We start from the raw sequence: 56780 nt of genomic DNA, 5'->3' as shown, positions 1-56780 counted from the left end.
TGTCGCGCCACCGAAAGCGCGCCGCGGGCCTTGAAGGTGCCGGTATGCTGAAAACACTCCAGCTTGAGCGCAACCTGTGCGCCGCCCAGCACATCATCGACCATGGGAGAAGAGAGGGTCACCACCGGTGTTTGCACGATATCGCCCCGCAACGCGGCGGCCCGCGTCTGCATCGCCTCCAGCGTCATCCCGGTAATGTCCACGTCGTTCATTCAGCCGTTCCCTTCGGGTGTCCTTAGGGGAACAATAGCCTCGGTTTTGTCTTCTGCCAGTTCTTCGAAGTCGAAATTATGCAAGCGGCCCGCCCGTTTGGCGGCTTTTTCGCTGCTGACTTTGATCTCTTCGACATCGCGCCGCGCTTGGCTGAAATGCCGATCAAGGTTGCCGACACGCATCGCCAGCCGTTCGACATCCTTGTTCAGATTGCCCAACTCCTTGCGAATCGCGCCTGCCTGTTCGCGCATCCGCGCATCTTTCAGGATCGCGCGCATGGTGTTGAGCGTGGCCATGCAGGTCGTCGGGCTGACGATCCAAACGCGCTTTTCAAACCCCTCGCGGACGAGTTCGGGAAAGTTGGCGTGCAATTCGGCATAGACGGCTTCGGAGGGCAGGAACATCAACGCGCCTTCGGCGGTCTCACCCTCCAGAATATACTTGTCGGCAATCGCATTCAGATGCACCCGCACGGCGACCTTCATCTGCTGGGCGGCGGCGCGGGTCTCGGCTTCGGTCTTGGCGCGGCGCAGGGCCTCATAGGCCTCCAGCGGGAATTTGCTGTCGATCACGATCGGGCCGGGCGGGTTGGGCAGATGGATCAGGCAATCGGGCCGTTTGCCGTTGCTGAGTGTGGCTTGCAAAGAATAGCTGTCGCTCGGCAGGGCTTTCGACACGATATCGCGCAGTTGGATTTCACCAAAGGATCCCCGCGTTTGTTTGTTGCTGAGGATGTCTTGGAGCGATAGCACGTCGCCCGACAGTTTCGTGATATTATCCTGCGCCTTATCGATTGAGGCCAGACGCTCCTGCAACTGCGCAAGACTGGTGGTGGTGCGTTTCGACGAGCCGTGCAGCGTCTCGGTCATGCGCTGCTGCATCTCGGCCAAGGACCGGGCCGAGCGGGCGGCGTTGTCGGCCAGCCGGTCCTGCATCTGCTGCTGCACATAGGCGAGCCGCGCCTCCATGCTCTGCATCATCTGCGCTTGGGTGTTGCTTTGTGTGTCCGAGACCATCTGCAACCCGCCGCGCAGCTGCTCCTGCCCCTGCCCCAACTGCTGCACATGCCCCCCAAGCACGCGCATCTGCTGCGCCAAGGGGGCGGCCACACGGGCCGAGCGGCCAGCGGCGCGCACCGCCATGATCAGCAAGATAACGATGAGCAACAGCAACCCGGCCCCGGCAAGGGCGGCCAGCGTCACAGGGTCAGACAGGTTCAACGTCGTGCCGCCAAGCTCCATCAAGTGCGCCCGAAAAGCCGTTCGATGTCGGCGAGTTTGAGTTCGACATAGGTGGGCCGCCCGTGGTTGCACTGGCCGGAATGCGGGGTCGCCTCCATCTCGCGCAAGAGCGCGTTCATCTCTTCGGCGCGCATCCAGCGGCCCGAACGGATCGACCCATGACAGGCGACACGGCTCAGGATCGCTTCGATCTTGGCCTGCACGATGTTGCTGCTGTCGCCTTCGTCCAATTCGTCAAGCACATCGAGGATCAGCGCGCGGGCGTTCACGGTGCCAAGGATCGCGGGCGTTTCGCGCACGGCGATGGAACTGCCGCCGAAGGCTTCGATGCCAAGGCCGAGTTTCGCAAGCTCGTCCGCCAGTTCCAGCAGCCGCGCGCAGTCATTGGCGGAAAGCTCGACAATTTCGGGGATCAGCAGCGCTTGGGCGGCGACGCCGTTGGTTTCCATCTGGCGCTTCAGCTTCTCGTAAACCAACCGCTCATGCGCGGCGTGTTGGTCTACGATGACCATGCCACTGGCGGTTTGCGCGATGATGTAATTCTCATGCACCTGCCCCCGCGCGGTGCCGAGCGGGTAGTCCGGGGCGGGGGCCGCCTCTTCGCCCTCGGGCGCGGCAGTGAACGGCGCGGGCGCTTCGGGCATCGGCGTGCCCTCCACCCGGCCCCAGACGCCTGCGGTTTCGGCAAAGCCCGGCGCCTGCGCGTTATAGGCCGCTTGCCGCGCGGCGGGGCTGGGGCGGTCCATGCCCGCGCGGTCCATCTGGTAGACCCGTGCGCCCTGCGGTTCGGGCTGCATCGCGCCCAAAGTCGCCTGAGCCACGGTGGTCGAAGCGCGGTGCCCCGCCTCGGCCAGCGCATGGCGCAGGGCCGAGACGATCAGCCCCCGCGCCAGACCGGGATCGCGGAAACGCACCTCGGATTTCGCCGGGTGCACGTTCACATCGACCAGCGTTGGCGGGCATTCCACGAACAGCGCCGCCGCCGGGTGGCGGTCCCGGCTGAGGAAATCGAAGTACGCGCCGCGCAATGCGCCTGTCAGCAGTTTGTCCCGCACCGGGCGGCCATTCACGAAAAGATACTGCGCCACCGCAGAGCCACGCGAGTAGGTCGGCAGTGCTGCGAACCCCGTCAGATGCAGCCCTTCGCGCATGGCGTCGATGGGCAGGGAGTTTTCCGCGAACTCTCGGCCCAGCACCTGCGCCAAACGGCCATGCAGCGCCTCAAACAGATCGCCCTGCTCAGCCTCGGCGCGGAATACATCGCGGCCCTTACCGTCACCCGAGACATCGCGCAGCACAAAGCGCACGAAGGGTTCGGCCATGGCCAACCGCTTGATGACATCGCCGATGGCCTGCGCCTCTGCCCGGTCGGTGCGCAGGAACTTGAGCCGCGCAGGTGTGGCGAAAAACAGATCGCGCAGGGTGACGATGGTGCCGCTGTTCAGCGCCGCCGGGCGTACCTCGCCCATGCGGCCACCGTCGACGGTGATCTCGGCCCCGTCAAACCCCGACGCTCGGCTGGTGATGGTCAGCCGCCCGACAGCACCGAGGGACGGCAGGGCCTCCCCCCGAAACCCGAAAGTGTGGATATCAAGCAGGTCAGAGCCATCGATTTTGGAGGTCGCGTGGCGCGACAAGGCCAGCGCCAAATCCTCGGGCGCGATGCCGCAGCCATCGTCGGTCACGCGGATCATCGTCTTGCCGCCGTCGGCATATTCCACGGTGATGCGCCGCGCGCCCGCGTCGATGGCGTTTTCGACCAGTTCCTTCACGGCGGAGGCGGGGCGCTCGACCACCTCGCCCGCAGCGATGCGGTTGATCGCGGAATCGTCCAACTGGCGGATGACGGGGCGGTTTTCGCTTATATTGGGGGTCGGGCTTGGCATACCGCAAGACCTAGCATGGGCCATTCCGATTCTGCCAGATCGGATTGCGTCTATCAGAGGGGGAAGACAGAGTCAGCGGACCGCCGCCAAGACTGGGGCGATCCGCTTCTGGGTCGGCTACTCGGCGCACTGGTGCTTTTGTTATTCCGGTCTTATCAGAGCGGCGGGCGACCCGGGTACAAGTCGTCTCCGGCGGAGCTTGCACCCTGTATAGACGCAGGACGAATCACAGGTCAAAGCAAAATCGAATCGGTTGCCCAGAAAACGAATCGTTGCGATTCGATTAAGCGGCGGGGGCAGCGGCGCCTCTTTGCCGATGCGGCCCCATAAGTGCCGCAAACCCAAGGATAACACCCGAAACCGTGGCAATCATCCCCGCCGCTGACACCGAATCCCGCATGCCGATCCACAGCGGCCCGTATCCGGCCAGCACATAGCCCAGCACAGCGGCCAAAGTGGCAAAGAGCACCGACCACGCAATCTGGTACTCCAATCGGTTGGTCATCATCCGCGCGGCGGCGGGGGGGCAGATGAACATGGCGATGACGATGATACTGCCCACCGCGTCAAAGGCAGCCACAGCGGCAATCGCCGCAACGATGACCAGACCAAGACCCAGTGGCCCGGTCTTCATGCCGATGGTACGGGCGAAGCCCTCGTCGAAGGTGCTGATCTTGAGCGGCCGCCAGAAGATCGCGGTAAAAAGCGCGACGAAGAGCAGCGTCACCGCCATGCGCGGCAGCTCCACCGGGAGGGTCGCCAGCGCCTCGGGGTCGAACAGCGACCCCCAGCCGGTCGCATCCAGCCAGATCAGGCTTTCAAGGTTGCCATAAAGCGCATGTTCCACGTCGAGATGCACATTGCTGGTGTCCGATTGCTCAAGCAACAACACCCCGCCCGCGAACATCGCGGTAAAGACCACGCCCATCGCCGCACCGGATTCGATCTTGCCCAAGCGGCGCACGCCTTCGATGACCAGCACGGCGACCAACGCCGCCCCCGCAGCGCCCAGTAGCATCGGCCAGGTGCTGACCACGCCGGTCAGCAGAAACGCCACCACGATCCCCGGCAACACCACATGGCTGATCGCATCTCCGATCAGCGCTTGGCGGCGCAGGACGAGGAAATTCCCCGGCAGGGCACAGGCCACGGCGACGAAGATGCCGGTCAGCATCGGCACCAACGACAGGGGCACAAATTCAGAACCGTTCATGCCATCACCCCGCCGCGCATGTCGATGCGGCTGTCAATTTCGCGGATTTGGTCGGCGGTCAGCACCGTCTCGATGGGGGTCAGACCGTCATATTGCTGGGCCGCCGCCTCGTAAGCTGGATCGCGGCGGATCAACTGCCAGCGGGTTTCGTCCCGCAGCGCCTTGGCGGCGCGGCCCCGGCCCGCTTTGGTGGCGACCCCATCGGGCAGCGCATAGCCTTCGGCACGCAGCAGGCGCAGGGTCAGTTGTTCGTAGATCGGTTGTCCATGGGCAAGCGCCAGCAGCCCCTGTCGCAGATGCACCCGGCGCTGATACCGGCGGTGGCGCAGCAGAGCCGAAAGCGCGCCGCGCCCCGGTGCCAACAGCAGCGACAGCGCAAAGAGCGCAAAGCCCACCAGCACAATGATCGGGCCCGTCGGCAGGTTCGGCTGGGCCGCAGACAGCGCTGCGCCGACATAGGCCGCGATACCGCCAAGCGCACCGGAGATCAGCACCACGTGATCGGTGCGCTCGCTCCAAAACCGGGCGGTGACGGGCGGGATGATCAAGAGCGCGACAATCAGGATCAGCCCAACGATTTTAAGGCCCACCACGGTCACCGCCAGCACCAGCCCCATCATCGCCAGATCCGTGCGCGGTACGTTCTGGCCAATGGCGGTGCCATATTCAGGATCGAACGAGGCGAGCGTCAGCGGACGCCGAAGCAGCAGCACCAGCGCCAGCGTCAGCGCCGCGGCCACCGCAATGATCAGAGCGTCGTTGCGCAGCATCCCGGCGGTGGAGCCCAAAAGGAAATCCTCAAGCCCCGCCTGCCGTCCGGCACTCATGGTCTGGATCACTGTCAGCAAGACGATGCCAAGCCCAAAGAAAACCGACAGGACCGAGCCAATCGCCGCATCTTCGGCCAGACGTGTGCGGTTGCTGAGCCATGAGACCAAAAGCAGCCCCGCCGCCGCAGACAAGGCCGCGCCTAGCAGCAGGCCGATCAGGTTGCGGCCGTCCCCGCCAAACGCGACCATCACCATGAAAGCCAGCGCCACACCGGGCAGCGTCGCATGGGAAATCGCGTCGCTGACCAGCGCCCGTTTGCGCAGGAATAGAAAGGTGCCGCCAACGCCCGCAGCCATGCCCAGCAGCGTCGCCCCAAGTGTTACCAGCGTGGCGTTATAGCCCAGTTGCAGCGTCAGCGCGTCCCAGATCATGACAGTTGCAACGCATCCATCTGCGCACCCGCCAAGCGGCCGCCATAGGCATCTTGCAGGTGGTTGGCTTGGAATACCTCTTCGACGCTGCCTTCGGCGACGCGGTGGGTGTTGATCAGGAAGACGTTGTCGAAATACTCGGCCACGGTGGATAGGTCATGGTGAACCGCCACAACCGTTTTGCCTGCGTCGCGCAGGGATTTCAGCACGGCGATGATCGCCTTTTCAGTTGCCGCATCGACCCCGGCAAAGGGTTCGTCCAGCAGATAGAGGTCTGCATCCTGCGCCAATGCGCGGGCGAGAAAGACCCGCTGTTGCTGGCCCCCAGACAATTGGCCGATCTGACGGGTGGCGAAATCTTCCATGCCGACGCGGGCCAGACAATCGGTGGCGCGGGCGCGGTGCACAGGGCGGATGCGGCCCAGCAGGCCCAGTTGCGGATAGAGCCCCATCAGCACCACGTCGATCACGCGGGTCGGGAAATCCCAATCCACGCTGGCGCGCTGCGGCACATAGGCGATGCGGTGGCGTTGTTCGGCCACCGGCTTGCCATAGACGGTGGCGGTGCCCGCCAGCGGGGTCAGAATGCCCAAAGCAGCCTTGAGCAAAGTCGACTTGCCCGCGCCATTCGGGCCGATGATCGCCGTCATCTTGCCCGGCTCAACGGTCATATCGACCGAAAAGACCGCAGGCTTCTGCCCATAAGAGACGGTCATGCCGCGCACGGCAAGCGGGCTATTGGCGCGGGACGTGGGCGCGGTTTCGCGGCTACTGGCGAGTTCAAGTGTCATAGATCAGCTTCCCTGTACCAGCTTGCCGTTCATCCCGCCCGCAGCCACCGGCGCGCCGAGCGCGCGGGCGATGGTGGTGACATTGTGATCGATCATACCGATATAAGTGCCCTCATAGCTGCCCGGTTCCCCCATGGCGTCGCTATAGAGCGATCCGCCGATCACGACCTCATGACCGCGCGCCGCAGCGCCTTCGACCAGCGCGCGCATGTTGCGGTCGGAAACCGACGTTTCGACAAAGACGGCGCCGATTTCGCGGTCGACCAGTTCATCGACCAACCCAGAGATACGGTTCAGCCCGGCCTCGCTGTTGGTCGAGATGCCCTGAATACCAATCACCTCAAAATCAAAGGCGCGTCCGAAATAGCTGAAGGCGTCATGCGCCGTGACGAGAACGCGCTGGCTTTCGGGCACCTGCGCCACGGTTTCGGCGGCATAGGCGGCAAGTTGGTCTAGCTCCGCGCGGTAGGTCTTGGCGTTTTCTGCAAAGGTCTCGGCCCCTGCGGGATGGGCCTCGGTCAGGGCGCGGGTCACCTCATCAACCACGGCGATCCAAGTTTTCGGGTCCATCCAGACGTGGGGGTCATAGCGCCCCTCGTAATCCGGGTGGCTGAGCAGATCATCCTTGGGTAGCGCGTCGGCCACAGCGACCACGGCGCGCTTGCGGCCCAGATCCTCAAAAAACCGCTCCATCTGCGCCTCAAGGTAGAGACCATGCCAGAGCACCAGATCGGCCCGTGTCAGCGCCACGATGTCACTGCGCGTCTGGCGGTAGCTGTGCGGATCGACCCCTGAGCCCATGAGCGAGCGGACCTCGACCAAGTCGCCCCCCACGCGGCGGGCGGCGTCGGCAATCATACCTGTCGTGGCGACAACGTTAAGCTTTTGCGCAGCAAAGGCGGCGGGCGCAGCCCCCAGAAGGGCAAAGGCGCTCATACCACCGATCAGAGCGGAGCGGCGGGACGGGCGAAAAGGGTCAGATGCATGTTTCATGGGTTATTAATGAGAACGATTCTCATGTAAGTCAACAGTTGCGAATGGTTCTCATTAACAATTGCGGTATCTTGCCTGTTTTTCGGGCAATCGCCCCGTGACGCGGGGTTAGCGTCGCTTGCTTTGGCCCCTGCCCCATGCCATTTTGCCCGCCTGACCAAACCGGAGAGACCCGATGGCCACCCAAACGACCCCGCGCGAAAGCACGACTGAAACCGGCGCCACCGGCCATCTGCCGCAGGTGACCGAACGACGTGTCGAGCCTATGCCGCTTGATATGGACTGGCTGCGCTCGGTGCAGGCGAACACCTCAGCGATCGAGCGCCGCGCCGCCGCCCTGCCCGCCCGCCGTTCGCTGAAAAAAGCACATCAGGCCGCGTGGCTGCTGCGCGCCGTGACCTGTATCGACCTGACGACCCTTTCGGGCGACGACACTGCGCGCCGGGTCGAGCGGCTCTGCGCCAAGGCCCGCCAACCGATTGCGCCCGATCTGCTTGATGCGCTTGGCATGGCCTCGATCACCACCGGTGCGGTCTGTGTGTACCACGAGATGATCCCCGCCGCGCGGCGCGCGTTGGAAGGCACCAATATCCCGATTGCTGCCGTCTCCACCGGTTTCCCGGCGGGCCTGTCGCCGCTGGAACTGCGCATTCGTGAGATCGAGATGAGCGTTGAAGCAGGGGCGACAGAGATCGACATCGTGATCTCGCGCCGCCACGTGCTCTCGGGCGACTGGCAGGCGCTTTATGATGAGATGCGCGCCTTCCGTGAGGCCTGTGGCGAGGCCCATGTGAAAGCGATCCTTGCGACGGGCGAATTGGGCTCGCTGCGCAATGTGGCGCGCGCGTCGCTGGTCTGCATGATGGCCGGGGCCGATTTCATCAAGACCTCGACAGGTAAGGAGAGCGTTAATGCCACCCTGCCCGTCAGCCTCGTGATGATCCGGGCAATCCGTGAGTATTATGAGCGCACCGGGGTGCGGGTGGGCTACAAACCTGCGGGTGGCATTTCCAAAGCCAAGGATGCGATCACCTATTTGGCGCTGATGAAAGAAGAGCTGGGCGACCGTTGGTTGCAGCCTGACCTGTTCCGCTTTGGCGCGTCTTCGCTTTTGGGCGATATCGAGCGGCAGTTGGAACATCATGTGACCGGCAATTATTCGGCGGCTTACCGTCACGCGACCTCCTGAGCCTGTTGCAGGCTGCGGGACGGTATTTGGAAAAGGATGAAGGCATGAGCGTGTCTGAGATTTTTGAGAGCATGGAATACGGGCCAGCCCCGGAATCGGCGGCAGATGCGCTGGCTTGGATCGTGGATCAGGGCGGGCGTTTTGGCCATTTCATTAATGGGGCGTTCACCGCGCCGGGCGCGGGTTTCGACAGCACCAACCCGGCAACGGGAGAGGTTTTGGCCAGCCTGACGCAGGCGACGCAAGGCGATGTCGATAGCGCCGTGAAGGCCGCGCGAAAAGCGCAGCCGAAGTGGGAGAAGCTGGGCGGCCATGGCCGGGCGCGTCATATCTATGCGCTGGCGCGGTTGCTGCAGAAACACGCGCGGCTCTTTGCCGTGCTGGAGGTATTGGACAACGGCAAGCCGATCCGTGAGGCGCGTGATATCGATGTGCCTTTGGCGCAGCGGCATTTCTATTACCACGCCGGCATGGCGCAACTGATGGAGAGTGAGCTGCCCGATGCGCAGGCGCTTGGGGTGTGTGGACAGATCATTCCGTGGAACTTCCCGCTGCTGATGCTGGCGTGGAAAATCGCGCCTGCGCTGGCGATGGGCAACACGGTGGTGTTGAAGCCTGCGGAGTATACTTCGCTGACGGCGCTGCTTTTTGCTGACATTTGCCGTCAGGCTGGATTGCCGAAGGGTGTGGTTAACATTGTCACCGGTGATGGCGCTGTGGGCGAGATGATTGTTACCCATGAGGATATCGACAAGATCGCCTTTACCGGCTCCACCGCCGTGGGGCGCCGCATTCGTGAGGCGACTGCAGGCTCGGGCAAGGCGCTGACTTTGGAGTTGGGCGGCAAGTCGCCTTACATCGTGTTTGATGACGCCGATCTGGATAGTGCCGTAGAGGGGCTGGTTGACGCGATTTGGTTCAATCAGGGGCAGGTCTGCTGTGCGGGCTCGCGGTTGTTGGTGCATGAGCCTGTTGCGGATCGCTTCTATGCCAAGCTGCGCACCCGGATGGAGAAGCTGCGCATTGGTGATCCGCTGGACAAGAGCATTGACGTGGGCGCGCTGGTGGACCCGGTGCAATACAAGCGCGTGAGCGAGATGGTTGAGGCGAACACTGCCGGCGAGCGGTTTGTCACGCCGGGGCAGATGCCTGAGAATGGTTGTTTCTATTCGCCGACGCTGATTACCGGGCTGAACCCTGCCGATACTTTGATGCAGGAAGAGATTTTCGGGCCGGTGTTGGTCTCGACCACTTTCCGTACGCCTGGCGAGGCGGTGCAGCTTGCTAATAACACGCGCTATGGGCTGGCGGCGACGGTCTGGACCGAAAATGTGAACCTCGCACTCGACATTGCGCCGCAGTTGGAGACCGGAATCGTTTGGGTCAACGGCACCAATATGATGGATGCCGCTGCCGGTTTTGGCGGCAAGCGCGAGAGTGGCTTTGGCCGTGAGGGCGGCTGGGAAGGTCTGGCGGGCTATACGAAGCCGAAGACCGCTCAGAAGCCGTTGAAAGAGATCGAAGCATTCAGCGGTGAAGGTGGCCCGGAAGACGGGATCGACCGCACCGCAAAGCTTTATATCGGGGGCAAGCAGGCGCGGCCCGATGGGGGCTATTCCGCACCGGTCTGGGGCAAGTCTGGTGGGCTGTTGGGGCATGTGAGCCTTGCCAGTCGCAAGGATGTCCGCAACGCGGTTGAAGCAGCGCATGCGGCGAAGGGGTGGTCGAAAACCACTGGCCATCTGCGGGCGCAGATCCTCTACTACATCGCCGAAAACCTCTCGGCGCGGGGCGATGAATTCGCCGCGCGGCTGGATGCGATGCAAGGGACAAAGAATGGTCGCAAAGAGGTCGATGCCGCTATTGACCGGCTGTTCACCTATGCCGCCTGGGCCGACAAATACGATGGTCAGGTTCACGGCGTGCCGATCCGGGGCGTGGCCTTGGCGATGAAGGAACCTGTGGGCGTGATCGGGGCACTTTGCCCGGCAGAGGCACCGCTTTTGGGCCTGATCTCTTGCATGGCGCCCGCCATTGCCATGGGCAACCGCGTGATCCTGTCGGCGAGCGAACCCTTCCCGCTGGCGGCGACCGATTTCGTGCAGGTTTTGGAGACTTCCGACGTGCCTGCGGGTGTGGTGAATATCCTGACCGGGTCGCAGGCCGATCTGGCCGACCCGATGGCGCGGCATATGGACATTGATGCCGTATGGAGCTTTGGCGCGGCGGAACTCTCGGCCGTGGTCGAAAAAGGGGCGGCGAGCAATATCAAGCGTACCTGGGTAAACCACGGTATGGCGCGCGATTGGTTCGGGACCGATGGCACGGGGCGCGAATTCCTGCAAGCCGCGACAGAGGTTAAGAATATCTGGGTGCCTTACGGCGAATAAGCCCTGTCACCAGAGACAAGTTGAAAGCGCCGCCCCCGTGGGAGCGGCGCTTTTTTCATTCTTGTGGTGGGGTAGAAGCCTCAAGCCCTTCGGGCTGGCCGACGACGACGAAATGCAGGTTTTCGGGGTCCAGCAAATCCGCCGCGACGCGCTTGACGTCGTCCAGCGTGACCGCTTCGACCTTGTCGTTGCGGGTCGCGATATAGTCGGTCGGCAGGCCGAGCATCTGCATCCCGACGAGGATATTGGCAATCGGGCTGTTGCCGTCAAACCGCAGCGGATAGGCGCCGGTGATATAGGTCTTGGCGGCCTCCAGTTCCTCTTGGGTGATGCCTTCGGTCGCGGCTTTGGCCCATTCGGCGCGGATCACCTCAATAGCCTCACCGATACGGTCGTTGGCTGAACTGACGGAGCCGAGGTAGGTCTCAGCCAGATCGCGCGGGGCGAGGTAGGAATAGACGCCATAGGTCAGACCGCGCTTCTCACGTACCTCGGTCATCAGGCGGGATTCGAAACCGCCACCGCCGAGGACATGGTTCAGCACCGTTGCCGTGAACCAATCGGGATCATCCTGCGCGAGGCCGGGCTGGCCGAAGATCGCAACGGATTGCGGTGTGGCGAAATCGACCACTGTCGTGCCCGCGGGGATATCCACATCTGCAGTCGGGGGCATCGGCGCGCCCTTGGCGGGCAGATCGCCCAACAGCGTATCGAGCAACTCGCCCAGTTCTTCGGGGGTGATGTCGCCTACCGCGCCGACATAGATGCGATCACGGGCCAGCACGGCCTTATGCGCCCCAATCAGGTCCTCGCGGGTCAACCCGGCCACCGTCTCAAGCGTGCCGTTGAGCGAACTGCCGTAGGGGTGGTCGCCGAACGCGATCTTGTCGAAGGTCTGGCGGGCGATGTCGTTCGGGTCTTTCTGGTTCGACTGGATGTTCGAGATCACCTGACCGCGCACCCGCTCTACCGCGTCTTCGTCAAAACGCGGCTCTAACAATGCGGCGCGCAGAAGCTCGATGGAGGCTTCGCGATTTTCGGTCAGGAAACGGGCCGAGACGGAAAGCGAATCGTCCGACACGTCAAAGCTGAGGTTGGTTGCCAGCGCTTCGGTCTCGCGGCTAAAGGCGCGCGCGTCCATGTCGCCTGCGCCCTCTTCCAAGAGGCCGGTCATCAGGTTGATCGCGCCGCGTTTGCCGGGGGCGTCCAGTGACGCGCCGCCCCGGAAACGGATTTCCAACGCTACAAAGGGGATAGAATGCTCTTCGACCAGCCAAGCGTCGATGCCGCCGGGGCTGGTGACGGGCTGGATGTCGACTTCGGCACGGGCGGGAAGTGCGGCGAAAACCGTCAGGATCAGGGCGTAGAACAGTTTCATTGCGCGTCCTCCTTCATCAGCCAACCGGTGACCGATGCGCGTTTGTCGAACAGGGTGCGGGCCGCCTGCATGATGTCTTCGGCGGTGACGGCTTGCAGCACATCGGGCCAGTCCTGCACGTCTTCGACGGTCAGGCCGATGGCAAGGGCCGAGCCGTAGCGATTTGCAACGCGGTCGGCATCGTCGCGGGCGTAAATCTGATCGGCGCGCAACTGTGATTTGAGGCGCTCAAGATGCTCGGGGTCCACCCCGGCTTCCATGAACTGCACGAGCACCTCGTCCAGCGCCTCTTCGGCCTGCTGGAGGCTGACACCGGGCACGGGCAGCACCACGACATCAAAGGTCGTGTCGTCGAGCGTATCGGCCTTGTAGAAGGCACCGGTGTAGTTGGCGATCTGTTCGTCGAATTGCAGCTTTTCAGCGAGGTAGGAGGTGGTGCCGCCGCCCAGCAATTCGCTGAGAAGAAAGAGCGCCGCCGCCTCTTCCTGCGCACCGCTGTCACGCTCTTGAGCGAGGTAAGAGCGGCGCACATAGGGCTGGGCCACGCGGGCGTCTTTGTAGATCAACCGGCGTTCGGCAATCTGCGGTGGCTCCTCGGTGCGCAGGCGCTCGGGCAGGTCAGGGTTGGCGGGGATCTGGCCATAGGTGGCTTCGGCCAATTCGCGCACGTCCTCTGGCGTCACATCGCCGGAGACAACGAGGATGGCGTTGTTGGGCGAATAGTAGAGCTCATAGAACGACAGCGCATCTTCAAGGTCCAACTCCTCCATCTCATGTTTCCACCCGATGATCGGCACGCCGTAGCGGTGGTTGAGAAATTGCGCGGCGTTGAGCTGTTCGCTGAAAAGCGCGGCGGGGTTGTTCTCGGTCCGTTGGTTGCGCTCTTCCAAGATCACATCGCGTTCGGTTTCGATGTTTTCGGGGGTCAGGCGGATGTTCTTCATCCGGTCGGCCTCCATCTCCATCATCAGGCCGAGGCGGTCGGCAGCGACGCGCTGGAAATAGGCGGTGTAATCGTAGCTGGTGAAGGCATTGTCGCGCCCGCCGTTGGCCGCGACGGTGGCCGAAAACTCGCCCGACTCCAGCTTATCGGTGGCTTTGAACAGCAGGTGTTCAAGAAAATGCGCCACGCCGGACGACCCTTTGGGTTCATCGGCTGAGCCTGCGCGGTACCAGACCATTTGCTGCACGACCGGGGCGCGGTGGTCTTCGACGACAACAACCTCCATGCCGTTATCGAGGGTGAAATGGGTTACCGCCTCATTCTCGTTATCGCGCGCCTGCGCGGAGGGGGCTGTGAAGAGCGTCGCCACCAGGGCCGCCATCATCGGCAGTCGGATCATTGCTTACCTCGAAATATATCGCCTCCCGCATTACCTACGCGGTCTGGCGCTACTTTCAAGAAGCCTAGCGAAAACGTGTGTCTTGCGGAGGGTAAGACGGCGTGCGCCCGCCCGCATTGCGCCAGCGTTCCGCCTCAGTATGGGCGTCAAGGGTTTGGCGCTTATAGGCTTGGCTGTAGCGGTCCACCGGCACGATGCGGAACTGGGTGAAGCGCCCTTTGCCCTTGCGGAACTCCGCATCAGACTGGGCCAAGTCGGCCCGAATACCGGGCTGTACACCCATCCGGCCTGCGTGCTGCACCAGTGCGGCGTCCCCTGCGGGGATGGCGGTAGAAGTGTCCAAACGCCCGCCAAATGCCGCCACTCCTTCGGCCACCGCCGACCGGTCGGTCAGGTTCGCCTGTCCCGGCACGGGGGTCGGCAGGGCGTTCAGATTGTCGGGGCGTTCCAGCGGCTTGACCGGCTGGATCAGGAATTCATCCGGCCCATCAGAAGTCGGCTGCAAATCGCGAAGGCCCTGATTGCTGCAGGCGGCGAGGGCCAGCGGGATCAAGCTGATGAGGGCAATGCGACGCATGGTGTCTCCTTTCGGGGTCTGCTTGTTCAATATCGCAGGCAAGCGGGCAATGTCACTGACCTTTTTTGCCCCGGCGCTTGGGCGCGCTTTTTGGCTCTCCGGTAAAGAGGATCAGCCCCAAGGCCCCGGCAAAGATAAAGACATCCGCCAAGTTGTAGACGAAAGGGTTGTTAATGCCACAGCAAGAGTTGTTCAGGAAATCCAGCACATAGCCATAGATCAGCCGGTCCGCCACATTCGCCAGCGCCCCGCCGACCAACAGGCCGCCGCTCAGCTGTGCCCACCGCCCATGCGGGCTGCGCCAGAACCAGAGAGTGACGCCCGCGCAGATCGCTAGCGCCACCGCTATCAGCACCCATTGGCTCATATCCCCACCGAGGCCAAAGTTGATGCCCCGGTTTTCGCCATAGCGGAAATTCAGCACCGGAGGCAGCACTTCGATGGAGCGGATACGTGCCAGTTCCATCATGTGAATGACCACATATTTGCTGATCTGGTCGATGAGAAAGGCCACGAAGGCCGCGATGCCGAATGTCCGCATAGTGCTGCCCTTCGCTTAGTGCCGGAAGTGGCGCATGTTGGTGAAGACCATGGCAAGGCCCGCTTCATCCGCTGCGGCGATCACCTCGTCGTCGCGCATGGAGCCGCCGGGCTGGATCAGTGCCGTGGCACCAGCTTCTGCCGCTGTGATCAGACCGTCCGCGAAGGGGAAGAACGCATCGGATGCCACGACCGAGCCCTGGGTCAGGGGTGCGTCGATGTCCATCACCTCGGCCATGTCTTGGGCCTTGCGCGCGGCGATGCGGGTGCTGTCCACCCGGCTCATCTGGCCTGCGCCAACGCCGACTGTGGCACCGTCTTTGACATAGATGATGGCGTTGGATTTGACGTGTTTTGCCACGGTCCAAGCAAACAGCATGTCGTCGAGTTCTTGATCCGACGGCTTGCGCTTGGTCACGACCTTGAGGTCATCGCGGCTCACGCGGCCCACGTCTTTGTCCTGCACAAGGAACCCGCCCGAGACCTGACGCACGGCCAAAGCGGCGGCGGCAGGGTCGGCCAGACCTTCGGTGGTCAGCAGACGCAGGTTCTTCTTGGCGGCAAAGATGCGTTTGGCATCCTCATCCGCGCCGGGGGCGATGACGACCTCGGTAAAGATCGCAGCAATCGCTTCGGCGGTGGGGCCGTCGAGTGGCTGGTTCAGCGCGATGATGCCGCCAAAAGCCGAGGTGCGGTCGCAGTCAAAAGCACGTTTGTAGGCCTCCAGCATCGTCTCGCCACGTGCCACGCCGCAGGGGTTGGCGTGTTTGATGATCGCGCAGGCGGGGCCGACTTTAGGGTCAAATTCGCTGACCAGCGCAAAGGCGGCGTCGGTGTCGTTGATGTTGTTGTAGGACAGTTCCTTGCCCTGATGCTGCACGGCGTTCGCCAGACCGGGGGCGGTGGAGCCATCGGTGTAGAAAGCCGCCTGCTGGTGCGGGTTCTCACCATAGCGCAGGGTTTGCGCCAGCGTGCCGCCAAAGGTCCGGCGGCGCGGGGTGCCTGCGACCTGCTCGGCCATCCAAGTGCTGACGGCAGTGTCATAGGCCGCGGTGCGGGCATAGGCGGTTTGGGCCAAGCGCTGGCGCAGGGCATAGGTGGTCTGGCCGTCGTTGGCCTCCATCTCAGCGATCACCTCGGCGTAATCCTCGACATCGACCACGACGTTGACGAAGCCGTGGTTCTTGGCCGCCGAACGGATCATCGCCGGGCCGCCGATGTCGATGTTCTCGATCACCTCGCCGTATTCCGCGCCCTTGGCGACGGTTTCCTCAAACGGATAAAGGTTCACCACCACCAGATCGATCGCGCCGATGTTATGTTCGGTCATCGCGCCGACGTGCTCATCGTTGTCGCGCAGGGCCAGCAGACCGCCGTGGACCACCGGGTGCAGCGTTTTCACGCGCCCGTCCATCATCTCGGGAAAGCCCGTCACATCGGCCACATCCAGCACCTCAAGCCCCGCCTCGCGCAGCGCTTTAGCGGTGCCGCCGGTGCTGAGCAACTCAACGCCCCGCGCCGCCAAAGCTTTGCCAAGGTCCAAAAGACCGGTCTTGTCGGATACGGAAAGAAGCGCGCGTTTGATGGGATAGAGGTCGGGCATGGGGCTGGTTCCTTGGTCAGTCTTCATCAGCATAGGGATCGTCGATCGACAAATCTCGCACGCCAATCGCAGTTTCCTGCGCTTTTGACAACGACCAGCGCACCCGCGTGGCATAGTTCATGGCATATCCGGTCAGCACGATCTGCTGCGCAGCACGTGGCTTCAGCCGCGTCGTCTCAAGGTAAACCCCCGGTTCCAAAGACAGATTATGCGTACCGTCATGGCGAAACACCCAAATTTCACCGCTTTTCAGCGCCATGGATATTGCAGCCCCGCCAAGGTCGACCGTGGCATCGACATCCGGATGCAGGTGAAAACGGATGTCGAAAGGCACGCCCTTCAGTTGTGTGGCGCTCAACACCTTATCAAAGCGCCGCTTCTCTGCCCCCTCTATCGCCAGCAGCATATCCTCCCCCGTCAGCCCGCGCCCGTCCGAGGTGAGTTCGAGCCGCCGCGCATGGGTCAGCCCGTGGCTGCGCAGATAGGCGTCATGGCCGCCCTCAAAACGCAGCCCATCCGCCGCCTCTCCGATCTCCACTGGCACTTGGCGCGGACCCGCGATGAGCGCCTCTGTCCCGCTGTGGGGGTCGGGCTCCGCCAGGCGGGCGCTGGAATGGCCGACAAGCGACAGGGCCGAATGCGACGGCGTGGCCCGCCCCGCCCGCCGCCATTCCAGCCCGAAAGACGCGCCTGAGCCGCAGTTCACCACCAAGGGCCGCCGCCCCGAGGTCAGCTCGAACGCCAGTGTCGAGGCATGGGCATTGCCCGACGCCGCGCCGCCCGGCGGAGCCGCCGCATCGACGATCACGCTGGTGCGCCCTGCCGACAGCCTTGCATAGCCCATGGCCAGCCCATCAGGCTGCCGCGTCTTGACCTTGGCCGCCGCCAGCGCGTGGTCCAGCCAGCCCTCCATACCGCGCCCGCCGCCATGAAACCGCGCCAAGGCGCCATCGGCATGACGCAGGCTGCGCAGGGTCGGCGCGATACGCTCAATCGCGGTAAGGTGCTCTTTGGGCGTGCTGCGGCCTGCATCGCTGAGCGCCGCTGCGGCCCATGTAAGCAGGGTAAAAACGGCGAGCAGTTCTTCGGGGTTTCGGGTCGGCAGACCGCCCTCGGCGTCGATCTGGCTGGCACATTCGCGTGCTAATGCCTTGATGGCGGGATCGGCCAGTTCCTCTAGCCCCTCCAGCGACAGGCCCGCGTAAATCAACCCGGTCAGCGCTTCGAAACGCGGCAGGCCCGGCGCAGAGGCGCGCCAGCGTTTTGACAGGAAACGGGTCTGCTGTTCGAGGGACCGGTAGAAGGCATCGCTCTGCGCGGTGTCCGTCCCGCGCAGCATGAAAAGTGCGTGGTTGATCCAGCGGATCAGCCGCCGACCGGTCAGCGCCGGGGTCCAGCCCGGCCCCTGCCCGCGCCCGAAACGGTCGATCCAGCCCCAAAGCCAATCCTGCGCTGACGCCCGCGCCCGTGCATCCCCCACGGCGGCAAGATCATCCAGCCATGCAAAACCGTGCAGTTCCGCCGCAAAGGCAGGGCCAGGCGGGGTCAGATCCCACATCGCGGTCTGCGGCGCGGTCAGCAGGCTGCCGGCAAAAAGGTAATTGCCCGCCATCAACTGCCGCCCCCGCGCGAAAGAGCCGATGGTGCGCGGCTCGGGCGACGCGGTGAAACCCGCCACCCGCCCCCGGCCCCGGGTCGCACGCCAAGCGTGCCAGCGGTTCAAAAACCGCACCCTTCGGGCCATGACGCTGGAAAGATTAATCATATCAAGCTGCCCCTGACGCTCTGATGGCGTTTGGCGGCAGCATAACCGCGGCCCTGCAATGAGTCACCGGATTTTCCCCGCGCGCCGGGGGATCGGCGGGGAACGGACGGTTGCCAGCCCGCAGGGGTGCCGCCTAAACAAGGGCACCGCAACCGGAGCGCACCGATGATCGCCAGCCTGATGATGTACCTACGGCCAGAAACCGCCGCGGCCACGGCCCGCTACTGGGCGTTGATCCGCGACGGGCTGCGCGCGCGAGGCGTTGTGGCCCCGGAAGAGTTGGACAATGCGCGAGAGGAATTCGCGGTCTGGAAAGCCCGCGACCTGACCCTTTCGCAAACCTGCGGGATGCCCTACCGCCTGTGGCTGCACGACCAAGTTGCGCTGATCGGGACACCAGACTTTGCCGTCGAGGGCTGCCCGCCGGGCTATTACAACAGCGTCTTCGTGGTCCGCGCCAATGATCCCCGTGAAACAATTTCCGACTTTCGCGCAGCGCGGTTCACCTACAACCAGACGTTTTCGCAGTCAGGCTACGCCGCCGCCTACGCGCATTGCAGCGCAGAGGGTTTCTGGTTTGCAGATCGCAGTCAAAGCCACGGGCACCGGAACTCCGCCAAAACCGTGGCCGAGGGGCGGGCGGATATTGCGGCGCTGGACGGGGTGTCGTGGCGGCTGATCCAGCGGTATGACGCTTTCGCGGGTGGCTTGCGGGTGCTGGAAACCACGACGCCGACGCCCGGCCTGCCCTATATCGCGGCGGCAGATACCGATCGCGAAGCCACATTTGCAGCGGTCCGCGATGCCATCGCCGGGCTTACGCCCGAGGATGCCGCGACGCTGGGCCTGCGCGGCCTGGTCGAGATACCGAAATCCGCATACCTCGCTGTGCCCTCCCCACCCGACGGGGCGTGAGGGTCAGCCCTTCCGCAGACACGCGATATAGAAACCGTCCATCCCGCCTTTGTCAGCCCAAAAGTCAGGACGCAGACGCAACCCGCCCTCTTCGGTGACCCACTCAGCCGCGACCCCCGGCAACTCCAGCGCAGCGCGGTCGACCGTCATGTCGCCGTGCCGTTCCAACGCCTCATCGACCTGCACTTCGCCCTCGTCGGGCAGCAGGCTACAGGTACAGAACACCAGCCGCCCGCCGGGTTTCAGCAGGGTCCATGCGTGGTCGATCAACTCGGATTGCAGTTCAATCAGGTCCCCGAATTCCGAGCCATCCTTGGCATGGGGCAGATCGGGGTGGCGACGGATGGTGCCGGTGGCGGAACAGGGCGCGTCAAGCAGGATCGCGTCGAACGCGCCCTCTACGGCACGGGCGTCCTTGGTGAGCGTCTTGGCCTTAAGCCCCACGCGGGCAAGGTTTTCCTTCACCCGCTGCATCCGTGGATGCGATTGGTCGACGGCAGTGACAACGGCCCCCGCAGCGGCAAGCTGCATGGTCTTGCCCCCCGGCGCGGCGCAGAGGTCGAGCACGGCTTCACCTTCCGTCGGGGCCAGCACCCGCACCGGGATCGCGGCGGCGGCATCCTGCACCCACCAGTCACCTTCGGCAAATCCCGGCATGGTGGAGACCTGCCCTGCGTTCATTACGCGCACCGATCCTGTCGGCAAGAGCGTGCCGCCCACGGCCTCGGCCAAGGCGGCCGGATCACCCTTGGCGGTCAGATCCAGCGGTGCGCCCGCGAAATGCGCCTCTTCCATCTTGGCGATGGCGTCGGTGCCCCAAGCCTCGGCCAGTGGACCGCGCAGCCATTTGGGCAAGCGCGGTGCGCGCAGGGCGCCCCAAGCCTCAGGCCCCTGTGCGGCGATCTTGCGCAGCACGGCGTTGGTCAGCCCCTTGAGATGGCTCAGCGTGCGATGCTGCGACACGAGATTGACCATCGTGTTCACGACCCCATGCGCCGCGCCGCCCTGACACAGCTCAATCGTGCCGACGCGCAGCACGTTGCGCACGGTCAACGGCGGGGCCTTTTGCAGATGTTTTTGCAACAGCCGGTCGGCACGCTCCAACCCGCGTAGCGTGTCCTGTGCCAGACGTTGTGCCCGCGCCCGGTCATCGGGGGGCAGCTTGTCCAGCGCACCCGAGGCCAGAAGCTCGGACATCAGTCGCGGCTCTTCGCCCAAAATCTGATCCAGCAGATATACCGCGCTTCTGCGGGCCTGAACGCCTGTGTCTGCCATGGTCATGTCCTATCTGGGTCTCGCTTGAGGGGTTGCCGGGTTGTCTGGGCCAGCGCGCGACGTATATCAAGGGAGAACTTGGCTCAAGAGGACCATGATGCCCGATCAACGCCCCATTCCCGACAGCAAACCCGGCCCTGACCCAACCCCTAGCCCCGCGCCGGACCTGCCACCGCAGCCCAAACCGGGGCCAAAGCCCATCCCCGACACGCCGCATGACCCGACGCCGCAGCCCGGCCCCGATCTGCCTGCCGCCGCACAGCGCGCGCTGGCCGAGGCCGCCGCGCGCCGCAAGGCCGCAGCCGCGCTGGACCTGCCCGCTGAACTGGGCGGGCGCGATGGGCCAGAGCCGGTGCGCTATGGCGATTGGGAGAAAAAAGGCATCGCCGTCGATTTCTAAGCGGCCTTAGCGCAGGGTCAGCACCGCCGACTCGCCCGCACCCTTGTCAGAGGTGAAGCGGAGTTTCGCGCCATCGCGCATCACGACTTGGCAATTATAGCCCAAATCCTTGCCGCCCCAAACCAGCGTGCGGCAGAAATAGCCGTCTTTCCACGACCAACTGCCGGTGATCTGCCAAGCGGCCCCCTTGCCAGCGATGGCCCCGCCGGGGGTCACCTGCAGATTGACGAGCGGACGGGTCAGCCTTTTGCCATTCACTGCCGCGACAAAATCTGACTTGCTCTGAATACGGGCATACTCCGCCGCCGCGGGCAGGCCACTTAGCGCCAGCACCGCAGTCGCGGCGAGTGCAAAGGTAATCCTCATCGAAACCTCCCTTGGTGAATTGCCTTTGGCATTCACGTAAGCAAAAGAGGTAAAGTTTCAGATAATCTGCATCTGGTTCAGCGTTTCAGGCCCAGCACATCAAGCATGTCATATTCGCCCGGCGTCTGCCCCTGCCCCCAAAGCGCGGCCTTCAGCGCGCCGCGCGCGAAAAGGGCGCGGTCAGACGCGATGTGGCGCAGGATGATCCGCTCCCCGGCGGCGGCGAACATCACGTCATGCTCCCCCACGATGTCACCGCCCCGGATCGCGGTGAAACCGATATCGCCCTGCTGCCGCGCGCCGGTGATCCCATCGCGGCCCCGGTCTGACACATCAGCCAGCTTTACGCCGCGCCCTTCGGCGGCGGCTTCGCCCAGCATCAGAGCCGTGCCAGAGGGGGCATCGACTTTCTGGTTGTGGTGCGATTCGATGATCTCAATGTCGTAATCCACGTCCAGTGCAGCGGCGACCTGACGGGTGAGCTGTGTCAGCAGGTTCACGCCAAGGCTCATATTGCCTGCACGGATGATGATGGCCCCCTGTTCGGCGGCTGGGGCAAGCTGCGCGATTTCCTCATCGGTCATCCCGGTGGTGCCGATGACATGCACGATCCCGGCCTTCGCAGCCGCAGCGGCAAAGGCGATCGTGGCTTGGGGCGCGGTGAAGTCGATCACGGCCTGCACCTTGGCAAACGCCTCAGCGGCATCATCGGTCACGGTGACGCCCAGCGCCGCACCACCCATCGCCTCGCCCACATCGCGCCCCACCCAATCATGACCCGTCCGCTCTACCGCTGCGGCCAGATGCATCTTCTCGCTGGCGGTGATCTCACGGATCAACATTTGGCCCATGCGGCCAGAGGCGCCTGTAACGGCGATGCCGGGGGTCTGTGTCATGAGGTAACTCCTGCGGTTCGGGGGCATGAATGGCTCGGCTGGTTTAGCCCGTCGGCGAGCGCTTGGCAAAGTGCAACCGAAGCCTTAGATGGGGTTCATGGCAAAGAACAAGTTTCATGAGGGCGCAGGCCCGTCGCAACGACAACTCCGCGTGGGCGAAACCGTCCGCCGCGCCTTGTCTGATGTTCTCGCACGTGGGGACGTGCATGACACCGATCTCAACCGGCTGTCGATCACCGTGGGCGAGGTGCGCATCTCTCCTGATCTCAAGATCGCAACGGCCTATGTGCTGCCGCTGGGCGGTGAAGGTCAGGATGAGGTGCTCAAACTGCTGGCGCGCAATAAGAACGAATTGCGCCGGCAAGTGGCTAAGAAACTCACGCTCAAGTTCTCTCCTGATCTGCGGTTCCAATTGGATCGGACATTCGACCGGATGGACGACACGCGCCGGATGCTGAACCAAGATGTGGTGCGCCGCGATGCGGACGCGCCAGACGATGACGCTGCAGACAGCGCGCCGGATCAGTGATCCGCGCCGGTCTGATCGCAATGGCGCTGATCGCGCTGAAAGGCACGCCTTCGGACGCTGCTGAATGCCGCAACATCACGTTCGACGGCAGCTCCTACACCGTTTGCGAGGTCGATCTGGAGCGTGACGATCTGCGGCTCTTTCTCAACGATGACGCAGGCGCGCCCTATGGGTTCTTCGGCTCGCTTGATGAGGCCTTGAAGGCGCAGGGCTTGCGGCTCGGCTTTGCGATGAACGCGGGCATGTACCACGAGGATCGCTCTCCGGTCGGACATTACATCGAAGAGGGTGTCGAGGCGCGCGGCGTGATCGACAGCGCAGGGCCCGGCAACTTTGGCCTGCTGCCCAATGGCGTCTTCTGCCTGCGCGATGGCCGCGCCGATGTGATCGAGACCAAGCGCTATCTTAGGAACAGGCCCGCCTGCCGCTTTGCCACGCAATCCGGCCCGATGTTGGTAATCGATGGCGCTTTGCATCCGCGGTTTTTGCCCGACAGCACCTCGCGCTATATCCGCAATGGGGTTGGTACCAGCACCGATGGCAAACGCGCGGTCTTTGCGATTTCCAATGACGTGGTCACCTTTCATGAGTTTGCCCGGCTCTACCGGGATGAGCTGGACCTGCCTAACGCGCTGTATTTCGACGGCAATATCTCGCGTCTGCGGGCGCCGGGATTGCGCCGCACCGGGGCGGGGTTCACCACGCTGGGGCCGATCGTCGGCATCGTCACGCCTGCAAAGTGACCTTTTCCCTGCTTGGGGGCTGGGCAGCGCGGCATGGCTCCGTTAGAGGGCAGCACCACAAAGGCGAAGGGGCAAGACATGGCACGCAAACGCAAGGGTCGCGATATTTCAGGCTGGCTGGTGGTGGACAAACCCGCCGGGCCGACATCGACCGCCGTGGTCAACAAGGTCCGCTGGGCGCTGGAGGCCAAAAAGGCGGGCCACGCGGGCACGCTGGACCCCGAAGCGACCGGCGTTCTGGCCATCGCCTTGGGCGAAGCGACCAAAACCGTGCCCTATATCACCGACGCGCTGAAAGCCTATGAGTTCACCGTGCGTCTGGGCATTGCCACCAACACCGACGATGCCGAAGGCGAAGTGATCGGCACCTCTGATCTGCGCCCCGACGATGCAGCCATCAAGGACGCGCTGAGCGACTTCATCGGGGACATCCAGCAGGTGCCGCCGCAGTTCTCAGCGGTGAAGATCGACGGCCAGCGCGCCTATAAACGCGCTCGCGATGGCGAAGAAATGGAGATCGCCGCCCGCCCGCTTTGGGTGGAAAGCCTGCTGCTGCTCGACCGGCCCGACGCCGATCACGTCACGCTTGAGATGGTCTGCGGCAAGGGCGGCTATGTCCGCTCCATCGCCCGCGATCTGGGGCAGAAGCTTGGCTGCCTTGGCCACGTCCGCGAGCTGCGTCGCACGTGGTCTGGCCCGTTTGAGGCGGCAAATGCCCTAACACTGGCACAGATCGACGAGATCGCCCGCACGCCAGAACTCGACACGCATCTGCTGCCGCTCGCCGAAGGATTGGTTGAGTTGCCCGAGGTCAAAGCCACCCCCGAAGGCGCGACGCGCCTGCGCAACGGCAACCCCGGCATGGTAATCGCCCATGACGTGGAATACGGCGATGAATGCTGGGCCTCGCTCGATGGTCAGCCCGTCGCCGTGGGCCGCTTCAAAGCAGGCGAATTGCACCCCAGCCGGGTGTTCAACCTATCTTCGGACAAGAACGAGGGCTGAATGGCCCTGATCACCCGCAGCCATACCAAGGGCGATGCGCCCTCGACGGCGGTCTATTCCCCTTGTGAGCAGTATCGCTACAGCCTCACACGGATCTGGGACAACGCTGCGCCGCGGGTGATGTTTGTCATGCTGAACCCCTCCACCGCGACCGAGGTGCAGAACGATCCCACCGTCGAGCGTTGCGAGCGCCGGGCGCGGGTGCTGGGCTTTGGCGGTTTCCGGGTGACCAATATCTTTGCCTTCCGCGCCACCGATCCGCGCGACATGCGCGCGGCGGTTGATCCCATCGGCCCCGAGAATGACGCCACGCTTATCGAGGGGGCCGGTTGGGCTGACCGGATCATCGCCGCTTGGGGCGTGCATGGCGCACATCTGGACCGGGGTTTGGCCGTCGCCGCTCGGTTGGCGCGGGGGGATAAACCGCTTTACCACCTTGGTCTCTCCAAAGCTGGCCACCCGCGCCATCCGCTTTACCTGCCCTATACCCAGGAGCCGGTTTTGTGGCAGCCCTAGCGCACTGCGCTAGCAACCACGCGTTAACCATTCTCCGTCTATTCCTTTGATTTTAAAGCCGCGCCATGGCCTTTTAAGGGTGGGATGATGTGTAGGGCATTAGGCAATGAACGGTGGAACTGCGGATGCTGTGGCTGGCTGGAATGATGGGATTAATGGCGGTTGGCGCTGTCACATTTGTGGAAATCGAAACACCGTCAGAGGATGATACGCCTGAAGCCGACACCCCGCGCGGCGGCAGCGCTACTTTGGGGGACATCCTTACCGGCAGCGATGCCGGTGAGGCGGTGCAGGGCGGTAGCGGCGAGGACCAACTTGGCGGCTACGGCGGGAATGATCTGCTGAATGGTGCTGCTGGCAATGATGATCTGCACGGCCATGACGGCAATGACACGCTGCACGGCGACGAAGGTAACGACAGCCTGCACGGCAATGACGGTGATGATGACCTTTTCGGCGGCGCGGGCAACGACAGCCTTTTTGGCCACAATGGCGATGACTTTCTCTATGGCGGCGCGGGTGATGACGCGCTGCAAGGCTCTGCGGGTGATGACCTGCTGAATGGCGACGCAGGAAACGACGCACTCCAAGGCGGGCTTGGCGATGATGCGCTGCGCGGCGGCGCGGGCGAGGATACGCTCTTTGGCGGCTGGGGCGACGATACGCTGACCGGAGCGGATGACCTGCAAAGCCGCGACTACCTTAATGGCGGCGGCGGGGATGACCTGATTGTCGCAGGCGCGCAGGACGTTGTGACGTCAGGCGAAGGTACGGATCAAATTGTTTTGGGGGATTGGATTACCGAGCAGGGCGCGGCACAGATCATGGACTATCACGCACAGAATGATTCGCTTTTGTTTGTCTGGGATGACAGCACCGCCACCGGGTCAGAGCCGCCCCTTTCCATCCTTCCCGATCCCGACCAACCGAACCAGACGCTCGTCCTGCTGGATGACATCATCGTCGCGCGGGTCGCCGGAGATAGTGTCGCGCTGGAAGATATTGCTCTGATCCCGCTCAGCGCGGCCCTTGCACTTGTTCCTGCCGCGTGACGCATGCAACCGCCGCCGCACAAATCACCCTTTGCCAAAGGCGCAAATTCGCCCTATACGCCCCCATCGCCTGCTGATTCCGTCAGCGGGTGATATCTCCATGGGCCTGAGCTGGACGACATCCCGGCCTGCGCCATCCATTTAAACTCTTTTCGAAAGGAGACCCCGATGTCGATTACTGCTGAAGAAAAAGCAAAAGTCATGAAAGATTTCGGCACCAAAGAAGGCGACACAGGTTCGCCCGAAGTACAGGTTGCCATTCTGACCTCGCGCATCGTCACGCTGACCGAGCACTTCAAGACCCACAAAAAAGACAACCACGGCCGCCGTGGTCTTTTGAAAATGGTCGCGACGCGCCGCAAGCTGCTGGATTACGTTAAGGCCAAAGATGACGCCCGTTATCAGGACCTCATCAAGCGTCTGGGCCTGCGCCGCTAAGCGCACGCCACCGGGTTACCCGGTGACAGGACTACTAAAACCTCCCGGCCCGCGCCGGGAGGTTTTTTTGTGCGCGCAGCCTGCACGATAGCGCAGCGGAAAGAACCCGCCGCTTATAGCTCTGCCACGATAGAACGCTTCCCATTTGCCTTGAAAACCTGTATGTCCGCGCAATCTGAAATCCGGCGCGCGGACTCCTGCGCCTGAAAAAGAAGATACCGGAGTCAGGGGCAATACGGCCCCTATGCAATGGCCAATGGGCCAAAAAGGAAACGTAGATGTTTAATGTAACGAAAAAATCGATCCAGTGGGGCGAAGAGACGCTGACACTGGAAACCGGTAAGGTTGCCCGTCAGGCGGACGGGTCGGTGATTGCCACGCTGGGGGAAACCAGCGTTATGGCCAACGTGACGTACGCACGTCAGCAAAAGCCGGGCCAGGACTTCTTCCCCCTGACCGTGCACTACCAAGAGAAATATTATGCCGCCGGTAAAGTACCGGGTGGCTTCTTCAAGCGTGAGGCCCGCCCCACCGAGAAAGAGACCCTGACCGCGCGTCTGATCGACCGTCCGATCCGCCCGCTCTTTGTCCCCGGCTTCAAAAACGAAGTTCTGGTGATGTGCACCGTGCTGAGCCACGATCTGGTCAACGACCCCGATATGGTCGCCATGATCGCCGCTTCCGCCGCGCTGACGATTTCCGGCGCGCCGTTCCGTGGCCCGATCGCTGGCTGCCGCGTGGGCTATGAGGATGGCGATTACATCCTGAACCCAACAATCGACGACATGCAGGACCTGCGCCTGAACCCCGAGCAGCGCCTCGATCTGGTTGTCGCCGGCACCAAAGACGCCGTTATGATGGTCGAATCCGAAGCCTATGAGCTGTCGGAAGAGGAAATGCTGGGTGCGGTGAAATTCGCCCACGAGCAAATCCAGCCGGTTATCGACCTGATCATTGATCTGGCCGAAGACGCCGCGAAAGAGCCGTTCGACTTCCAGCCCGATGATTACTCTGAGCTGTCCGCCGCTGTAAAAGCCGCCGGTGAAGACGAAATGCGCGCTGCATTCGCCATTGCCGACAAGCAAGAGCGCACCGCCGCTGTTGCCGCCGCTCGCGAGACAATCAAAGGCAAGCTCACCGAAGAGCAGCTTGAGGACAAAAACCTCGGCTCCGCGATGAAGGGCCTTGAGGCCAGCATCCTGCGTGGCGACGTGGTGAAAACCGGCAAGCGTATCGACGGTCGTCGCACCGACGAAATCCGCGACATCGTGGCCGAAACCGGCATCCTGCCGCGGACCCACGGTTCGGCGCTCTTCACCCGTGGTGAAACGCAAGGCCTCGTCGTGACCACGCTCGGCACCGGCGACGATGAGCAGTTCATCGACGCGCTGCACGGCAACTTCAAATCGAACTTCCTGCTGCACTATAACTTCCCTCCCTATTCGGTTGGTGAAGTTGGTCGCGTGGGCCCTCCCGGCCGTCGCGAAGTCGGCCACGGTAAGCTTGCTTGGCGTGCCTTGCAGGCGGTTCTGCCCGCAGCGACAGACTTCCCCTACACCATCCGTCTCGTGTCCGAGATCACCGAATCCAACGGCTCCTCGTCGATGGCATCGGTCTGTGGTGGTTCGCTGTCCATGATGGACGCGGGCGTGCCGCTGAAATCGGCTGTGGCCGGTGTGGCGATGGGCCTGATCCTCGAAGATGACGGCTCCTACGCGATCCTGTCGGACATCCTGGGTGACGAAGACCACCTCGGCGACATGGACTTCAAAGTGGCCGGTACCGAAGCGGGCATCACCTCGTTGCAGATGGACATCAAGGTCGCAGGCATCACGCCCGAGATCATGGAAAAAGCCTTGGCTCAGGCCAAAGAAGGCCGTATCCACATCCTTGGCGAGATGAACAAAGCGATCTCCGGCGCAGCGGACTTCTCCGTGCACGCACCGCGCATCGAGACCATGCAGATCCCCACCGACAAGATCCGTGAAGTGATCGGGTCCGGCGGCAAGGTGATCCGCGAGATCGTCGAAGTCTCTGGCGCCAAGGTCGACATCAACGACGAAGGCATCATCAAGATCGCCAGCGCCAATGGCGACGCCATCAAAAAGGCCTACGACATGATCTATTCGATCGTGGCAGAGCCCGAAGAGGGCGCCGTCTACACCGGCACCGTGGTCAAGATCGTCGATTTCGGCGCTTTCGTGAACTTCTTTGGCAAGCGCGACGGTCTGGTCCACGTGTCCCAGATTGAAAACCGCCGCCTGAACCACCCTTCGGACGTTCTGAAGGAAGGTCAGGAAGTAAAAGTGAAGCTTTTGGGCTTTGACGATCGCGGCAAGGTGCGCCTGTCGATGAAAGTTGTCGATCAGGAGACTGGTGAAGAAGTCGCTGCCGAGAAGAAAGAACCGGCAGAAGGTTGATTAAAACCTGCTGCGGACCCTCACCGGGGTCCGCAGTTTTTCCCGCAGGGCAGTACAAGACATGAGCGCAGAGAATCTGGTCACGATTTGCATCACCATGGGGCTGCGCCCTGATGTCCTGCAACAAACGCTCGAAAGCCTCGGCCCGGAACTGCGTAAGCTCCCCATCATTGGCATCAACGACTTTGGCGATGCCGAAACAAGCGCGGTCTTCGACCGTCTCTGCCCCCACGGCCAACGCATTGATCTGGGCAAACAGGTCGGACACCACCCCGCCGTTGACGCCATGTATGCCAAGGTGCGCACGCCTTATGTCTTTCACATGGAAGACGACTGGGAATTCACCCGCCACGATTTTTTAGATGACGCCCTGCGCCTGCTAGAGGCACATCCCGATGTTTCCTCGGTCTGTTTCCGCGACACCGATAACTTCTTCATCGAAGACGCGGCCCGCGCCCAGATCGTCAAGGAGGACTGTGCAGGCGTCTCCTACGCGCGCATGGATGCTCTCAGCCCTAAATGGTATGGCTATACGTTCAACCCGCATCTTGCCCCCCTCTCCCTCTGGAAAGAGGTTGGCGGCTTCAGCGGTTTCAAACGTGAAAGCCATATTTCGCGTCACCTGCGCAAACAGGGTAAATTCACGGCCTTTCTGAAACCCGGCGCTTGCCAGCACATCGGGTTTGTCAGCGTCGCCCACAAACCGCCTTCCGCCTTCAAACGATTCAAAAACTGGCTGCGCGGTCGACCCACCCCCAAAGTTTAACCCGTAAGAACCTGTTGCCGTCCCCCGGGCCGACAGGGATGAGGTCAAATCCATGCCGCAGCGCCCCAAGGGATTCGTCATCAATCTCGCCGCCTCCCCCCAACGGCTGGACAGCGCGAAGGCCGAACTGGACGGGGCGCAAGTCGACCCGATCCGCGTAGACGCATTTGACGGGCGTGAAATCGACCTCGCGCAGTTCGCGCCCTATGATGATAGCAAAGCCCGACGGTTCATGGGCCGCTCGATGACCCAAGGTGAGGTCGGATGCTACGTCTCCCACCAGCGCGCCGCCACGGCCTTTCTAGAAAGCGGCGATGAGATCGGCTTCGTTTTCGAAGATGATATCGCCCTGCAGCCTGATTTCAAAACTGCCGTACCGCAACTGATAAAATGGCTCCGCGCCCGCGACGATTGGCACTGCGTCAACTTAGGCGCAACGCGCTTGAAGATCACCAGTCCCATGGCCAAGGTCGCAGGCATTGAGGTGCTCCGCGCCCACTATTTCCCCATGCTCGCCCATGCGCTGATCTGGAACCGCGCCGGAGCCAATGCTTTCCTTGCCGCCTCCGAGCCTATTTTCTGCCCCGCAGACAATATGTTAAGACAAGTCCTCACACGTTCCGACATGGGGCTGGCAACCGCCCAAAGCCTCGTGACCGCTGGCCGGTTCGACAGTGACATTTCCGCCCGTTCAGGCGGAAATCGGGGACAATTCCGCCGGTCGCCGCTCTATGGCCTGCGCAAACAGCGCCGCTTGCTGCATGAAAAAGCGATGGCCTTCGCGCATAAGCTCGGCCATCGCTAACAGCGCATCAACCCGGCAGCTTGGCCTTACGCAGATAGGGCAACACAGTCTCAAACGCCCCGAACTTCGCCTTGGCGTCCTCGTCTGACACGGTCGCGGGAATGATCACATCCTCGCCCACCTGCCAATCCGCCGGCGTTGCGACGCCATTCTTGCCGGCAGTCTGCAACCCATCCAGCGCCCGCAGGACCTCGGCAAAGTTGCGGCCCACGTTCATCGGGTAGGTCATGCTCAGCTTCAACTGCTTATCCGGCGAAATGATAAAGACCGAGCGTACAGTGGCACTGTCATTGGGCGTGCGGCCATCAGGCATATAGGCTTCGGCGGGCAGCATATCAAAAGCCTTCGATACCTCGAGCCCTGCGTCAGCGATAATCGGGAAACCGGCCTTCGTCCCCGCAACCTTCTCAATATCGCCCTTCCACTTTTTATGCTCTTCCACCCCGTCAACACTCACGCCGATCACCTTGGTGCCGCGCTTTTCCCACTCATCGGAGAGCCGCGCCACGGCGCCGAATTCGGTCGTGCAAACGGGGGTGAAATCCTTCGGATGCGAGAACAGGATCGCCCAGCTGTCACCGACGAACTCATGCAGCGAAAAACTGCCCTGATCGGTTTCGACGGTAAGGTCGGGAATAGTGTCGTTGATACGCAAGCCCATGATATCCTCCGGGTCAATCTGTGAACAGATAGGCTAGAGGTAATCGCAAACCCCGCCATTTTCACCCCCCGATTGCCACAAAGCAAAACTTCACCGCAGCGCCACGGCCCCCTTCTCCTTCATCCTTTCTTAAATACCGATCCCGCCCCCGCCTCACATCGAAAGGCTGGGCACGGAGCGCCCTTCAGAACGGCGCCTTCGCCCGGACCTTGGTCGATGCCCCGCCCTGCGGATGGTTAAACCGCAACTCTTCACTGTGCAGCATCAACCGAGGAAAATCCCGCGCAGGCCCGGTGGCATAGAACGGATCGCCCAGAATAGGATGCCCAAGCGCCAGCATATGCACGCGCAGCTGGTGGCTGCGTCCTGTTTTGGGGAACAGGCGCATGCGCGCGGTCTCGCCATCGGACTTGATCTTTTTCCAGTCGGTCTGCGCGGGCTTGCCGGTCTCATGACACACCATCTGCAGCGGACGATTGGGCCAATCAACGATCAGCGGCAGATCGACCGTGCCGGACTTCTCTTCCGGCACACCCCAGACCCGAGCAACATAGGTTTTTCGCGTCATGCGTTTTTCAAACTGCAGCCCAAGATGGCGCTGTGCATGGGGTGTCATCGCAAAGATCATCACGCCCGAGGTGTCCCGATCCAACCGATGCACCAGCAACGCCTCGGGAAAGACCGCCTGCACCCGCGCGATCAGGCAATCGGCCAGATGCTCGCCTTTGCCGGGCACGCTCAGCAAACCGGAGGGCTTATCGACCAGCAAAACTTCGGCGTCTTCATGCAGAATGACCAGCGGGTCCTGCGGCGGGTTATATTCGCTATCCATGGTTCCCCCTCGCAGATGCCGCCCCGCGGATCAAGCGGCGCGTGGCGGTCAGGCGACCGCAGCGAAACTGTCTTTGAGGATCGCGGCCAATGCATCGGCATCCGCTTGGGTGAATGCATTGGGCTGGTCGCTGTCGATATCAAAGACCCCCAGCAAGTCCCCCGCGCAGTTCCAGACCGGCAGCACCAATTCCGACCGCGTCGACGAGGCGCAGGCGATATGGCCCGGGAAGGCATCGACATCTTCCACCAATTGCACCTCGCCCGTGCGGGCCGCAGCCCCGCAGACCCCGCGCGAATACGGGATCACCAAACAGCCGTGTCCGCCTTGATAGGGCCCGATCTTAAGCAGCTCAGGCGCGGTGACACGGTAGAACCCGGTCCAGTCGAACCGGTCATCTGCGTGATGTACCTCGCAGGCGATGGTGGCCATCAGCGCCACGGCATCGTCTTCGCCCTCCGTCAGAGCGGCAATGGTTTTCGATAGGGTTTGGTAGTCGACTGTCATGGAAAAACTCATATTGCAGATAGAGAAAGGGAGGCAGCCCGCCCCCCTTTGGATACGTCAAAAAGCCGTGGGATCAGGGGCGTTCAATCGCGATGGCCGTGCCTTCGCCGCCGCCGATGCAGATCGCCGCGATACCGCGCTTCAACCCGCGCTTCTCCAGTGCGTTCAACAGGGTCACCATGATCCGCGCGCCTGAGGCACCGATGGGATGGCCAAGCGCACAGGCGCCGCCGTTGACGTTCACGATGTCATGCGACAGGTCCATCTCATGCATGAAGGCCAGCGGCACCACGGCGAAGGCTTCATTGACCTCCCACAGGTCCACGTCTTCTTTTTTCCAGCCGATCCGCTCCAGCAGTTTCTGCGCTGCGGGCACGGGTGCGGTGGTGAAAAGCCCCGGCGCTTGGGCGTGGCTGGCATGGCCGACGATCCGAGCGCGGATGGTCTGGCTGCGGGTCTTGGCGGTCTCCTCATCCGCCAGCACCAACGCCGCCGCCCCATCCGAGATCGACGAGGAATTCGCCGCCGTCACCGTACCCCCCTCACGGAAGGCTGGTTTTAACTGAGGGATCTTCTCAGGCCGGGCGCTGGCAGGCTGCTCATCCGCGCCGACCGTGGTGCTGCCCTTGCGCGATGTCACCTCAACCGGGGCGATTTCATCGGCAAAGGCACCGCCCTCTTGGGCCTCAATCGCCCGCGACAGCGACGCGAGTGCATAGTTGTCTTGGGTCTCACGGGTAAACTGAAACCGCTCGGCGCAATCTTCGGCAAAGGTGCCCATCAGACGGCCTTTGTCATAGGCGTCTTCCAAGCCATCAAGGAACATATGGTCGATCACCTGCCCATGGCCCAACCGCGCCCCGCCGCGCATTTTCGGCAGCACATAGGGCGCGTTGGTCATGCTCTCCATGCCGCCCGCGACCATCACATCGGTATGGCCAAGCGCGATTTGGTCAAAGGCCATCATCGCCGCTTTCATGCCAGAGCCGCACATTTTATTGAGCGTGGTGGCGGGCACACCTTCCCCCAGCCCCGCCTTGAACCCGGCCTGACGCGCGGGCGCTTGGCCCTGCCCTGCGGGCAAAACACAGCCCATCAGCAGCTCCTGCACTTCGGCGGGGTCCGTCGTCCCCAACGCCGCCTTGATCGCACTGCCGCCCAATTCCGCGGCTGTCAGCCCTTGGAAAGCCCCTTGAAAACCGCCCATCGGGGTTCTGGCTGCACCGGTTATCACGACATTGCGCATCACGTTCTCCTAGAGTTGCACCGCACACCAGTTGGTAAGGTTTTACGGTTAATCACGTCTCGAACTTCAAAGTCTCGAGGCATGTTTATGGAAGTTTCCGCCAAAACAGAAGACCGCTTTTGCGTGGTCAGCGTGCTGCACGAACGGATCGACGCCGCCGCCGCGCTGGAGTTCAAGGACGCGGTGCGCCGCGCCACCACCCAAGCGCCATCGGTGGTGATCCTTGACCTGCACCGGGTCAACTTCATCGATTCCAGCGGGCTGGGCGCGATTGTGGCGGCGATGAAACATTTGGCACCGCAGCGGGCCTTGGTGCTGGCCGGGCTAACTCCGGCGGTGGAAAAGGTCTTTACCCTTACCCGGATGGACACGGTCTTTGGCATTTTTCACACGCTGGACGCCGCCCTCATCGCGCACCGGGGATAGCGCCATGCGGCAACCCGCCGCGCGCTCTGCGCTTTGCCCGTTTGAGATCACCGTTCACAGCGGCCCCCACGCCGCGCGGGAGGCTCTGACGCTTCTGCTGGACGGTCTCACTTGCCTCGCGCTTGAGGCCGAAGAGGTCTGCGTGGTGCGATTGGTCGTCGCCGAAATGCTCAACAATATCGTCGAACATGCCTATTCGGATGCCGACCTCCCCGGCCCCATCCATATTGCCTGTCATCATGCGCCCGATGGCCTGCACCTTGCCGTGTCGGACGAGGGGCTGCCGATGCCCGACCTGCAAGCGCCCTTGGGCCTGCCGCAAGAGATCGACCGCCCGGTCTGCGATCTTCCCGAAGGGGGCTTTGGCTGGTTTCTGATCCGCGATCTGGCAAAGGACTTAAGTTATCGCCGCCTGGCCCAAAAAAACCGGATCGACCTGCGGCTCCCGGTCGGGTTGCCGCCGCGTTAACCCCTGCGGCAGTGCAGCAGGCAGATTTCGCAAAACGGCCCCGCTGGGATCACAATTGCGCCTTGGTTGTAGGGCAAAAGAGTGCCTGTAGCTGCAAATAGCTTCCCTCGGCACCGTGTTTAATAGCCCCCACCCAGTACGCGGTGCCGAGGATCTTTCCCCGCATTGGCAGAACCGAAATGACCGTCTAGGGTCACGCTGATATATCAGCGAGGGACAGCACATGCGCGATTTTCACTTTCCCGGCCGGTCACCGGTCTTGGCCACCAATGGCATCTGCGCCACGTCGCACCCGCTCGCCGCGCGGGCGGCGGTCGATATCCTTGCGCGCGGGGGCAACGCCATGGACGCGGCCATTGCCGGGGCGGTCCTGCTGGGCATTTGCGAGCCACAGATGACCGGGATTGGCGGCGATTGCTTCGTGCTCTACTCTCCAGCGGGGAGCGAAGAAGTCCATGCGCTCAACGGCTCAGGCCGCGCACCCGCGGCGCTGGACGCCGCCAAGCTGCGCGACAAGGGCGAGAAGACGGTGCCGCTGCGCTCAGCCGATGCGGTGACCATTCCCACCGCCATAGATGCCTTTTGCCACCTGTCCGACAGCCTCGGCAAGCTGGGGCTGGACGCGTTGCTGGCCCCTGCGATCCACTATGCCGACGCCGGGGTACCCATCGCCCCGCGCGTGGCTTTTGATTGGACCACGGACGGCGGCACCCTTCAGGGGCGCGCGCGGGACCACTTCCTCATCAACGGTAAAACGCCCCGCGTCGGTGATATTTTCCGCGCGCCGGGACAGGCCGAAGTGCTGCGTCGCGTGGCCGCGAAAGGGCGCGATGCCTTCTACACCGGAGAGATCGCCGAAGACATGATCGCCACCCTGCAAGCCGCAGGTGGCAGCCATAGCGCCGAGGATTTCGCGACGGCGCGGGCTGAAGCCTCGACGCCCGTGTCGGGCCACTACAAAGACCTCGAAGTGGTCGAACATCCGCCCAACGGCCAAGGGGCGACCGCCCTGCTGCTGATGAATATCCTAGATCACTTCGACATCGCCGGTATGGACCCGCTAGGGGCCGAGCGGCTGCATATTGAGGCCGAGGCCACCAAACTGGCCTATGACGCGCGCAACCGGTTTCTGGCGGACCCGGATCACACCACGCGGCTTGAGCACATGCTGGCGCCTGAGACCGCCCGCGCCCTTGCAGCGCTGATCGATCCCAAACGCGCCATGGCCGCCGCCGCGCCGATCAGCGAGGCGGTGCACAAAGACACGATCTATATCACCGTGGTGGATGGGGACGGGATGTCGGTCTCGCTGATCTATTCGATCTTCCATGGCTTCGGCTCTGGCATCGCGTCGGATAAGTTCGGCATCCTGCTGCAAAACCGTGGCGCGGGCTTCACGCTGGAACAAGGCCACCCGAATGAGCTGAAAGGCGGCAAACGCCCGATGCATACGATCATTCCCGGCATGATCCGCGAAAACGGTCGCGTGACCATGCCCTTTGGCGTGATGGGCGGGGCCTATCAGCCCTGTGGCCACGGGCGCTTTGCCTCGAACCTCACCGATTTCGGCATGGACGTGCAAAGCGCCATCGACGCGCCGCGCGCCTTTGCCGATGGGCAAGTGATGAAGGTCGAACGCGGCTTTGGCGACGACGTCCGCCAAACCTTGAGCGATCTGGGCCATAAGGTTGAGGTGCCTGAAACGGCAATCGGCGGCGCACAGGCGATCCGCATCCGCGAAGATGGCGTGCTGGAAGGCGCGAGCGACCCGCGCAAGGACGGCTGTGCCTTGGGGTATTGATGAAATGTCCGGCGGGCAAGCGACGGCCCGCCGGGCTCAGTTCATCTGGAAATGCAGCGGATAGGCACCGTCGGTGAAGGGGCCGAAAAGATCGGGGATATCGGGGTGGTCCACAGGCTCCCCCGAATAATCAGCCACGAGGTTCTGCTCGGACACATAGGCCACATAGTAGCTCTGATCATTCTCGGCCAAGAGATGATAGAACGGCTGGTCTTTCACCGGACGGTTCTCTTCGGGAATCGCCTCATACCATTCTTCGGTATTTGCGAATTCCGGGTCGACGTCAAAAATCACACCCCGAAAGGGATGCTTCTTGTGACGGACGATTTGCCCGAGGTGATATTTTGCGCGCGTACGTATCATAACATGCTGCCCCTACCCCTCGACGGTAGCCCTTTCAAGGGGCTTTTGTCCAATCAAGGCGGCTCCGCGCGGGGAAACAGACTGTGAACGCAGCACCGACAGTGGGTTTCCGGCAGCACTCCGGGCGGGCGATCAACAGGTTTGTCGGGATTTCGCGGAATACCGCCTGCGCAGGGCTGCGCGGTCAGCGCAATATCGCGCAACGCGGCGCGCATTTTCCCAATTTAGTGATGTGATGAAGGGGGTGAATCGGTTAAAGTCCTTTGAAAAAACGTCCCCTAACAAAAAACGAGAGGCGAGAGGCAGATGAGCAAGCATTTTTGCGCAATGATGATCGTACTGCTGGTGGCATCCTGCGGCGGCGGGCCTCAAACGGCCCCGCGTGATCTGGATAACGCCTGCACGATCTTGAAAGAGCACCCCGACTATCTGAGGGCATTCCGCGCGACCGAGCGCAAATGGGGTGTACCGATCCACGTGCAGATGGCCACCATCCATCAAGAAAGCAAATTCGTGGCTGACGCGCGGACGCCGTTCAAATACGTGCTGGGCGTGATCCCGATGGGCCGCCAGTCCAGCGCCTTTGGCTATTCACAGGCCTTGGACGCGACATGGGATGAATATCTGGAATCCGAAGGCCGCTGGCGTGCGAAACGCGATGAGATCCGCGACGCGAGCGATTTCATGGGCTGGTACATGAACTTGACGCGCGACCGGAACGGCGTGTCTCTGCATGACGCCCGCAACCAATACCTCGCCTATCACGAGGGGCACACGGGTTTTTCCCGGCAGAGCTACAACAGCAAGGCTTGGCTGGTCGGGGTCGCGGGCAAGGTCGATTCCCGCGCCAAACTGTATGAAAGACAGATCGCCGGCTGCCGTTTGGGCCGCTGGTAAAAACGATCTAATCCAATGCAAAACGCCCCGGCTGGATCAGCCGGGGCTTTTTTTGTTCAGCAGGGCCGCTTAGCGTTTGCTGCCTGCCCGTGCGCCTGCGGTGTCAAACAGGCTGTTGGAGATATTGCCCCCCACCTGCATGTCACCCAGCACAACGGTCGTGGCACTGCCATTGCCGTCGTTGATGATCCACTGACGCAGCTGCACCGGGTTGCCGGTGAACTTCATCTGGATGTTGCCATATTGCGGGTTGGCGGGGTCTTGGGCCGTGACCGTGGTGGCGGTGCCGTCATAGCTGTGACCGGTCACCATTTTGGCGCGGCCCAGATTGACGTTTTCCGCCAAGATGATCGACAGCGGGGTGCGCGCCAACGGGTAAGTCTCTGCCGGTTGGTTGGATTTCTTGTCATAGATCACAACCGTATTGGCACCCGCGACGACCAGACCGGAATCAGGGGCGTTATATTCGAAACGTACCTTACCGGGGCGTTTGATATAGATCGTGCCCGTGCTGATCGACCCATCATCGTTGATCTGGGTGAAGTCGCCCTTGGCGGTGCGAAGCTGGTTCAGATAGCCCGAGATCTCGTTCAGCGACAGTTGCTGTGCCGCCGCCGCGAGGGGGGCCGATACGGCCAGACCAACCGCCAGAATAGCAGAAGTAAGTTTACGCATGTTGTTCGTCCTGTGTTGCCTCACGTTCTGACATAGGGCGGGTGGGCGTGATATTCGATATCAGGGGGCGGTTTTTCGCTATCGCGGCCTCTGCCCCATAAAAAAACACCGCCGGGAGGGAGGCCCGGCGGTGTTTTCTTTATGACCGCCCCCGAGAGGGGAGGGGGCGCGTAGCCTATGCCTGTTCCGGCACCAGAATCTCGCGCTTGCCAACATGGTTGGCCGGAGACACGAGCCCCTCTTCCTCCATCTGCTCCACCAAACGCGCGGCCTTGTTATAGCCGATCGCCAGTTTGCGCTGGATGTAAGAAGTCGAGCATTTGCGGTCTTTGATGACCACCTGAACGGCGGTGTCATAAAGCGCGTCTTCACCATCGGTATTGCCGCCAAGGCCCAGCACCGCGTCGATGTTGCTTTCTTTATCCTCGGACGGCCCTTCAACCACGCCACCGACATAGTCGGGCTCACCGAATTGCTTGAGGTGGTTGACGATCTCTTCGACCTCTTCGTCGCTGACGAAGGGGCCGTGGCAACGGGTGATCTTGGCCCCGCCGGCCATATAGAGCATGTCGCCCATGCCCAGCAGCTGCTCGGCACCCATTTCACCCAAGATCGTGCGACTGTCGATTTTCGAGGTCACTTGGAAGGAAATCCGCGTGGGGAAGTTTGCCTTGATCGTGCCGGTGATAACATCGACCGAGGGGCGCTGCGTCGCCATGATCAGGTGGATACCCGATGCCCGCGCCATCTGCGCCAGACGCTGAATGCAGGCTTCGATTTCCTTGCCCGCGACCATCATCAGGTCGGCCATCTCGTCTACGATAACGACGATATAGGGCAGCGCCTCGGGGGTATTTTCCTCGGTCTCAAAGATCGGCTCGCCGGTATCTTCGTCAAAGCCGGTTTGCACAGTGCGAGAGAACATCTCGCCCTTGGCCAGCGCTTCGCGGACGCGACCGTTGTAGCCTTCGATGTTCCGCACGCCCATTTTGGACATCTTGCGATAGCGCTCTTCCATCTCTCCGACGGTCCATTTCAGCGCGACAACGGCCTTTTTCGGGTCGGTCACAACGGGGGACAGCAGGTGAGGGATGCCGTCATAGACCGACAGTTCCAGCATCTTGGGGTCGATCATGATCATCCGGCATTCCTGCGGCGTCAGCTTGTACAGCAGCGACAGGATCATCGTGTTGATCGCCACCGATTTACCCGAACCGGTGGTCCCCGCGATCAACAGGTGCGGCATTTTCGCAAGGTTGGCGACAACCGGATCACCGCCAATGTCCTTACCAAGCGCCAGCGGCAGGCGCTGGTTGCCGTCGCCGAAATCACGACTCGACAGGATTTCGCGCAGGATCACCTTCTCGCGGTGTTCATTCGGCAGTTCGATCCCGATCACGCTGCGGCCCGGTACGGTCGAGACACGCGCCGACAGCGCGGCCATGGAGCGCGCGATGTCATCCGCAAGACCGATGACGCGGCTGGCCTTGAGACCCGGCGCAGGCTCAAGCTCATACATGGTGACGACGGGGCCGGGGCGCACGGCGACGATCTCGCCCTTGACGCCATAATCATCCAGAACGGTTTCCAGCATGCGCGCGTTTTCTTCCAGCGCCTCATCGCTCAGGTGCAAACGCTGCACGCCTTCGGGGCTTTCCAAAAGGCTGAGCGGCGGCAATTCGAAACCGGGGTGCGTGTCGTCAAAGGTCAGGGTGGGCTGCGCCTCGACCTGCGCCTGTTTCGAGGGTTGGACGGCCTTGCGGGTCGGCTGCTGCACCACTTTGCGCGGCTCGGCCACGGGGATTTTCATCGTTTCGGGTGCAGGCGCTTGCTGCAAAGGTAGGGTTTCAGAGGCCACTGTATCCTCGTAGCCCTGAACCATCGACTCTTGCATCACCCGCTCTTCGTGCATCGGTGCCGGTGTGGGCTCAGGCTGAACCTGCGGCCTACGCAGCAGCGGCTCGGGGCGCAAGGTCGCGGCGCCGGCGGTCAAAGGCGGCTCGGCGCGCAGGGTGGCGGGCTGGCTGGTGTTCAGCAACAGCGGGTCCGGTCCACGGCCCCGGCCTTTGGTCAGCGGGGCGGTTGTGGGCGTGTGGATCGCATTGGCATTGCGGACGCGGTTCTTGATGACATCGGCGATCTTGCTCTTGATGCGCTCCTCGCCCGGTGTCTCATCCACGATGGCGTCGCTGTAGGTCTCGATCAGTTCCGGCTCGGGCATATCGTCCGCTTCGGGGCGTTTGATAAGACCGGGCATGCGGCCAAACAGGCTGCGCGGCTCTGCTTCCGGCTCGGCCATGGGGGCTTGCTGCGCGTAGTAATCCTGACTTGCGTCCTGTGCGGCCCAAGTCTCGGCTTCCTCAGCCTCCTGACGGCGACGCTCGCGGCGTTCGGCCTGACGGGCCGACAGGTTCTGCGCGGCCACAACGGCACCGCTGGCGCCACGGCCCAGAAGGGTCATCAACCCGGCATAGGCCATGATCAGACCGACCAGCAGGAACCGCGCGATGCGCAACAACTCAGCCTTGGTGAAACCCAGTACAAAGGCACCAAGAGCCACGATTGCCACGCCCATCAAAAGCGACATCAGCTTGACCGTCAGGGTCGAGCCGATGGGCAGGATCGTCAGCAGCGCGCCCATGACGGTATCGCCAAAAAGCCCGCCCAGACCGAAGCTATGGGTCAGCAGCCATTCCTGACCGGGGGCCAGCGTCGCGGCATAGATGGCCCCAAGCGCCACGGCGATAGGGGCAAAGATCAGACGCCCGAGGGCGCGGTCATCGCCCTGATGCAGCGCGAAACGCCCGCCCCAGAACAGCAGGACAATGGCAATGCCCCAAGCGCCCCAGCCAACGATCATGAACAACGGTGCAGCGATGGAGGCACCGATCCGGCCCATCCAGTTCTGCACCGGCGCATCCGTCGAGACCATCCAGTTGGGATCGTCGGGCGTATAGCTGCCGATCATCATGGCGGCCATAATGCCCAGCATGATCAGCGCCAGCCCCAGCAGTTCACGACCGCGCTTTTCGATTGCCTCGGCCATGTTGCTGTCTAGCAATGGATCGCGTCCCCGTGTCTGATATGCCATGTCGTCCCTCGCTTATGTCGAATACAGACAGTCGCGGATCGCTTCCAACCCGCGCGTCGTTTCGTCTTTTGGGGCCACCAAGGCGACCCGAATGTAATTCTGACCGGGATTAACCCCGTCTACGTTCTGCGCCAGATAGCTGCCGGGCAGCACCCGCACGCCTGTCTCGCGCCACAGTTTCAGCGCTGCGGCCTCGTCATCCTCGACCGGGAGCCACAAGAAGAACCCCGCCTCGGGGCTCGCATAGCCCGGCACATTGCCAAAGATCCGGTCGGCGATGGCGTATTTCTCTTGGTAGAGCGCGCGGTTCTCTTCCACATGCGCCTCATCCGCCCAAACAGCGGCAGCGGCCTGTTGCAAGGGCAGCGGCAATGGCGCGCCCGCGTAGTTGCGCAGCTGCTTGATCTCGCGCATCGTCTCTGCCCCGCTGGCGGCAAAGCCCGAACGCAGCCCCGGCAGGTTGGAGCGTTTCGACAGCGAGTGAAAGATCACCACCCGGTTGCGGTCGGTGCCGAGTTCCTTAACCACCTCCAGCGCGCCGGTGGGGGGCGTGTCGCGGTAGATCTCGGAATAGCATTCATCGGCGAAGATCAGGAAATCATATTTCTCGGCCAGCGCGATCAGTTCGGCCCAATAATCGCGCGAGGCGACAACGCCCTGCGGGTTGGCGGGCGAGCAAAGATAGGCCGCCGTGGTGCGGCGCAGCACCTCTTCGGGCAGGCTGGCGAAATCGGGCAGATGGCCCGTCTCCGCCGTGGCGGGCACCATGATGGGCTCTGCTTCTCCGGAAATCGCGCCGATCATATAAACTTGGTAGAACGGGTTCGGCATCAGGATGGCCGATTTCTCCCCATTCTTCGTCGCGGGGCAAAGCGCTATGACGGCATTGTATAGCCCCTCGCGCGTGCCGTTCAGCGCCATCACTTCATTGTCGGGGTCCATCTCAACACCATAGCGCCGCGCGATCCATGCGGCGATGGCCGCGCGCAATTCGGGCGAGCCGTCGTTTGGCGGGTATCTGTTGAAACCTTCGGCGTGTTTCGTGATCTCATCCGTGACCCAAGCCGGGAAAGCATGTTTCGGCTCGCCAATGGTCATATGGATAGGCGTACCGCCGCCCTCATGCCCATCAAGCAAGGCACGCAGGCGCGGCCACACGTGGGCCGGAAGGTTCGAAAACCGCTCGGAATACATCATCAAAACTGCCTCGGATCGGGATCATTTGCGCCCCGTTTGCCCCAAGGTACCCAAGGCCGCCTCTCCCGTCCAGAAAAACCGGGAGATTTGCGGCCCTTGTGGCTTTTCGGTCGTGCGCTGTTATGCCTCGCGCAGGGCCGCTTCAGCCGCTGCACCAAGGCGCAAAAGCTGCTCTTCTGCGTTGGGGGCGGACATCAAAGAGATGCCGCAGGACGGCGCTCCGGTTGGCAACGTAAGCGCGCAGAGCCCCATGAGATTCGCGACTCGCGTGTTGCGCAGCGAAAGGAGATTCTGCGCGAGGTAATAGTCGTGATCGCTGTTCAGCCGCTCGATGTTCGGCGGCAGCATCGGCGCGGTCGGCACCAGCACCGCGTCATAGCCCGCCACGGCCCGGTCATAGCCCGCCCGCGCCAGATCAAGCTTAGCCCAAGCGGCGACGTAATCAGGGCCAGAGAACCCCTTACCCAACCGAAAACGCTCAAGAATTTCAGTGAACATGGCCTCGGGATCGGCCTCGATCACATCGCGCCACAACCCGTAGGCTTCGGTGGTGTAGAGACAAGAACTCAGCGGCATCGCCTCTTCAACCTCGGGCACGGCGATTTCATCGACAGTAGCACCTGCGTCTCGCAACCGCTCCACTGCCGCGTTGAAAGCCGCCTTTGGCTCTTCGGAAAGCTCTTCCATCACAACGTTGGTCAACACCGCAAAACGACAACCTTCGAGATCGCTTTCGTGCAAATCGGGAGATTTGGCACCTTCTAAAACGCTCAGCAGCAGCGCTGCATCTTCGACAGATCGGCAAAGCGGGCCGACCGTATCGAACTTCGCCGCCAGCGGCACCGTCCCGGCGAGGGAGACCCGTCCAGCCGTGGTTTTAAGCCCGACCAGATCATTCCACGCCGCCGGAATACGTACCGACCCGCCAGTATCAGACCCAATCGCCGCCGCAGCCAAACCAAAGGCGACCGAGGCCGCAGCCCCCGAGGACGACCCACCAGAGACACTGTCAGGCTCGTTCACGCCGGGCGGTGTCGCGGTGCTGGGATTATGGCCAAGGCCCGAGAAGGCCAATTCGCTCATGTGGGTTTTGCCCAGACAGACCAGCCCCATGGCCGTGGCATTGGCGAGGACTTCGGCGTCGCTTTCCGGCACGCGGCCTTCGAGCAGCTTGGTCCCCGCCTCCGTCGCCGTGCCCGCGGTGTCAAAAAGGTCTTTCCAAGAGATCGGCACACCATCGAGGGGCGACAGGCGCTGGCCGTCGCGGCCGCGCTCTGCCGCCGCCGCCGCTTCGGCGCGGGCGCGCTCGGGGGTGACGCGGGCATAGATACGGTCGCGCATCGGATGTGCGTCGATGGCATCAAGAAAGGTATCGCAAAGCGCCACGGGGTCGATATCGCCCGCCGCGATTCCGCGCCCCAGATCCGCTGCCGTCATTTCCAACCATTCCCGCATGTCGTACCCCTTGCCGATGTTCGTGGCGAACCTAGCGACCGTTCGGCGCATGGACAATCCCTGCGCGCAGGTCATATCTAGGGCCATGGATTTTGACCACGATATCGCGATCATCGGCGGCGGGCTGAACGGCCCTGCCCTTGCTCTGGCCCTCAGCCGCGCGGGTTTGCGCGTGGCGGTGATTGACGCCCTGCCCGCGCAGACATTTGAGAATGCCGACTTCGATGGCCGCGCCTATGCGCTGGCGCTGACCTCGGTCAGGTTGATGGAAGGCATCGGCATCTGGCCCGAGATCGCCGGCGACGCCCAGCCGATGCTTGAGATCAAGGTCACCGATGGGCGCGCCGGAACCGGCCCCTCGCCCATGTTCATGCATTTCGACCATGCCGAGATCGAAGACGGCCCGATGGGCCATATGGTCGAAGACCGCCACCTGCGCCGCGCCTTGCTAAAGGCCGTTGCGGCCGATCCGGCGATCACCATGTTGAACGACACCCGCGTCACCGATCAAACGGTAGAGCCGACAGGCATCACCCTGACGCTGGAGGGTGGCAAGACCCTGCGCGCGCGACTGGCAGTCGGGGCCGATGGGCGCGGCAGCGGCACCGCCGAACGCGCCGGGATCAAGCGCATCGCATGGTCCTATGCACAAACCGCATTGGTCTGTGTGGTCAACCACGAGAAACCCCACCACGGCATCGCGCATCAGTTCTTCATGCCGCCCGGCCCGCTGGCAATCCTGCCGTTGACGGGTAACCGCTCGCTCATCGTCTGGAGCGAAGCCAAAGCCAATGCCGCCGCGATCAACGCCCTGCCAAACGCGCAATATCTCGACGTCCTTCGCCCGCGTTTTGGCAGCTTTCTGGGTGAGATTTCTCTGACCGGCCCGCGCTACAGCTATCCACTTGGCCTATCACTTGCGCATTCCATGACCGCCCCGCGTGTGGCGCTTTTGGGGGATGCTGCGCATGGGGTCCACCCCATTGCAGGTCAGGGATTGAACGCAGGTCTGCGCGATGTGGCGGCCTTGGCCGAGGTGATTGCCGATGCGGTGCGACGGGGCGAAGACCCCGGAAACGACGCGGTACTGGCGCGCTATCAGGAATGGCGACGGTTCGACAATGCCAGCCTTGCGCTGGCGACCGACAGCTTCAACCGGCTGTTTTCGAACGACAATGCACTTTTGCGCTTGGCCCGCGACATGGGCATGGCCGCGATCAACGCCCTGCCCGGCCTGCGCCGGACCTTCATCCGCGAAGCGGCGGGGCTGACGGGCGACTTGCCCCGATTGATGCGTGGAAAGCCCCTTTAGCGGGGTCCAGTTACAGCGTCCGCGCTTCGTCCGGCAGCATCACCGGAATGCCATTGCGGATCGGATAGGACAGCCCGGCAGCTTTCGACACCAGCTCTTGCTTTTCCGCGTCATAGGTCAGCGTGGTTTGGGTGCGCGGGCAGATCAATGCCTCCAGCATCCGGCGGTCGAATTGAACGGTGGCATCCGTCATTGCATCAAGCCCTCTTCCTGACCGCCGCGCATCGCGAATTCGATCAATGTCACCAATGTCTCGCGCCGGGTTTCCAGCGAAGGCGCCTCTAGCAACGCCTGTTTGTCCTCGGCTTCAAACTCCAACATCATCGACAGGGAGTTTATCAGCAGCTCATCCTCGGCATCTTTCAACGTGTCCCAATCAGCCGAGAGGCCGCGGGTGTCGAAATACCGCCCCAAGAGATCAAGAAACCGCACCCGGTCGAAACTGTCGTCGACCTCATCCTCGCCCAAGTCACGGTCAAAGCCCGCCCAGTTCACATCGCAGCGGCGATAGGGGGAAAAGCCTTCAATCTCTTCCACCACGCGAAAGCGCGAGACGCCGCCAAGAGTCACCATATAACGGCCATCCTCGGTCTCGGAAAACTGGGTGATGCGGCCCGCGCAGCCGATCTGGTGCAGCCCGTTGCCGTCGCGGCCGGGCATCTCGTTGGGCTGGACCATGCCAATCAACCGCGTGTCAGTCTTGAGCGCGTCTTCGATCATCTGAAGGTAACGCGGCTCGAAGATATGCAGCGGCAGGCGCGAGCGGGGCAGCAGCAGCGCCCCTGCCAACGGAAAGATCGCAATAGTCTTGGGCAGTTCTGCGGGCTTGATCATGACAAGGGACTTAGCGCGCCCGTCTCCTCAGGCAAATATCATTGACGACAGTTTACGACGCCCGCTCAGCACCACCGGATCATTGGGTTTCAGCGCTTCGAAGATAGTGAAAAGCTGCGTCTTGGCGGCGCCCTCGTTCCACTCTCTGTCGCGGCGGAAAAGCTCCAGCAGATGATCGACAGCGGCCTCGGCATCGTCATGCGCGTAAAGCGCTTGGGCCAGATCGAACCGCGCCTGATGATCGTCGGGGTTCGCCTCTACCTTCTCGGTCAACTCGGCCACGGGGCCGGCATCGGCGGCCTGATGCGCCAGTTGCAATTGGGCATGGGCGGCTTCAAGCTCGGGGGCCTTGGAGATCTCAATCGGCGCGCCGTTCAACAGGGCTTCGGCCTGCTCCAACTCGCCCATCGCGATATGGGACCGGACCATCCCGCCATAGGCAGGCGCGTTCACCGGGTCTTCTTCCAGAATTGCGGCAAAGGTCTGCGCCGCATCGGCAGCAGCCCCCTCGGCCAGCATCTCTTCGGCGGCGGCGACGGCATCGGCCAGCGTATCACCGGGGGCTTCGCCGCCCCCCGCCTTTACCACGCGGTCGACGAAAGCCTTGATCTCGGACTGCGGCAGCGCGCCTTGGAAACCGTCGACCGGCTGGCCTTTGAAAAAGGCATAGACCGTGGGGATCGATTGGATCTGCAATTGGCCCGCAATGTTCTGGGCCTCATCGACATTGACCTTCACCATCTTCACCGCGCCCTTGGCCGCGCGCACGGCGTCCTCCAACATCGGGCCAAGCGTCTTGCAGGGGCCGCACCACGGCGCCCAGAAATCAACGATGACCGGCACCGTTTGCGAGGCATCGACCACGTCAGCCATGAAGGTCGCCTCGGTCGTGTCCTTGATCAGGTCGGCATCCGCAGGGGCGGCGGTGGAAAGGTTCAGGTCGGTCATGCTGTTATCCTCGCTAATCGCGTTTGGCCTTATATGGACGTGCGGGGACGCGATTCAAAGGTCAAAACTGGCAAAAACCGGCGCGTGGTCGCTGGGTTTCTCCCAACCGCGCGCATCGCGGACGATATGGCTGGAGTGCCCGGCCTGCGCGATATCCGATGTGGCCCAGATATGATCGAGCCTGCGACCCTTGTCGGCGGCATCCCAATCGGCAGCGCGGTAGGACCACCAGCTATAGAGATTGCCCGCGGGCACATCTTGGCGGGTGATATCGACCCAATTGCCCGCATCCTGCACCGCGCCAAGCGCTTCGACCTCGACGGGCGTGTGGCTGACGATCTTCAACAGCTTTTTGTGGTCCCAGACATCATCCTCACGCGGGGCGATGTTCAAGTCGCCCACAAGGATCGACTTCTCGGGTTTGTCGCCGTGGAACCAGTCGCGCATTTCCGAGAGGTAATCGAGTTTCTGGCCAAACTTCTCATTGATCTCGCGGTTGGGTTTGTCGCCGCCTGCGGGGACGTAGAAATTGTGAATCGTGGTGCCGTTTTCCAGCTTGGCCGCCACATGGCGGGCGTGGCCCAACATGGCGAAATCCTGATCGCCCGCATCCACCAAGGGCAGCTTCGACAGGATCGCCACACCGTTGTAGCCCTTCTGCCCACGCGCAACCATATGGGTGTATCCCGCCGCCTTGAACGCCTCGACCGGGATCTTGTCGACCGGGCTTTTGCATTCTTGAAGGCAGAGCACATCCGGCCCGTGTTCGGCCAGCAGCTTCAGCACCAAAGGCTCGCGCAGACGGACAGAGTTGATGTTCCAAGTGGCGAGAGAAAAGGACATGGGGGCAGGCTCCGGTCTGGGGGTAGGTCGGCACAATAACGCGGGTGGCGCGGCGGTGCCATGCGGAAATGGGGTTCCTTGCGGTAAGGGCCATCGCCTGCCCGCGAGTCGGCGACCCAAGGCCGCTTGTTGCCACTTTATGGTGCGGCCTTGATGTGGGTTCTGAAGGTCGCGCCCAGCCTCTCTAAATCGCCTATCCGGTCGCACCGGAGGTGCGCTCAGAATGATACGGCACGCCTTTGGCGTGACGGGCGGGCAGGCGATGGCCCGGCGCCTGCGGCGTGTCTCCGGGCCGGAGTGACGATCTCAACCCCGCCCCGGACAAAAAAAGGCCGGGCACTATGGCCCGGCCAGTCCAACAGGGAGGTATGTACCTTTACCCGGGTACAAAAGTCGGGCTTCAAACCGAGTGGCGGGTCATGAAAACCCCGCCTCTCAGGGTTTCCAACCAAACGAGGTTGGAAATGGTTCCCGGTTTTTATGCCATCAGGCGATAACCACCGGATTCAGTCACCAGCAAGCGGGCATTCGAAGGGTCAGGCTCGATCTTCTGCCGCAGGCGGTAAATATGGGTTTCAAGCGTGTGGGTCGTGACGCCCGCATTGTAGCCCCAGACCTCATGCAGCAACACATCGCGCGGCACCACACCATCGTTGGAGCGGTAGAGGAACTTGAGGATATTGGTCTCTTTCTCGGTCAGACGCACCTTGCGGTCGTCCTCCGTGGTCAGAACCTTCATCGCGGGTTTGAACGTATAGGGTCCAAGCTGGAACACCGCATCTTCGGACTGCTCGTGCTGGCGGAGCTGCGCACGGATACGGGCCAGAAGGACGGGGAATTTGAACGGTTTGGTGACATAGTCATTCGCCCCCGCATCAAGGCCGAGGATGGTATCGGCATCGGTGTCATGACCGGTCAGCATCAGGATCGGGCTTTTCACCCCCTGTTTGCGCATCAGACGGCAAAGCTCACGGCCATCGGTATCGGGCAGACCCACGTCGAGGATGATAAGATCATAGAGCGCCTCTTTCGCCTTGGTCATCGCCTCGGTGCCGTTGGCGGCCTCGAACACATCGAAATCCTCGGTCATGATAAGCTGTTCGCTCAGCGCTTCGCGCAGGTCATCGTCATCGTCAACGAGCAGGATTTTCTTAAGCTGGGCCATCTATCTCTCCGTCTGTTGCCTTATACATGCGCTTCGGCACGGGCTCCGACAAGGTATGTGACCTCTGTCTCACAGCCTCGTGTCAACAAAGCGTGAAATGTTTCAATTCCTTGGGAAATAACTTAGATAAACGCTGAAGCCTTTGCGGAGTTGCAACAAACCATGAGTTTCGCCCCGGACATCACCGAACAACTGGCGCGTGCGCGGGCCGATTTACGCATGGGCGTGCCCGTGGTTTTGGCCGGTGGGGCGCAGGCCGCGCTTGTGCTGGCGGCGGAAACGCTGACCGCGCAGCGCCTTGCGGATGTGCTGGCCTTGGGCGGTGCGCCGGTGTTGGCAATCACGGCGCGGCGGGCGGAAACGCTTAAGGCGCGCGCCTATGATGGCAATCTCGCGCGCGTGCTGCTGCCCCCCGGTGCAACGCCCGCTTGGGTGCAAAGCATCGCCGACCCGGCGGATGACCTGCGCGCCCCGATGAAAGGGCCCCTGCAGACCGCGCGGGGCGGGGATACGGCCGCCCACAGCGCCGCGCTTGATCTGGTAAAGGCCGCGCGGATGCTCCCCGCCGCATTGGTGCTGGACCTGCCGCAGGGCGCTGACTTCGCGCGACTGCATGGGTTGACCCTGATCGATCTCACCGCCGCCGCCCCCATCCTCGCCCGTCGCAGCGCCCTGCACCCGGTGGTCAACGCCCGCCTGCCGATGGAGGTGTCCGAGGCCGGGCGTCTGCATATCTTCCGCCCTGAGGACGGTGGCGAAGAGCATTACGCCATCGAGATTGGCCGCCCTGCCCGCAACACGCCCGTCCTCTGCCGGCTGCATTCGGCCTGTTTTACTGGCGATCTGATGGGCAGCCTAAAATGCGACTGCGGCCCGCAGCTTCGGGCTGCATTGGCGCAGATGGGCGGTGAGGGCAATGGCGTGCTGCTTTACCTCAACCAAGAGGGGCGCGGCATCGGCCTTGCCAATAAGATGCGCGCCTATTCCTTGCAGGATCAGGGTTTCGACACGGTTGAGGCCAATCACCGGCTGGGGTTTGAGGATGATGAGCGCGACTTCCGCCTCGGGGCCGACATTCTGCGCTCCATGGGCTTCTCCGCCGTGCGGCTGCTAACCAACAACCCCCGCAAGGTCGGGATGATGAAGCAAAGCGGCATTGCGGTGACCGAGCGCGTCCCGCTGGCCGTGGGCGAGAACCGCCATAACAGCGCCTATCTGGCCACCAAAGCCGCGAAGTCTGGGCATCTGCTGTGACCCCGAACGATATGGTTTTGACCCCGACGGGGCTGCGGTTTCAGGGGCGGCGCTATGCCTGCAGCATCGGCAAGGGCGGTCTGACCCATGACAAGCGCGAAGGCGATGGTGCCACGCCGCGCGGGGTCCATCGCTTGGTCGGCATGCTCTACCGGCCTGACCGCATCCCGGCCCCAAGCGCTTGGGCGCAGCCGATCGGGACCGGTGATCTGTGGTCGGACGCCAGCGGCCAGCCTGACTACAACCACCGCGTCCATGTCCCCTACCCCCATAGCCACGAGGCGCTGCGCCGCGCCGATCCGCTCTATGATCTGGTGATCCTGACCGATTGGAACTGGCCAGAGGCCGAGGCCGGGCGCGGCTCCGCGATCTTTATTCACCAGTGGCGGCGGCCCGGCTACCCGACCGAGGGCTGCATCGCCTTTGCGCGGGACGATCTTCATGAGATCGCGGCCCGTGTCGGCCCGGCGACGCGGCTGATTATTCGCTAACCCGCTCGCCAAAGATGGCAGAGCCGACGCGCACATGGGTAGCACCAAGCGCGATGGCCTGCTCAAAGTCACCGCTCATGCCCATCGACAGGCCGCTTAGATCGTTGCGCGCGGCAATCTTGGCCAGCAGGGCGAAATGCAGCGATGGGGCCTCATCCACCGGGGGGATGCACATCAGCCCCTTGACCGGCAGGTCCAGCGCACGGCATTCGGCAATGAAATCATCCGCCTCACGGGGCATCACCCCGGCCTTCTGATCTTCTTCGCCGGTGTTGACCTGAATGAACAGATCGGGACAGCGGCCCATTTCCTGCGCCAGACGCGCGATGGTCTTGGCCAGTTTGGGCCGGTCGACCGTGTGGATCGCCTCTGCCAGTTCCATCGCCTGACGGACTTTGTTGCTTTGCAAGGGGCCGATGATGTGCAGGTCGATGCCGTCGAATTCTTCGCGGAAGCCGGGCCATTTGCCCGCCGCCTCTTGCACGCGGTTCTCGCCGAAAGAGCGGTGCCCCTCTTCCAAGACCGCACGCACACGCGCATCGGGCTGAACCTTGCTGACGGCGATCAAGGTGACCGACCCCGCCGCGCGGCCTGCATCGGCTTCGGCTTTCGTGATGCGGTTTTGGATGTCGCTCAGACTCATTTTCGGCCCTCCATTTCAGGCGCGCAGAAAACAACAGCCTTGAGTAAAAGAAAAGGGGCAGACCGGAAGGCCTGCCCCAATATTCAGAGTATGTCGTTCAACTTAGAAGTTGAAGCGAACACCCATGTCGGCGCGGTCGTCGCCGTTGAAGCGGTGAGCAACACCACCACGCAGGGAGACACCGCCGCCCAGGTCGTGGTTGAAGTCAACACCGTAGCCGGTGTCGTTGCCTGCGCCGTCTTGGTCAGCAACATAGACTTCTACGTCTGTCGCTGCGCCAACGTCGAAACGACCGGCCAGAACAACGCGGTCACCGTTGGTGCCGTTGTCAGCAAACGCCAGTGTCACGTCGGCGATGCCGAAGGAACCGCCAGCTGTTGCTGTGAACTCGGTGTCGCCTGCGTCGTCGGAGTCTTGACCACCAACTGCGAAGGTCCAGCCGCTCCATGTGTAAGCAACGTAACCAGCAACGCGGTCGTTGGTGTCGGAAGCCGACACGTGAACCGACAGATCGCCAGCGGAGTACATGACTTCAACGCCGTTGGAGCCAGCTGCGCCGTTACCACCGGAGGAGTATGCGTCGCCGTTGCCGGCGTAGGCGGTGTAGTCATAGCCCAGGCCGGTCAGGCCGAGGTCGATCGGGTACTGACCCGGCATGGATTCCAGAGCACCGAAGATGTTGCCAACGCCGACTTCAAAGCCACCGGAACGAGCGAAGAAACGAACGCCGTTGATGCCTGTGCCTGCGGGACCAGCATTTTCTGCGAAGTCGTCAGCTGTGCCGAGAATGTTGTCGGGACCAGCGTTGATTGACTGCTGCTCATCGGAGTTGTTCTGCTGGATACGTGCACGGGCACCAACAACAACGCCAGCGTCGGACTCAGCTGTCGCGTCGATCTGCAGACGGAAACGGCTGGTGACGTCTGTGGAGTCGCCTGCTGCTGTGTCGTTGTACAGGATACCAAAACGGCCGTAGCCGCCGAATGTCACGTCTGCTGCTGCTACACCGGCGGTCGCAACCAGGGCTGTTGTAGCGAAGAGAACTTTTTTCATGAGTTTTCCCTCGGTTTGAATTCATATGCCCAGACCGGGGAATCCGGTAAGGGTATGAAGGGTGTTTGCCCCCAATGCCCCGCACTTGGCAAGGTTCGCGCGCCCCCCGCCCTCAATGTCGCTGACGCTGGTGCAGCTATGCCACAGTTTCGCCGCCCGGGCCTGCCCCGCCTGCCCGTTACTGCCTTTGGCGCAGGGGCAGAGCGCCCGAACAGGCACCTATGACATAGACCTTGCCGATAAGGGCCTGCTTGGATAGACCGGAGCGCAAACAGGCAAAGGAAAGCTGCAATGGCCCTTCGTACCGCTTGCAAGATGGCGATCTCCGTTCTGGCGCTCAGCGCGCTTGCCGCCTGTGGTGGGGGCTTTGGCAGCCCAGCCACGGAACGGCCGGATCAATACACCAACCCGAACAATCCCAATAACATTGAGACCAATCCAGACAATACGATCTGGTCGATCTTCAATCGCAAGAACACGGATTCCAGCGTTTCAGTGAACAAGTACCTCTGGTCGGCCTCGCTGGAAGTGTTGAACTTCCTGCCGGTGCAATCGGTCGATCCTTTCACCGGGGTTATCGTCACGGGCTACGGCACCCCTCCGGGCGGTGGCCGTGCCTATCGCGCGACCGTGCTGATCGACGACCCGGCACTGGATGCCCGCTCGCTCAACGTGGCGCTGCAATCCTCGGGCGGCCAGCCGGTGGCACGGGCGACAACCCGCGCGGTAGAGGATGCGATCCTCAGCCGGGCGCGGGAGATGCGCGTGTCCGACAGCAAATTCTGAGCCCGCTTAACTCAACACGTTTCCAACGCCGGGCCTTGTGAAAGCAGCAGCCCGGCGTTTTTCATGTCACGAAGGTCCCCTCATGCCCCGCTATACCCCCGCCGAGATCGAAGCCCGCTGGCAGCAAGCCTGGGAAAAGGATGGCGTCTTTCAGGCCACCCGCAACGCCGAAAAGCCGAAATACTATGTGCTTGAGATGTTCCCCTATCCGTCGGGCCGGATCCATATGGGCCATGTGCGCAACTACACGATGGGCGATGTGATCGCGCGCTACAAGATCGCCACCGGGCATAACGTGCTGCACCCGATGGGCTGGGACGCCTTTGGCATGCCCGCCGAAAACGCCGCCATGGCCATCGGCGGCCACCCGGCGGATTGGACCTATGACAACATCGCCGAGATGAAAAAGCAGATGAAGCCGCTCGGCCTGTCGATTGACTGGTCGCGCGAGATCGCCACCTGCCACCCCGGTTACTACGGCCAGCAGCAGGCGCTGTTTTTGGACTTCCTCAAAGAGGGGCTGGTCTACCGCAAAAACGCCGTGGTGAACTGGGACCCGGTCGATATGACCGTGCTGGCCAACGAGCAGGTCGAAAACGGCTGCGGCTGGCGCTCTGGCGCGCCGGTAGAGCGGCGCGAGTTGACGCAGTGGTTCTTCAAGATTTCGGACCACTCCGAAGAACTGCTCTCGGCGCTCGACAGCCTCGACAACTGGCCCGCGAAGGTAAAGCTGATGCAGGCGAACTGGATCGGCAAATCGCGCGGGCTGCAGTTTGCCTTCTCGACCATCGAAGCACCCGAGGGCTTCGACCGCATCGAAGTCTATACCACCCGCCCCGATACGCTGCTGGGCGCGTCTTTTGTCGGCATTTCGCCCGACCACCCGCTGGCCAAAACGCTGGAGCGGGACGATGAAGCCGTCGCCGCCTTCTGCGCCGAATGCCGCAAGGGCGGCACCACCGAAGAGGCGATCGAGACCGCCGAGAAGCTGGGCTATGACACTGGCATCCGCGTGCGCCATCCCTTTGACACGGCGCATGAACTGCCCGTCTATATCGCCAACTTCATCTTGATGGACTACGGCACCGGCGCAATCTTTGGCTGCCCAGGCCACGACCAGCGCGATTTCGACTTTGCCAGCAAATACGATCTGCCGATCATCTCGACCTTTCTGCCCTCGGAAGATGCCTCACCCAAGCTCGACGAAGCCTTCGTGCCGCAGAAATCGGAAAAGGTCTTCTACAACCGTGGCTTTGCGGGTGACCCGTGGCAGACCGGCGAAGACGCCGTCGATGCGGCCATCGCCTTTTGCGAGGAAAACGGCATCGGCCAAGGCGTCACCAAATACCGCCTGCGCGACTGGGGGCTGAGCCGCCAGCGCTACTGGGGCTGCCCGATCCCGGTTGTCCATTGCGACGACTGCGGCGTGGTGCCTGAAAAGAAAGAGAACCTGCCGATCGAGCTGCCCTATGATGTCACCTTTGACACCCCCGGCAACCCGCTTGACCGCCACCCGACATGGCGCAACTGCGCCTGCCCCGCCTGCGGCAAGGACGCCCTGCGCGAGACCGACACGATGGACACCTTCGTCGACAGTTCGTGGTATTTCGCCCGTTTCACCGCGCCGCGCGCGGACACGCCCACCGTCATGGAAGACGCGCAATATTGGATGAACGTCGATCAATATATCGGCGGCATCGAACACGCGATCCTGCACCTGCTCTACTCGCGCTTCTTTGCCCGGGCGATGCAGATCACCGGCCACCTGCCCGAAAGCGCGGTTGAGCCCTTCGACGCGCTGTTCACCCAAGGCATGGTGACACATGAAATCTACCAGACCCGCGACGATAACGACCGCCCAGTTTATCACCTGCCCGAAGAGGTGACCGAGGGCAAACTCAGCGACGGCACCGAGGTTGAGATCATCCCCTCCGCCAAGATGTCGAAGTCCAAGAAGAACGTCGTCGACCCGCTGCACATCATCTCGAACTACGGCGCCGACACCGCGCGTTGGTTCGTGTTGAGCGATTCGCCCCCCGAGCGCGATGTGGAATGGACCGCCAGCGGCGCCGAGGCGTCTTACAAGCACCTGTCGCGCGTGTGGAACATCTGCGACCGCGTGAGCGAGATGGACCGCGAAGCGCCCGGCACCGGCGATGATGATCTGCTGCGCGCCCTGCACAAAACGATCCATGACGTGACCATGGGCGTGGAATCCTTCGGCTTCAACGCGGCGATTGCCAAGCTTTACGCCTTCACCGCGACTTTGCAGAAATCCAAGGCGGGTTATGCCGCGCAGCGCGAAGCGATCATGACGCTGGCGCAGTTGATGTCGCCGATGACCCCGCACCTGTCGGAAGACATCTGGGCGCATCAAGGCGGCGAAGGGCTGATCACCAAGGCCCCATGGCCCAAGGCCGACGAGAAGATGCTGGTCGATGACACGGTGACCCTGCCGATCCAGATCAACGGCAAACGCCGGGCTGAAATTCAGGTGCCCGCCGACATGTCCAAGGAAGAGGTTGAAAAAATCGCGCTGGCGCATGAAGCTGTCATTCGAACGCTGGACGGGGCCACACCGAAAAAGGTCATCGTCGTGCCCGGACGGATTGTGAATGTCGTTGCCTAAGCCCACCCATATGCGCCGCCGCTTCCTGTTGGCCCTGCCCCTGCTGGCGCTCGCCGCCTGCGGGTTCGAGCCGGTCTATGGCCCCGGCGGCGCGGGCACGGCCCTGCAAAACCGCGTGCTGGTCGATGCGCCCGAAGACCGCTTTGGCTATTTTCTGGTGCGCGAGGTGGAAACCCGCTTGGGCCGTGCGGCCACCCCCCGCTGGGGGCTGGCGCTGACCACCACCACAACCGAAGACGGGCTGGCCATCGACAGCGAAGGCAACACCCGGCGCTATAACCTTCTTGGCACCACCTCTTACGCGCTGCGCGACCTCGACAGCGGACAAATCGTGACCTCGGGCAAGGTCGAAAGTTTTACCGGCTATTCCGCCACCGGCACCACCGTCGCCACCCGTGCCGCCGAGTTGGACGCGCAAGAGCGCCTAATGGTGATTCTGGCTGACCTCGTCGTGAGCCGTCTTTACGCAGCTGACTTGCCGCAATGAAGCTCACCCCGCGCGACGCAAAGCCCTATTTCGCGCGGCCTGATCCCGCGCGGACGGGGCTTTTGATCTACGGCAGCGATGCCATGCGCGTGGCGTTGAAACGGCAGGAATTCCTGAAAAACCTGCTTGGCGCCAATGCCGAAGAGGAAATGCGCCTCAGCCGGATGCCAGCAGGTGAATTGCGCCGCGATCCGGCGATGCTGATGGACGCGATCAAGGCCGTCGGGTTCTTCCCCGGCCCCCGAGCGGCGCTGGTGGAAGAGGC

At 62.5% G+C, this 56780-nt stretch carries 56 protein-coding genes (2 of these 56 running past the window's edge); 24 read left to right on the top strand and 32 right to left on the bottom strand.

What is annotated here, in order from left to right; translation table 11 throughout:
• From K3762_RS02270 to K3762_RS02240, 7 genes are all read right to left on the bottom strand, one after another.
• On the bottom strand, positions 1-212 hold the 5' end (the start) of the coding sequence (locus K3762_RS02270; protein WP_132444145.1) for a pyridoxal-phosphate dependent enzyme. 802 nt of this gene lie to the left of the window's left edge; 212 of the gene's 1014 nt are visible here — the first part of the coding sequence; the start codon lies at positions 210-212; its stop codon lies off the left edge, out of view.
• A complete protein-coding gene (locus K3762_RS02265) occupies positions 213-1457 on the bottom strand; it encodes a DNA recombination protein RmuC (RefSeq protein WP_120350047.1) in 1245 nt (414 codons plus the stop codon).
• Positions 1454-3340, bottom strand: a complete 1887-nt coding sequence (mutL, locus tag K3762_RS02260) for a DNA mismatch repair endonuclease MutL (protein ID WP_260011245.1) — start codon at positions 3338-3340, stop codon at positions 1454-1456. Before mutL ends, K3762_RS02265 begins: the two co-directional genes overlap by 4 nt.
• Positions 3341-3623: 283 nt before the next feature.
• A complete protein-coding gene (locus K3762_RS02255) occupies positions 3624-4553 on the bottom strand; it encodes a metal ABC transporter permease (RefSeq protein WP_260011242.1) in 930 nt (309 codons plus the stop codon).
• Complete coding sequence (locus K3762_RS02250; protein WP_120350044.1) at positions 4550-5755, bottom strand: metal ABC transporter permease; 1206 nt, start codon at positions 5753-5755, stop codon at positions 4550-4552. Before K3762_RS02250 ends, K3762_RS02255 begins: the two co-directional genes overlap by 4 nt.
• Positions 5752-6546, bottom strand: a complete 795-nt coding sequence (locus K3762_RS02245) for a metal ABC transporter ATP-binding protein (RefSeq protein ID WP_132444143.1) — start codon at positions 6544-6546, stop codon at positions 5752-5754. The genes K3762_RS02250 and K3762_RS02245 overlap by 4 nt, the downstream gene beginning before the upstream one ends.
• A 3-nt stretch (positions 6547-6549) precedes the next feature.
• Positions 6550-7539 (bottom strand): metal ABC transporter solute-binding protein, Zn/Mn family, encoded by a 990-nt coding sequence (locus K3762_RS02240; protein ID WP_132444142.1) that lies wholly within the window; start codon positions 7537-7539, stop codon positions 6550-6552.
• Positions 7540-7714: 175 nt separating this feature from the next.
• Between K3762_RS02240 and deoC the strand changes: the two genes are divergently transcribed.
• Positions 7715-8728: a deoxyribose-phosphate aldolase gene (gene deoC / locus K3762_RS02235; protein ID WP_132444141.1), complete on the top strand. Its 1014-nt coding sequence runs from the start codon at positions 7715-7717 to the stop codon at positions 8726-8728.
• Between the two features lie 44 nt (positions 8729-8772).
• Positions 8773-11118, top strand: a complete 2346-nt coding sequence (locus tag K3762_RS02230) for an aldehyde dehydrogenase family protein (RefSeq protein ID WP_132444140.1) — start codon at positions 8773-8775, stop codon at positions 11116-11118.
• 55 nt (positions 11119-11173) lie between these two features.
• Here the strand turns inward: K3762_RS02230 and K3762_RS02225 are convergent, their stop codons facing one another.
• From K3762_RS02225 to K3762_RS02200, 6 genes are all read right to left on the bottom strand, one after another.
• Complete coding sequence (locus K3762_RS02225; RefSeq protein ID WP_120350039.1) at positions 11174-12496, bottom strand: pitrilysin family protein; 1323 nt, start codon at positions 12494-12496, stop codon at positions 11174-11176.
• Positions 12493-13839, bottom strand: a complete 1347-nt coding sequence (locus K3762_RS02220; RefSeq protein ID WP_240791561.1) for a pitrilysin family protein — start codon at positions 13837-13839, stop codon at positions 12493-12495. The genes K3762_RS02225 and K3762_RS02220 overlap by 4 nt, the downstream gene beginning before the upstream one ends.
• 64 nt (positions 13840-13903) lie before the next feature.
• Positions 13904-14416 carry a DUF3035 domain-containing protein gene (locus K3762_RS02215; RefSeq protein WP_132444139.1) on the bottom strand — a complete coding sequence of 171 codons (513 nt, stop codon included), beginning with the start codon at positions 14414-14416 and terminating at the stop codon, positions 13904-13906.
• Positions 14417-14468: 52 nt separating this feature from the next.
• On the bottom strand, positions 14469-14957 hold the full coding sequence (gene lspA / locus K3762_RS02210) for a signal peptidase II (protein WP_132444138.1): 489 nt from the start codon (positions 14955-14957) through the stop codon (positions 14469-14471).
• Positions 14958-14972: 15 nt separating this feature from the next.
• Positions 14973-16559: a bifunctional phosphoribosylaminoimidazolecarboxamide formyltransferase/IMP cyclohydrolase gene (purH, locus tag K3762_RS02205; protein WP_132444137.1), complete on the bottom strand. Its 1587-nt coding sequence runs from the start codon at positions 16557-16559 to the stop codon at positions 14973-14975.
• 16 nt (positions 16560-16575) lie between these two features.
• The gene (locus K3762_RS02200) at positions 16576-18324 is read right to left on the bottom strand and encodes a heparinase II/III family protein (RefSeq protein WP_206054282.1); all 1749 of its coding nucleotides are present in this window, start codon (positions 18322-18324) and stop codon (positions 16576-16578) included.
• A 165-nt stretch (positions 18325-18489) separates the two neighbouring features.
• Between K3762_RS02200 and K3762_RS02195 the strand changes: the two genes are divergently transcribed.
• A complete protein-coding gene (locus tag K3762_RS02195; protein ID WP_132444136.1) occupies positions 18490-19239 on the top strand; it encodes a phosphate/phosphite/phosphonate ABC transporter substrate-binding protein in 750 nt (249 codons plus the stop codon).
• 3 nt (positions 19240-19242) lie between these two features.
• Here K3762_RS02195 and K3762_RS02190 read toward each other — a convergent pair whose 3' ends face one another.
• The gene (locus K3762_RS02190; protein ID WP_132444135.1) at positions 19243-20514 is read right to left on the bottom strand and encodes an RsmB/NOP family class I SAM-dependent RNA methyltransferase; all 1272 of its coding nucleotides are present in this window, start codon (positions 20512-20514) and stop codon (positions 19243-19245) included.
• A 199-nt stretch (positions 20515-20713) separates the two neighbouring features.
• Between K3762_RS02190 and K3762_RS02185 the strand changes: the two genes are divergently transcribed.
• The gene (locus K3762_RS02185; RefSeq protein ID WP_201722073.1) at positions 20714-20914 is read left to right on the top strand and encodes a DUF1674 domain-containing protein; all 201 of its coding nucleotides are present in this window, start codon (positions 20714-20716) and stop codon (positions 20912-20914) included.
• A gap of 6 nt (positions 20915-20920) precedes the next feature.
• Here the strand turns inward: K3762_RS02185 and K3762_RS02180 are convergent, their stop codons facing one another.
• Positions 20921-21280 (bottom strand): dihydrodipicolinate reductase, encoded by a 360-nt coding sequence (locus K3762_RS02180; RefSeq protein ID WP_120350032.1) that lies wholly within the window; start codon positions 21278-21280, stop codon positions 20921-20923.
• 77 nt (positions 21281-21357) lie between these two features.
• Positions 21358-22176: a 4-hydroxy-tetrahydrodipicolinate reductase gene (gene dapB / locus K3762_RS02175; RefSeq protein WP_132444134.1), complete on the bottom strand. Its 819-nt coding sequence runs from the start codon at positions 22174-22176 to the stop codon at positions 21358-21360.
• 97 nt (positions 22177-22273) lie between these two features.
• Here dapB and rbfA point away from each other — a divergent pair, with 97 nt between their 5' ends.
• From rbfA to K3762_RS02130, 9 genes are all read left to right on the top strand, one after another.
• Positions 22274-22705 carry a 30S ribosome-binding factor RbfA gene (rbfA, locus tag K3762_RS02170; protein ID WP_067626238.1) on the top strand — a complete coding sequence of 144 codons (432 nt, stop codon included), beginning with the start codon at positions 22274-22276 and terminating at the stop codon, positions 22703-22705.
• Positions 22702-23448, top strand: coding sequence for a phosphodiester glycosidase family protein (locus K3762_RS02165; protein WP_120350030.1), 747 nt, complete (start codon positions 22702-22704; stop codon positions 23446-23448). The genes rbfA and K3762_RS02165 overlap by 4 nt, the downstream gene beginning before the upstream one ends.
• A gap of 78 nt (positions 23449-23526) precedes the next feature.
• Entirely contained in the window at positions 23527-24453 is a 927-nt protein-coding gene (gene truB / locus K3762_RS02160; RefSeq protein WP_260011229.1) for a tRNA pseudouridine(55) synthase TruB, read from the top strand.
• 6 nt (positions 24454-24459) lie between these two features.
• On the top strand, positions 24460-24969 hold the full coding sequence (locus K3762_RS02155) for a DUF1643 domain-containing protein (RefSeq protein ID WP_260012776.1): 510 nt from the start codon (positions 24460-24462) through the stop codon (positions 24967-24969).
• Between the two features lie 155 nt (positions 24970-25124).
• Positions 25125-26021 (top strand): calcium-binding protein, encoded by an 897-nt coding sequence (locus K3762_RS02150; RefSeq protein WP_260011227.1) that lies wholly within the window; start codon positions 25125-25127, stop codon positions 26019-26021.
• 168 nt (positions 26022-26189) lie between these two features.
• Positions 26190-26459, top strand: a complete 270-nt coding sequence (gene rpsO, locus K3762_RS02145) for a 30S ribosomal protein S15 (RefSeq protein WP_007118755.1) — start codon at positions 26190-26192, stop codon at positions 26457-26459.
• Positions 26460-26737: 278 nt separating this feature from the next.
• A complete protein-coding gene (gene pnp, locus K3762_RS02140; RefSeq protein WP_260011226.1) occupies positions 26738-28879 on the top strand; it encodes a polyribonucleotide nucleotidyltransferase in 2142 nt (713 codons plus the stop codon).
• A gap of 61 nt (positions 28880-28940) precedes the next feature.
• Positions 28941-29645 carry a glycosyltransferase gene (locus K3762_RS02135; protein WP_067624305.1) on the top strand — a complete coding sequence of 235 codons (705 nt, stop codon included), beginning with the start codon at positions 28941-28943 and terminating at the stop codon, positions 29643-29645.
• 52 nt (positions 29646-29697) lie between these two features.
• The gene (locus K3762_RS02130; RefSeq protein WP_120350024.1) at positions 29698-30450 is read left to right on the top strand and encodes a glycosyltransferase family 25 protein; all 753 of its coding nucleotides are present in this window, start codon (positions 29698-29700) and stop codon (positions 30448-30450) included.
• A 7-nt stretch (positions 30451-30457) separates the two neighbouring features.
• On the opposite strand, the gene K3762_RS02125 is transcribed toward K3762_RS02130, so the two are convergent.
• From K3762_RS02125 to K3762_RS02110, 4 genes are all read right to left on the bottom strand, one after another.
• Positions 30458-31111 carry a peroxiredoxin gene (locus tag K3762_RS02125; protein WP_067937672.1) on the bottom strand — a complete coding sequence of 218 codons (654 nt, stop codon included), beginning with the start codon at positions 31109-31111 and terminating at the stop codon, positions 30458-30460.
• A gap of 184 nt (positions 31112-31295) precedes the next feature.
• The gene (locus K3762_RS02120) at positions 31296-31943 is read right to left on the bottom strand and encodes a pseudouridine synthase (protein ID WP_120350023.1); all 648 of its coding nucleotides are present in this window, start codon (positions 31941-31943) and stop codon (positions 31296-31298) included.
• A 48-nt stretch (positions 31944-31991) separates the two neighbouring features.
• Entirely contained in the window at positions 31992-32450 is a 459-nt protein-coding gene (locus tag K3762_RS02115) for a GAF domain-containing protein (RefSeq protein ID WP_260011222.1), read from the bottom strand.
• Positions 32451-32523: 73 nt separating this feature from the next.
• Positions 32524-33696, bottom strand: a complete 1173-nt coding sequence (locus tag K3762_RS02110) for an acetyl-CoA C-acyltransferase (protein WP_132444129.1) — start codon at positions 33694-33696, stop codon at positions 32524-32526.
• Positions 33697-33783: 87 nt separating this feature from the next.
• Here K3762_RS02110 and K3762_RS02105 point away from each other — a divergent pair, with 87 nt between their 5' ends.
• From K3762_RS02105 to K3762_RS02095, 3 genes are all read left to right on the top strand, one after another.
• Positions 33784-34122 carry an STAS domain-containing protein gene (locus tag K3762_RS02105; protein WP_132444187.1) on the top strand — a complete coding sequence of 113 codons (339 nt, stop codon included), beginning with the start codon at positions 33784-33786 and terminating at the stop codon, positions 34120-34122.
• A 4-nt stretch (positions 34123-34126) separates the two neighbouring features.
• The gene (locus K3762_RS02100; RefSeq protein ID WP_260011219.1) at positions 34127-34591 is read left to right on the top strand and encodes an ATP-binding protein; all 465 of its coding nucleotides are present in this window, start codon (positions 34127-34129) and stop codon (positions 34589-34591) included.
• 223 nt (positions 34592-34814) lie between these two features.
• A complete protein-coding gene (locus tag K3762_RS02095; RefSeq protein ID WP_260011217.1) occupies positions 34815-36392 on the top strand; it encodes a gamma-glutamyltransferase family protein in 1578 nt (525 codons plus the stop codon).
• 36 nt (positions 36393-36428) lie between these two features.
• Here the strand turns inward: K3762_RS02095 and hspQ are convergent, their stop codons facing one another.
• A complete protein-coding gene (gene hspQ, locus K3762_RS02090) occupies positions 36429-36755 on the bottom strand; it encodes a heat shock protein HspQ (protein ID WP_067261750.1) in 327 nt (108 codons plus the stop codon).
• A 306-nt stretch (positions 36756-37061) separates the two neighbouring features.
• Here hspQ and K3762_RS02085 point away from each other — a divergent pair, with 306 nt between their 5' ends.
• Positions 37062-37652, top strand: a complete 591-nt coding sequence (locus K3762_RS02085) for a lytic transglycosylase (RefSeq protein ID WP_067631275.1) — start codon at positions 37062-37064, stop codon at positions 37650-37652.
• A gap of 69 nt (positions 37653-37721) precedes the next feature.
• Here K3762_RS02085 and K3762_RS02080 read toward each other — a convergent pair whose 3' ends face one another.
• From K3762_RS02080 to K3762_RS02065, 4 genes are all read right to left on the bottom strand, one after another.
• The gene (locus tag K3762_RS02080) at positions 37722-38327 is read right to left on the bottom strand and encodes an outer membrane lipoprotein carrier protein LolA (RefSeq protein ID WP_132444126.1); all 606 of its coding nucleotides are present in this window, start codon (positions 38325-38327) and stop codon (positions 37722-37724) included.
• A gap of 175 nt (positions 38328-38502) precedes the next feature.
• Positions 38503-41418, bottom strand: coding sequence for a DNA translocase FtsK (locus K3762_RS02075; RefSeq protein WP_132444125.1), 2916 nt, complete (start codon positions 41416-41418; stop codon positions 38503-38505).
• Between the two features lie 12 nt (positions 41419-41430).
• A complete protein-coding gene (locus K3762_RS02070; protein WP_132444124.1) occupies positions 41431-42615 on the bottom strand; it encodes an aminotransferase class I/II-fold pyridoxal phosphate-dependent enzyme in 1185 nt (394 codons plus the stop codon).
• Between the two features lie 120 nt (positions 42616-42735).
• Positions 42736-44070, bottom strand: a complete 1335-nt coding sequence (locus K3762_RS02065) for an amidase (RefSeq protein ID WP_260012775.1) — start codon at positions 44068-44070, stop codon at positions 42736-42738.
• An 85-nt stretch (positions 44071-44155) separates the two neighbouring features.
• Between K3762_RS02065 and K3762_RS02060 the strand changes: the two genes are divergently transcribed.
• The gene (locus K3762_RS02060; RefSeq protein WP_132444123.1) at positions 44156-45382 is read left to right on the top strand and encodes an FAD-dependent monooxygenase; all 1227 of its coding nucleotides are present in this window, start codon (positions 44156-44158) and stop codon (positions 45380-45382) included.
• A gap of 10 nt (positions 45383-45392) precedes the next feature.
• Here the strand turns inward: K3762_RS02060 and K3762_RS02055 are convergent, their stop codons facing one another.
• The 5 genes from K3762_RS02055 to K3762_RS02035 all read right to left on the bottom strand — a co-directional run bounded on the left by K3762_RS02055 (position 45393) and on the right by K3762_RS02035 (position 49172).
• Positions 45393-45575 (bottom strand): Trm112 family protein, encoded by a 183-nt coding sequence (locus tag K3762_RS02055; protein ID WP_132444122.1) that lies wholly within the window; start codon positions 45573-45575, stop codon positions 45393-45395.
• On the bottom strand, positions 45572-46216 hold the full coding sequence (locus K3762_RS02050) for an LON peptidase substrate-binding domain-containing protein (protein ID WP_067624388.1): 645 nt from the start codon (positions 46214-46216) through the stop codon (positions 45572-45574). The genes K3762_RS02055 and K3762_RS02050 overlap by 4 nt, the downstream gene beginning before the upstream one ends.
• Before the next feature lie 27 nt (positions 46217-46243).
• Positions 46244-47164 (bottom strand): thioredoxin, encoded by a 921-nt coding sequence (trxA, locus tag K3762_RS02045; RefSeq protein WP_132444121.1) that lies wholly within the window; start codon positions 47162-47164, stop codon positions 46244-46246.
• A 54-nt stretch (positions 47165-47218) separates the two neighbouring features.
• Positions 47219-48007: an exodeoxyribonuclease III gene (locus tag K3762_RS02040; protein ID WP_132444120.1), complete on the bottom strand. Its 789-nt coding sequence runs from the start codon at positions 48005-48007 to the stop codon at positions 47219-47221.
• Between the two features lie 478 nt (positions 48008-48485).
• Positions 48486-49172, bottom strand: coding sequence for a response regulator transcription factor (locus tag K3762_RS02035; RefSeq protein ID WP_067261731.1), 687 nt, complete (start codon positions 49170-49172; stop codon positions 48486-48488).
• Between the two features lie 162 nt (positions 49173-49334).
• Between K3762_RS02035 and ribA the strand changes: the two genes are divergently transcribed.
• Complete coding sequence (ribA, locus tag K3762_RS02030) at positions 49335-50426, top strand: GTP cyclohydrolase II (RefSeq protein ID WP_132444119.1); 1092 nt, start codon at positions 49335-49337, stop codon at positions 50424-50426.
• Positions 50423-50917 carry a L,D-transpeptidase gene (locus K3762_RS02025; RefSeq protein ID WP_132444118.1) on the top strand — a complete coding sequence of 165 codons (495 nt, stop codon included), beginning with the start codon at positions 50423-50425 and terminating at the stop codon, positions 50915-50917. Before ribA ends, K3762_RS02025 begins: the two co-directional genes overlap by 4 nt.
• On the opposite strand, the gene K3762_RS02020 is transcribed toward K3762_RS02025, so the two are convergent.
• Both K3762_RS02020 and K3762_RS02015 read right to left on the bottom strand, forming a co-directional pair.
• Complete coding sequence (locus tag K3762_RS02020) at positions 50907-51560, bottom strand: YggS family pyridoxal phosphate-dependent enzyme (protein WP_132444117.1); 654 nt, start codon at positions 51558-51560, stop codon at positions 50907-50909. The genes K3762_RS02025 and K3762_RS02020 overlap by 11 nt on opposite strands.
• Before the next feature lie 102 nt (positions 51561-51662).
• Positions 51663-52613: a porin gene (locus tag K3762_RS02015; RefSeq protein ID WP_120350008.1), complete on the bottom strand. Its 951-nt coding sequence runs from the start codon at positions 52611-52613 to the stop codon at positions 51663-51665.
• Positions 52614-52904: 291 nt separating this feature from the next.
• Here K3762_RS02015 and K3762_RS02010 point away from each other — a divergent pair, with 291 nt between their 5' ends.
• The 4 genes from K3762_RS02010 to holA all read left to right on the top strand — a co-directional run.
• Positions 52905-53399: a DUF3576 domain-containing protein gene (locus K3762_RS02010; RefSeq protein WP_259947204.1), complete on the top strand. Its 495-nt coding sequence runs from the start codon at positions 52905-52907 to the stop codon at positions 53397-53399.
• 82 nt (positions 53400-53481) lie between these two features.
• Complete coding sequence (gene leuS, locus K3762_RS02005; RefSeq protein WP_260011210.1) at positions 53482-56028, top strand: leucine--tRNA ligase; 2547 nt, start codon at positions 53482-53484, stop codon at positions 56026-56028.
• The gene (lptE, locus tag K3762_RS02000; RefSeq protein WP_120350005.1) at positions 56015-56515 is read left to right on the top strand and encodes an LPS assembly lipoprotein LptE; all 501 of its coding nucleotides are present in this window, start codon (positions 56015-56017) and stop codon (positions 56513-56515) included. The genes leuS and lptE overlap by 14 nt, the downstream gene beginning before the upstream one ends.
• Positions 56512-56780, top strand: partial view of a DNA polymerase III subunit delta gene (gene holA, locus K3762_RS01995; RefSeq protein ID WP_132444113.1) — the start only. The gene runs 730 nt beyond the window's last position; the window shows 269 of its 999 coding nt (coding positions 1-269); the start codon lies at positions 56512-56514; the stop codon falls past the right edge of the window. Before lptE ends, holA begins: the two co-directional genes overlap by 4 nt.

It is taken from the genome of Sulfitobacter sp. W074 (genome assembly GCF_025142275.1).
GTDB classification, from domain to species: domain Bacteria; phylum Pseudomonadota; class Alphaproteobacteria; order Rhodobacterales; family Rhodobacteraceae; genus Sulfitobacter; species Sulfitobacter profundi.
The sequence above is the reverse complement of the archived record's forward strand: the minus strand, read 5'-3'. Positions and strand labels throughout refer to the sequence as shown.

Coding starts and splice junctions, on each gene's coding strand:
- mutL (WP_260011245.1), bottom strand. CDS start 3,340: ATGCCAAGCCCGACCCCCAATATAAGCGAAAACCGCCCCGTCATCCGC.
- K3762_RS02255 (WP_260011242.1), bottom strand. CDS start 4,553: ATGAACGGTTCTGAATTTGTGCCCCTGTCGTTGGTGCCGATGCTGACC.
- K3762_RS02250 (WP_120350044.1), bottom strand. CDS start 5,755: ATGATCTGGGACGCGCTGACGCTGCAACTGGGCTATAACGCCACGCTG.
- K3762_RS02245 (WP_132444143.1), bottom strand. CDS start 6,546: ATGACACTTGAACTCGCCAGTAGCCGCGAAACCGCGCCCACGTCCCGC.
- K3762_RS02240 (WP_132444142.1), bottom strand. CDS start 7,539: ATGAAACATGCATCTGACCCTTTTCGCCCGTCCCGCCGCTCCGCTCTG.
- deoC (WP_132444141.1), top strand. CDS start 7,715: ATGGCCACCCAAACGACCCCGCGCGAAAGCACGACTGAAACCGGCGCC.
- K3762_RS02230 (WP_132444140.1), top strand. CDS start 8,773: ATGAGCGTGTCTGAGATTTTTGAGAGCATGGAATACGGGCCAGCCCCG.
- K3762_RS02225 (WP_120350039.1), bottom strand. CDS start 12,496: ATGAAACTGTTCTACGCCCTGATCCTGACGGTTTTCGCCGCACTTCCC.
- K3762_RS02220 (WP_240791561.1), bottom strand. CDS start 13,839: ATGATCCGACTGCCGATGATGGCGGCCCTGGTGGCGACGCTCTTCACA.
- K3762_RS02215 (WP_132444139.1), bottom strand. CDS start 14,416: ATGCGTCGCATTGCCCTCATCAGCTTGATCCCGCTGGCCCTCGCCGCC.
- lspA (WP_132444138.1), bottom strand. CDS start 14,957: ATGCGGACATTCGGCATCGCGGCCTTCGTGGCCTTTCTCATCGACCAG.
- purH (WP_132444137.1), bottom strand. CDS start 16,559: ATGCCCGACCTCTATCCCATCAAACGCGCGCTTCTTTCCGTATCCGAC.
- K3762_RS02200 (WP_206054282.1), bottom strand. CDS start 18,324: ATGATTAATCTTTCCAGCGTCATGGCCCGAAGGGTGCGGTTTTTGAAC.
- K3762_RS02195 (WP_132444136.1), top strand. CDS start 18,490: ATGATCGCCAGCCTGATGATGTACCTACGGCCAGAAACCGCCGCGGCC.
- K3762_RS02190 (WP_132444135.1), bottom strand. CDS start 20,514: ATGGCAGACACAGGCGTTCAGGCCCGCAGAAGCGCGGTATATCTGCTG.
- K3762_RS02180 (WP_120350032.1), bottom strand. CDS start 21,280: ATGAGGATTACCTTTGCACTCGCCGCGACTGCGGTGCTGGCGCTAAGT.
- dapB (WP_132444134.1), bottom strand. CDS start 22,176: ATGACACAGACCCCCGGCATCGCCGTTACAGGCGCCTCTGGCCGCATG.
- rbfA (WP_067626238.1), top strand. CDS start 22,274: ATGGCAAAGAACAAGTTTCATGAGGGCGCAGGCCCGTCGCAACGACAA.
- truB (WP_260011229.1), top strand. CDS start 23,527: ATGGCACGCAAACGCAAGGGTCGCGATATTTCAGGCTGGCTGGTGGTG.
- K3762_RS02150 (WP_260011227.1), top strand. CDS start 25,125: ATGGCGGTTGGCGCTGTCACATTTGTGGAAATCGAAACACCGTCAGAG.
- rpsO (WP_007118755.1), top strand. CDS start 26,190: ATGTCGATTACTGCTGAAGAAAAAGCAAAAGTCATGAAAGATTTCGGC.
- pnp (WP_260011226.1), top strand. CDS start 26,738: ATGTTTAATGTAACGAAAAAATCGATCCAGTGGGGCGAAGAGACGCTG.
- K3762_RS02135 (WP_067624305.1), top strand. CDS start 28,941: ATGAGCGCAGAGAATCTGGTCACGATTTGCATCACCATGGGGCTGCGC.
- K3762_RS02130 (WP_120350024.1), top strand. CDS start 29,698: ATGCCGCAGCGCCCCAAGGGATTCGTCATCAATCTCGCCGCCTCCCCC.
- K3762_RS02125 (WP_067937672.1), bottom strand. CDS start 31,111: ATGGGCTTGCGTATCAACGACACTATTCCCGACCTTACCGTCGAAACC.
- K3762_RS02120 (WP_120350023.1), bottom strand. CDS start 31,943: ATGGATAGCGAATATAACCCGCCGCAGGACCCGCTGGTCATTCTGCAT.
- K3762_RS02115 (WP_260011222.1), bottom strand. CDS start 32,450: ATGACAGTCGACTACCAAACCCTATCGAAAACCATTGCCGCTCTGACG.
- K3762_RS02110 (WP_132444129.1), bottom strand. CDS start 33,696: ATGCGCAATGTCGTGATAACCGGTGCAGCCAGAACCCCGATGGGCGGT.
- K3762_RS02105 (WP_132444187.1), top strand. CDS start 33,784: ATGGAAGTTTCCGCCAAAACAGAAGACCGCTTTTGCGTGGTCAGCGTG.
- K3762_RS02100 (WP_260011219.1), top strand. CDS start 34,127: ATGCGGCAACCCGCCGCGCGCTCTGCGCTTTGCCCGTTTGAGATCACC.
- K3762_RS02095 (WP_260011217.1), top strand. CDS start 34,815: ATGCGCGATTTTCACTTTCCCGGCCGGTCACCGGTCTTGGCCACCAAT.
- hspQ (WP_067261750.1), bottom strand. CDS start 36,755: ATGATACGTACGCGCGCAAAATATCACCTCGGGCAAATCGTCCGTCAC.
- K3762_RS02085 (WP_067631275.1), top strand. CDS start 37,062: ATGAGCAAGCATTTTTGCGCAATGATGATCGTACTGCTGGTGGCATCC.
- K3762_RS02080 (WP_132444126.1), bottom strand. CDS start 38,327: ATGCGTAAACTTACTTCTGCTATTCTGGCGGTTGGTCTGGCCGTATCG.
- K3762_RS02075 (WP_132444125.1), bottom strand. CDS start 41,418: ATGGCATATCAGACACGGGGACGCGATCCATTGCTAGACAGCAACATG.
- K3762_RS02070 (WP_132444124.1), bottom strand. CDS start 42,615: ATGATGTATTCCGAGCGGTTTTCGAACCTTCCGGCCCACGTGTGGCCG.
- K3762_RS02065 (WP_260012775.1), bottom strand. CDS start 44,070: ATGCGGGAATGGTTGGAAATGACGGCAGCGGATCTGGGGCGCGGAATC.
- K3762_RS02060 (WP_132444123.1), top strand. CDS start 44,156: ATGGATTTTGACCACGATATCGCGATCATCGGCGGCGGGCTGAACGGC.
- K3762_RS02055 (WP_132444122.1), bottom strand. CDS start 45,575: ATGACGGATGCCACCGTTCAATTCGACCGCCGGATGCTGGAGGCATTG.
- K3762_RS02050 (WP_067624388.1), bottom strand. CDS start 46,216: ATGATCAAGCCCGCAGAACTGCCCAAGACTATTGCGATCTTTCCGTTG.
- trxA (WP_132444121.1), bottom strand. CDS start 47,164: ATGACCGACCTGAACCTTTCCACCGCCGCCCCTGCGGATGCCGACCTG.
- K3762_RS02040 (WP_132444120.1), bottom strand. CDS start 48,007: ATGTCCTTTTCTCTCGCCACTTGGAACATCAACTCTGTCCGTCTGCGC.
- K3762_RS02035 (WP_067261731.1), bottom strand. CDS start 49,172: ATGGCCCAGCTTAAGAAAATCCTGCTCGTTGACGATGACGATGACCTG.
- ribA (WP_132444119.1), top strand. CDS start 49,335: ATGAGTTTCGCCCCGGACATCACCGAACAACTGGCGCGTGCGCGGGCC.
- K3762_RS02020 (WP_132444117.1), bottom strand. CDS start 51,560: ATGAGTCTGAGCGACATCCAAAACCGCATCACGAAAGCCGAAGCCGAT.
- K3762_RS02015 (WP_120350008.1), bottom strand. CDS start 52,613: ATGAAAAAAGTTCTCTTCGCTACAACAGCCCTGGTTGCGACCGCCGGT.
- K3762_RS02010 (WP_259947204.1), top strand. CDS start 52,905: ATGGCCCTTCGTACCGCTTGCAAGATGGCGATCTCCGTTCTGGCGCTC.
- leuS (WP_260011210.1), top strand. CDS start 53,482: ATGCCCCGCTATACCCCCGCCGAGATCGAAGCCCGCTGGCAGCAAGCC.
- lptE (WP_120350005.1), top strand. CDS start 56,015: ATGTCGTTGCCTAAGCCCACCCATATGCGCCGCCGCTTCCTGTTGGCC.